This is a genomic window from Streptomyces sioyaensis, from assembly GCF_004122735.1.
Lineage (GTDB): Bacteria > Actinomycetota > Actinomycetes > Streptomycetales > Streptomycetaceae > Streptomyces > Streptomyces sioyaensis.
Genome location: NZ_SDIF01000052.1, coordinates 1 through 45753 on the forward strand (window position 1 = coordinate 1; position 45753 = coordinate 45753).

Annotated in this window: 33 protein-coding genes and 16 pseudogenes; 25 read left to right on the plus strand and 24 right to left on the minus strand. The window is 67.6% G+C overall.

Going from position 1 to position 45753, the window contains the following annotated elements; translation table 11 throughout:
- The first annotated feature begins 175 nt into the window (after positions 1 to 175).
- The 3 genes and pseudogenes from EST54_RS18805 to EST54_RS36355 all read left to right on the plus strand — a co-directional run.
- A pseudogene (locus tag EST54_RS18805) lies at positions 176 to 834 on the plus strand (IS701 family transposase).
- Positions 835 to 1744: 910 nt separating this feature from the next.
- The gene (locus EST54_RS18810) at positions 1745 to 2641 is read left to right on the plus strand and encodes a C1 family peptidase (RefSeq protein WP_244942556.1); all 897 of its coding nucleotides are present in this window, start codon (positions 1745 to 1747) and stop codon (positions 2639 to 2641) included.
- A 680-nt stretch (positions 2642 to 3321) separates the two neighbouring features.
- Positions 3322 to 3408, plus strand: a pseudogene (locus tag EST54_RS36355) (IS5-like element ISDge16 family transposase); the annotation flags it as partial.
- On the opposite strand, the pseudogene EST54_RS18825 reads toward EST54_RS36355, so the two are convergent.
- A pseudogene (locus tag EST54_RS18825) lies at positions 3405 to 4681 on the minus strand (serine hydrolase domain-containing protein). The pseudogenes EST54_RS36355 and EST54_RS18825 overlap by 4 nt on opposite strands.
- On the opposite strand from EST54_RS18825, the gene EST54_RS18830 reads away from it, so the two are divergent.
- Positions 4568 to 5092 (plus strand): CGNR zinc finger domain-containing protein, encoded by a 525-nt coding sequence (locus EST54_RS18830; protein ID WP_129248811.1) that lies wholly within the window; start codon positions 4568 to 4570, stop codon positions 5090 to 5092. The pseudogene EST54_RS18825 and the gene EST54_RS18830 overlap by 114 nt on opposite strands.
- A 238-nt stretch (positions 5093 to 5330) precedes the next feature.
- Here the strand turns inward: EST54_RS18830 and EST54_RS18835 are convergent, their stop codons facing one another.
- A complete protein-coding gene (locus EST54_RS18835; protein ID WP_129248812.1) occupies positions 5331 to 6248 on the minus strand; it encodes an AEC family transporter in 918 nt (305 codons plus the stop codon).
- Positions 6249 to 6641: 393 nt separating this feature from the next.
- On the opposite strand from EST54_RS18835, the pseudogene EST54_RS36055 reads away from it, so the two are divergent.
- Positions 6642 to 6704: pseudogene (locus EST54_RS36055) on the plus strand (transposase); the annotation flags it as partial.
- On the opposite strand, the gene EST54_RS34115 reads toward EST54_RS36055, so the two are convergent.
- Positions 6683 to 6820 carry a hypothetical protein gene (locus EST54_RS34115; protein WP_154074029.1) on the minus strand — a complete coding sequence of 46 codons (138 nt, stop codon included), beginning with the start codon at positions 6818 to 6820 and terminating at the stop codon, positions 6683 to 6685. The pseudogene EST54_RS36055 and the gene EST54_RS34115 sit on opposite strands and share 22 nt — an antisense overlap.
- Positions 6821 to 7138: 318 nt before the next feature.
- Here EST54_RS34115 and EST54_RS18845 point away from each other — a divergent pair, with 318 nt between their 5' ends.
- Positions 7139 to 8557 (plus strand): cellulase family glycosylhydrolase, encoded by a 1419-nt coding sequence (locus tag EST54_RS18845; protein ID WP_129248813.1) that lies wholly within the window; start codon positions 7139 to 7141, stop codon positions 8555 to 8557.
- 60 nt (positions 8558 to 8617) lie between these two features.
- On the opposite strand, the gene EST54_RS18850 is transcribed toward EST54_RS18845, so the two are convergent.
- Positions 8618 to 9235 carry a LysE family translocator gene (locus EST54_RS18850; protein ID WP_129248814.1) on the minus strand — a complete coding sequence of 206 codons (618 nt, stop codon included), beginning with the start codon at positions 9233 to 9235 and terminating at the stop codon, positions 8618 to 8620.
- Positions 9236 to 9345: 110 nt separating this feature from the next.
- Between EST54_RS18850 and EST54_RS18855 the strand changes: the two genes are divergently transcribed.
- The gene (locus EST54_RS18855; RefSeq protein WP_129248815.1) at positions 9346 to 9798 is read left to right on the plus strand and encodes an Lrp/AsnC family transcriptional regulator; all 453 of its coding nucleotides are present in this window, start codon (positions 9346 to 9348) and stop codon (positions 9796 to 9798) included.
- 595 nt (positions 9799 to 10393) lie between these two features.
- Here EST54_RS18855 and EST54_RS18860 read toward each other — a convergent pair.
- Both EST54_RS18860 and EST54_RS18865 read right to left on the minus strand, forming a co-directional pair.
- Positions 10394 to 10531 (minus strand): annotated as a pseudogene (locus EST54_RS18860) (DoxX family protein); the annotation flags it as partial.
- A gap of 44 nt (positions 10532 to 10575) precedes the next feature.
- Positions 10576 to 11070, minus strand: a complete 495-nt coding sequence (locus tag EST54_RS18865; RefSeq protein ID WP_129248816.1) for a cupin domain-containing protein — start codon at positions 11068 to 11070, stop codon at positions 10576 to 10578.
- An 80-nt stretch (positions 11071 to 11150) separates the two neighbouring features.
- Between EST54_RS18865 and EST54_RS18870 the strand changes: the two genes are divergently transcribed.
- The gene (locus EST54_RS18870; protein ID WP_372448266.1) at positions 11151 to 12002 is read left to right on the plus strand and encodes a LysR family transcriptional regulator; all 852 of its coding nucleotides are present in this window, start codon (positions 11151 to 11153) and stop codon (positions 12000 to 12002) included.
- Between the two features lie 249 nt (positions 12003 to 12251).
- Here the strand turns inward: EST54_RS18870 and EST54_RS18875 are convergent, their stop codons facing one another.
- The 9 genes and pseudogenes from EST54_RS18875 to EST54_RS18910 form a co-directional block, all read right to left on the minus strand.
- On the minus strand, positions 12252 to 13151 hold the full coding sequence (locus tag EST54_RS18875; protein ID WP_129248817.1) for a TauD/TfdA dioxygenase family protein: 900 nt from the start codon (positions 13149 to 13151) through the stop codon (positions 12252 to 12254).
- A 111-nt stretch (positions 13152 to 13262) separates the two neighbouring features.
- Entirely contained in the window at positions 13263 to 14618 is a 1356-nt protein-coding gene (locus EST54_RS18880; protein WP_129248818.1) for an LLM class flavin-dependent oxidoreductase, read from the minus strand.
- Positions 14619 to 14670: 52 nt separating this feature from the next.
- A complete protein-coding gene (locus EST54_RS18885; protein ID WP_129248819.1) occupies positions 14671 to 15615 on the minus strand; it encodes an ABC transporter permease in 945 nt (314 codons plus the stop codon).
- On the minus strand, positions 15612 to 16463 hold the full coding sequence (locus EST54_RS18890) for an ABC transporter ATP-binding protein (RefSeq protein ID WP_129248820.1): 852 nt from the start codon (positions 16461 to 16463) through the stop codon (positions 15612 to 15614). The genes EST54_RS18885 and EST54_RS18890 overlap by 4 nt, the downstream gene beginning before the upstream one ends.
- A 4-nt stretch (positions 16464 to 16467) precedes the next feature.
- Positions 16468 to 17553, minus strand: coding sequence for an ABC transporter substrate-binding protein (locus EST54_RS18895; protein WP_129248821.1), 1086 nt, complete (start codon positions 17551 to 17553; stop codon positions 16468 to 16470).
- Positions 17554 to 17878: 325 nt separating this feature from the next.
- Complete coding sequence (locus tag EST54_RS36195) at positions 17879 to 17992, minus strand: putative leader peptide (RefSeq protein ID WP_392567421.1); 114 nt, start codon at positions 17990 to 17992, stop codon at positions 17879 to 17881.
- Positions 17993 to 18197: 205 nt separating this feature from the next.
- Positions 18198 to 18314, minus strand: a pseudogene (locus EST54_RS35500) (LLM class flavin-dependent oxidoreductase); the annotation flags it as partial.
- Positions 18311 to 18484: pseudogene (locus EST54_RS35505) on the minus strand (F420-dependent methylene-tetrahydromethanopterin reductase); the annotation flags it as partial. The pseudogenes EST54_RS35500 and EST54_RS35505, both read right to left, overlap by 4 nt.
- A 124-nt stretch (positions 18485 to 18608) precedes the next feature.
- Positions 18609 to 19232 (minus strand): histidine phosphatase family protein, encoded by a 624-nt coding sequence (locus EST54_RS18910; RefSeq protein WP_129248822.1) that lies wholly within the window; start codon positions 19230 to 19232, stop codon positions 18609 to 18611.
- Between the two features lie 266 nt (positions 19233 to 19498).
- On the opposite strand from EST54_RS18910, the gene EST54_RS18915 reads away from it, so the two are divergent.
- Positions 19499 to 20188, plus strand: a complete 690-nt coding sequence (locus EST54_RS18915; protein ID WP_129248823.1) for an SDR family NAD(P)-dependent oxidoreductase — start codon at positions 19499 to 19501, stop codon at positions 20186 to 20188.
- Positions 20189 to 21136: 948 nt separating this feature from the next.
- Positions 21137 to 23740 (plus strand): rifamycin-inactivating phosphotransferase, encoded by a 2604-nt coding sequence (gene rph, locus EST54_RS18925; protein WP_129248825.1) that lies wholly within the window; start codon positions 21137 to 21139, stop codon positions 23738 to 23740.
- 294 nt (positions 23741 to 24034) lie between these two features.
- Here the strand turns inward: rph and EST54_RS18930 are convergent, their stop codons facing one another.
- The gene (locus EST54_RS18930) at positions 24035 to 24709 is read right to left on the minus strand and encodes a hypothetical protein (RefSeq protein WP_129248826.1); all 675 of its coding nucleotides are present in this window, start codon (positions 24707 to 24709) and stop codon (positions 24035 to 24037) included.
- Between the two features lie 908 nt (positions 24710 to 25617).
- On the opposite strand from EST54_RS18930, the pseudogene EST54_RS36200 reads away from it, so the two are divergent.
- The 4 genes and pseudogenes from EST54_RS36200 to EST54_RS35515 form a co-directional block, all read left to right on the plus strand.
- A pseudogene (locus tag EST54_RS36200) lies at positions 25618 to 26109 on the plus strand (PP2C family protein-serine/threonine phosphatase); the annotation flags it as partial.
- Positions 26109 to 26261: pseudogene (locus EST54_RS36060) on the plus strand (VOC family protein); the annotation flags it as partial. The pseudogenes EST54_RS36200 and EST54_RS36060, both read left to right, overlap by 1 nt.
- Before the next feature lie 665 nt (positions 26262 to 26926).
- Positions 26927 to 28093, plus strand: coding sequence for a M4 family metallopeptidase (locus tag EST54_RS18950; protein WP_129248827.1), 1167 nt, complete (start codon positions 26927 to 26929; stop codon positions 28091 to 28093).
- Positions 28094 to 28309: 216 nt separating this feature from the next.
- Positions 28310 to 28446, plus strand: a pseudogene (locus EST54_RS35515) (IS630 family transposase); the annotation flags it as partial.
- Between the two features lie 20 nt (positions 28447 to 28466).
- Here EST54_RS35515 and EST54_RS18960 read toward each other — a convergent pair.
- On the minus strand, positions 28467 to 28934 hold the full coding sequence (locus EST54_RS18960) for a GNAT family N-acetyltransferase (RefSeq protein WP_239013659.1): 468 nt from the start codon (positions 28932 to 28934) through the stop codon (positions 28467 to 28469).
- Between the two features lie 358 nt (positions 28935 to 29292).
- On the opposite strand from EST54_RS18960, the pseudogene EST54_RS18965 reads away from it, so the two are divergent.
- Positions 29293 to 29594, plus strand: a pseudogene (locus EST54_RS18965) (YjbQ family protein); the annotation flags it as partial.
- 706 nt (positions 29595 to 30300) lie between these two features.
- Here the strand turns inward: EST54_RS18965 and EST54_RS18975 are convergent.
- The gene (locus tag EST54_RS18975) at positions 30301 to 30912 is read right to left on the minus strand and encodes a hypothetical protein (RefSeq protein WP_239013658.1); all 612 of its coding nucleotides are present in this window, start codon (positions 30910 to 30912) and stop codon (positions 30301 to 30303) included.
- A 356-nt stretch (positions 30913 to 31268) separates the two neighbouring features.
- On the opposite strand from EST54_RS18975, the gene EST54_RS35050 reads away from it, so the two are divergent.
- Positions 31269 to 31562: a hypothetical protein gene (locus EST54_RS35050; protein WP_217371187.1), complete on the plus strand. Its 294-nt coding sequence runs from the start codon at positions 31269 to 31271 to the stop codon at positions 31560 to 31562.
- A pseudogene (locus EST54_RS35520) lies at positions 31559 to 31705 on the plus strand (pentapeptide repeat-containing protein); the annotation flags it as partial. The gene EST54_RS35050 and the pseudogene EST54_RS35520, both read left to right, overlap by 4 nt.
- Positions 31706 to 32767: 1062 nt before the next feature.
- On the opposite strand, the gene EST54_RS18990 reads toward EST54_RS35520, so the two are convergent.
- Positions 32768 to 32998: an alanine racemase gene (locus EST54_RS18990; RefSeq protein WP_129248830.1), complete on the minus strand. Its 231-nt coding sequence runs from the start codon at positions 32996 to 32998 to the stop codon at positions 32768 to 32770.
- Positions 32995 to 33396 (minus strand): ester cyclase, encoded by a 402-nt coding sequence (locus EST54_RS18995; protein WP_129248831.1) that lies wholly within the window; start codon positions 33394 to 33396, stop codon positions 32995 to 32997. The genes EST54_RS18990 and EST54_RS18995 overlap by 4 nt, the downstream gene beginning before the upstream one ends.
- Before the next feature lie 637 nt (positions 33397 to 34033).
- On the opposite strand from EST54_RS18995, the gene EST54_RS19000 reads away from it, so the two are divergent.
- Both EST54_RS19000 and EST54_RS19005 read left to right on the plus strand, forming a co-directional pair.
- Positions 34034 to 34732, plus strand: coding sequence for a hypothetical protein (locus EST54_RS19000; RefSeq protein WP_129248832.1), 699 nt, complete (start codon positions 34034 to 34036; stop codon positions 34730 to 34732).
- Positions 34733 to 35353: 621 nt separating this feature from the next.
- On the plus strand, positions 35354 to 36460 hold the full coding sequence (locus EST54_RS19005; RefSeq protein WP_129248833.1) for a trypsin-like serine peptidase: 1107 nt from the start codon (positions 35354 to 35356) through the stop codon (positions 36458 to 36460).
- Between the two features lie 985 nt (positions 36461 to 37445).
- Here the strand turns inward: EST54_RS19005 and EST54_RS19015 are convergent.
- Positions 37446 to 38864 (minus strand): MDR family MFS transporter, encoded by a 1419-nt coding sequence (locus EST54_RS19015; RefSeq protein WP_244942557.1) that lies wholly within the window; start codon positions 38862 to 38864, stop codon positions 37446 to 37448.
- Positions 38865 to 39190: 326 nt separating this feature from the next.
- On the opposite strand from EST54_RS19015, the pseudogene EST54_RS19020 reads away from it, so the two are divergent.
- Positions 39191 to 39306 (plus strand): annotated as a pseudogene (locus EST54_RS19020) (IS5/IS1182 family transposase); the annotation flags it as partial.
- Between the two features lie 42 nt (positions 39307 to 39348).
- Here the strand turns inward: EST54_RS19020 and EST54_RS19025 are convergent.
- Positions 39349 to 39729 carry a winged helix-turn-helix transcriptional regulator gene (locus tag EST54_RS19025; protein ID WP_307825523.1) on the minus strand — a complete coding sequence of 127 codons (381 nt, stop codon included), beginning with the start codon at positions 39727 to 39729 and terminating at the stop codon, positions 39349 to 39351.
- Between the two features lie 110 nt (positions 39730 to 39839).
- On the opposite strand from EST54_RS19025, the gene EST54_RS35055 reads away from it, so the two are divergent.
- The 3 genes and pseudogenes from EST54_RS35055 to EST54_RS19035 form a co-directional block, all read left to right on the plus strand.
- On the plus strand, positions 39840 to 40262 hold the full coding sequence (locus tag EST54_RS35055; protein ID WP_217371188.1) for an NAD(P)H-dependent flavin oxidoreductase: 423 nt from the start codon (positions 39840 to 39842) through the stop codon (positions 40260 to 40262).
- Positions 40174 to 40836 (plus strand): NAD(P)H-dependent flavin oxidoreductase, encoded by a 663-nt coding sequence (locus tag EST54_RS19030; protein ID WP_217371189.1) that lies wholly within the window; start codon positions 40174 to 40176, stop codon positions 40834 to 40836. The genes EST54_RS35055 and EST54_RS19030 overlap by 89 nt, the downstream gene beginning before the upstream one ends.
- A gap of 275 nt (positions 40837 to 41111) precedes the next feature.
- Positions 41112 to 41339 (plus strand): annotated as a pseudogene (locus EST54_RS19035) (EF-hand domain-containing protein); the annotation flags it as partial.
- A gap of 190 nt (positions 41340 to 41529) precedes the next feature.
- Here the strand turns inward: EST54_RS19035 and EST54_RS36210 are convergent.
- Positions 41530 to 41675 (minus strand): annotated as a pseudogene (locus EST54_RS36210) (GntR family transcriptional regulator); the annotation flags it as partial.
- 84 nt (positions 41676 to 41759) lie between these two features.
- Positions 41760 to 42012 (minus strand): annotated as a pseudogene (locus tag EST54_RS36215) (GntR family transcriptional regulator); the annotation flags it as partial.
- Between the two features lie 255 nt (positions 42013 to 42267).
- On the opposite strand from EST54_RS36215, the gene EST54_RS19040 reads away from it, so the two are divergent.
- Both EST54_RS19040 and EST54_RS19045 read left to right on the plus strand, forming a co-directional pair.
- The gene (locus tag EST54_RS19040; RefSeq protein WP_129248835.1) at positions 42268 to 43419 is read left to right on the plus strand and encodes an ABC transporter substrate-binding protein; all 1152 of its coding nucleotides are present in this window, start codon (positions 42268 to 42270) and stop codon (positions 43417 to 43419) included.
- A gap of 666 nt (positions 43420 to 44085) precedes the next feature.
- Positions 44086 to 45753: APC family permease (locus EST54_RS19045; protein ID WP_135796893.1), on the plus strand; the 1668-nt coding region annotated here is incomplete at its 3' end.

Below are 45753 nucleotides of genomic sequence, written 5' to 3' on the forward strand. Positions count from 1 at the left end.
TGACCGACAACGGCGGAATCTTCGGACCTGGACGACTCATACCCAACCAACGACGAATCTTCGACTCAGGTCACTAGTGCTCCAGCTGTAGATCGTGATCTTGCTGGCGGGAGGCGGTGTGGGAATGGGTGCGGCCACCGTTCCCGGCCGGTGCCGGGTAGCGTTCGAGGGCCTGATGGAGCGGATCGCCAGGCGCTTCACTCAGGTTGAACCCCGGCGCCGGGCCGGGCGGTTGGTGCTCGGGCTGCTGTCGGACCTGCCGCGCAAGAACTGCTGGACGATCGCCGAGTGGGCCGGGGATACCAGCCCGCACGGCATGCAGCATCTGCTGTGCCGGGCCTCCTGGGATGCCGACGCCGTCCGTGATGACGTGCGCGAGTATGTCGTCGAGCACCTCCACGACGATGCCGCGGTGCTGGTCGTCGACGAGACCGGCGACGTGAAGAAGGGCACCCACACGGTCGGGGTCCGGCGCCAGTACACCGGCACAGCCGGGGGATCGAGAACTCCCAGGTCGCGGTCTACCTCGTCTACGCCGGCGAGCAGGGAAACGCAGCGCTCGATCTGGAGCTGTACATCCCGCGCTCTTGGACGTGCGACCCGGATCGCTGCCGGGCAGCCGGGCTCGGCGAGGAGACCGTCTTCGCGACCAAGCCGGAACCGGCCCGCACGATGATCGAACGGTTCCTGAACGCCGGACACCACGTGGGCCGGGTCGCCGGTGACGAGGTCTACGGCGGAACCCGAAACTACGGTCCGACCTGGAGGGACACGGCATCGGCTAGGGCGTGTCCCTTCGATCTCCGTGGATCAGCCTGCGGCTCCCCCAGCTAACGCTGGGAGGTGCCCCCAGGTGCCGTGCATCGCAAGGCGGAGCGTCTCCCTCGGACGGGTGTCCGTGGGTGATGCGACAACGCGGCGTGGGGGCACCCCCAGCGTTAGCTGGGGGAGTGCGGTGCCAGGAGTCGCAGGCCCACGGAGATCGGAGAGACACGCCCTGGTACACCTCACGGAAGTTCACTAAAGCCTGCCGCAAACCAACTCGGTAAGCGGGCATTGGACCCGGCTGGACAAATCCATTTGGCGCTCTCGCTTCGGTGGGGCCACAACGCGGGAAGCCGCGTCGGCTCCATAACTCAACGCGCTCGTAGGGTAGTTACCAGTAACCAGACAACCCGGTTCGCGACGCCCTTGACCGGAATTACCTGCGGGAATGCGTGGAGCAGCAAGTGCTTGCAGGTAAGCCTGAAAGGCCATCCAGCACTGACGCCCGGATGACGCGATGAATAAGTTGCTTGGTACTGAGCGTTGACTGGGAATACAGAGCCTTGCTTTACTTCTGCGCGGGACGACGGCCGGACCATCAACCAATCCCCCCACAGTGCCGTTAAGCGATCCTGGCGTCTCCCACCCCCCTTCACTCGGCATGACTGCGACCAATTCCCAGGCATGACCGCGAGCTTCGTATTGGCATGTTCCTGACACAGGAGCCCCCACCGTGCCACCTCCCCCACGCGCGCGCGGACCACCCATTGGCGTGGTGCTTTCGCGCTCACCGGATCACAGATCCGACAACAGCCAGCCGCCTTGCGGTGATGCAGCCATACCTCGATCCGCCGCTCGTGAAAACCCCGAGCGCAAGCGGCAATTCGAGCGGCGGGCTGCACTCGCGATGGCTTGGCGCCCGCACGACCCAACCCACCACCCCTGCCGCTCTCAGCGGTTCACATCAAGGAGTCGAAACGTGCGTATCAAGCGAACCCTCAGCGTCGGCACCGCGCTCGCGGTGTCCTGCTTGGCGACTGTGGTCGCCACCAACGCGACCGCGGCCAACCCCGCGCCCGTCCATTCCCAGCACCACGAGCACGGAATGGGCCTGGACCTCGCCGCGCTCAGAGCGCACAAAGCCCCCAAGTCACCGGTGAAGCACGGGGCGTTGCAGGCACCGCGCCCTCGACCCGGTGACGTACCGTCGAGCTTCGACCTGAGCACGTACGCGCTGTCGCCCGGCGACCAAGGAAGGGTCGGTTCCTGCGTCACTTGGGCCACCGGTTACTCCGGCTACGGCATATTGATGAAGGAGCAGGGCATCAGCGGCTCCCCGATGGCGCCGATGTTCATCTACTCGCAGATCGCTCAGGGCAACGACCAGGGCACCTGGGCCAGCGTCGCATTGCCCATGGAACAGAAGCAGGGCATCGACACCAAGGACGACTACTGGCAGGGCGACTTCGACTACACGACCCAGCCCGACGACAACGAGCGTGCGAACGCGGCACATTACAAGCTGTCGGGGTGGCAACAGCTGCCTACCAGCGGTTCGAAGGCCAAGGCCGCCATACAGGACGCGATATCGCAGGGCATGCCGGTGCCGATCGGGTTCACGGTGCACCAGAGCTTCATGGACATGGACGCCGCGACCGCGTCGAGCTACAGCTACCTCCCCGGGGACTCCCACAGCGACCCGGTCGAAGGCGGGCACGAGGTGACCATAGTCGGCTACAACGACAAGGGCGTGAAGATCGAGAACAGCTGGGGCGGCAACTGGGGAGACGGCGGCTTCTTCACCGTGCCGTGGAGCTTCTTCGACACCGGTGACGTCGATGAGGTCTCTGCCATGGGGAAGCTCGTCACGAGCTGATGCACGAGGCCCCTCCCCAGTCCTCGCCGGCACCGGGGAGGGGCCGCTCCACGATGCGGGCCGATTGTGTTCGCAACGGCATGCCGGCGAAGGGGGGACCAGATGCGCGAGCGCGAGTGGGATACGGCGATACGGGAGCCGCTCGCGTGGGCCGCAGCGGGCGCCCCGGTGCTGATGCTCGTCGAGGGAGAGGCGGGAACGGGCAAGATCCGGTGGCAGCCAGCCGGGCCGAGAACGGCAGCCAGTTGCCTCCTCCTGGGATTCCTCGCCGGGGCGGCGGGCTTCAACGTGTCACCAGCTCTCACACTGGTCACACCGACCCCGTAGACGCCTCCGCATCACAGGGCTCTGACCTGGATTTACGCGCTCGTCCTGGACCAGCTGGACACACTTGGACGGTCTCTACAACCTGTGCCATGTGGTACCCAGAGCAGCGCCCAGGACGAGTACGGGGGCGTCGTCGGGGCCATCGATCCGGTGCTGAGCTGCTGACCCGCCCCCGAGCCAAGGCGGACCAGGCCTCAGCACTGCACACCATCCCGGGCGCCACCCGGCCCCAAGGCACCGTCAAAGTTGCCGACGACGTACTCGACACCTTTCTGAAACGGGCTCTCACTGATCTGTGACGCACCTTCCCGTCTCCTTGTTGGACCCCCCTTGGATCAGCACCGCCGGGTAGACGATCCGGCAAGTGGAAGACCGTTCACGATCACCACCGGCGATGGTCGGCGGACGGCACGTGGGACCGAATCGTTGGCGCGGTTCAGCGACACAGGGCCGTGTCCACGACACCGTCCATGCGCTTCTTGGTTGCCTGGCTCAGCTGCATGGTCACGGCGACGTTGGCCGCGCGGCCGTTCTCGGTGGCGCCGCCTCGGGTCTCGTATCCCGTCATGCTGCCGCCGTGACCCCAGTGCACACCGCCGCACGACAGCGGCGTGCTCACGAGTCCCAGGCCGTAACGGGCACCGGAGGGAAAGGGGTAACTGGCGGGGACGGTGGTGCGCATCTGGTCGAGCTGCGCCTTCGGGAGAAGGCGGCCGGCCAACAGTGCGGTGAAGAACCGGTTCAGGTCGGAGTTGGTGGACACCATCTGACCGCAGCCCAGGCCCAGGAAGGGTCCCATTCCGTGGCGTCGCCCAGAGGCGCGGCTGCCGAACCCTGGTAGTAGCCCCGGGGATGGCGCTCCCGGATCCTCTCCTCGCCTGGCACGGGGAAGTAGGTGTGGCGCAATCCGATGCGTTTGATGACGCGCTGGTCGATCTCCACGGCGAGGGGACGGCCGGTGACCTTCTGCACGATCAGGCCGGCCAACAGGTAGTTCGTGTTGCTGTAGGTCCAGTTCGTACCGGGGGCGAAGTCTGCCTTGTGCTGGAGAGCGAGGTCGAGGAGTTCGCGGGGCTCGTAGTAGCGGATGTCGTCGCTGAGGTACGTGCTGTAGTTGGGAAGTCCGCTGGTGTGCTGGAGTATTTGGCGGACGGTGATGTGGCGTCCGTCGATGCCGGCCCCGCGCACCAGGCCGGGCAGATAGGTGTTGACCGGGGCATCAAGGCCGATCCTGCCTTCACCGACCAGTTGCAGCACGACCACCGCCGTGAACGTCTTGGTGTTGCTGCCGATCCGCAGCTGACTGTCCCGGGGCACCTTCGCTCCGGTGGCCAGGTCGCCGACCCCTGCGGTGTAGGTGCGGGTGCGGCTGTCACGGGCCCGCCGCCAGGCCGCACACCGTCCAAAAGGGCCTGAAAGCTCTGGTGCACACCGACGGCGTGCCCGCCGCGCTGGCGAGAGCAGGGGCGAGGGAACCCGAAGCCATCGGCTCCGACCCGTCCCGGACACGCCCTGGTGCCCCGCGTTCATGGCGTCGCACACGGTGCACGCGGCGCAGCGGGACCGTCGCCCCGGGCCCGGCTGTGGTGCAATGGTTGAGTGAAATTTGAGCATGACAACATGGTCGGGGTCCATCTGGCAGTGTCGCTGGTGAATCTGGAGTCGAGTGGTTCCTGGGGGGCGGAGGCACTGGAACGGGCACTGCAAGAGCATGGGATCCGACGTTCGCGTGTCACTGGCTCGGCCGGTGCGGAGATCAGGGCGTGGTCGCGGCGTTTGAGGCCCGTTTTCGAGGCCGGCTCGCAGGGCGAACGGTGCGAGGTGATCAACGCTCTGCTCGCGGACGGCGCTGGAAGCGTGTACCTGACCACGCACGACGACTTGCGGCCGCATCTGCACTTCGCACCGGACGGCCAGGACGTCCAAAGCCGTGTGAAAGCCGTGACCGCGGGAGCTGTGGCCATCTTCACCATGGAGGCCGAGGGGGAACGGCTGGGCGTCTGCGCGCTGGACTCCTGCCGGACCGCCTTCGTCGACACCAGCCGCAGCGGTCGCCGCGCCTACTGCTGCGCGCGCTGCGCCAACACCGATGCGGTCCGCCGCCACCGCATGAAGCGGCGCTAGGGGGTGTCTCTCCGATCTCCGTGGGCCTGCGACGCCTGGCACCGCACTCCCCCAGCTAACGCTGGGGGTACCCCCACGCCGCGTTGTCGCATCACCCACGGACACCCAGTCCGCGGGAGACGCTCCGCCTTGCGATGCACGGCACCTGGGGGCACCTCCCAGCGTTAGCTGGGGGAGCCGCAGGCTGATCCACGGAGATCGGAGAGACACCCCCTAGCGTTCCGCCCTGTTGCAGGCGCTACGCCGAGACCAGTGCCAGAACGAAGGGGACGGCGGCGATGCCCAGAAGTGTCTGTGTCGCGGTGATGCCGGCCATCAGCAGTGCGTCGCCGCCGAGTTGTCTCGCCATGATGTACGCGGACGATGCCGTGGGCAGAGCCTGGAAGAGCACGGCGATGATCAGTGCCTGGGAGCCGAGGCCGACCATGTGAGCCGCCAGGAAGGTCGCGGCGGGCATGAGGGCGAACTTGACGGACGACGACGTGAGGATCGGCGCTGCCCACGACCGTGCCGCACCGAAGCGCAGCGCGGCGCCGATGCACAGCAGCCCCAGTGGCATCGAGGCGGCTCCGAGTGCCTGGAGCGCCGGCTCGATTCCCGGCGGCAGGCGCAGATCGAGTGCCTGAAGGATGATGCCTCCCGCGCAGGCGAGGATGAGCGGGTTGGTCACGAGCTGTTTGACGATGCCCGCGAGGCGCAGGCGTGCGCTCCCGAACCGTGCGAAGACCAGCACGCACAAGACATTGACCGTGGGCACGATCGCCGCATTGCAGACCGCGGCGGTGGCCACGCCCTGGGTGCCGTACAGACCGGCAGCGATCGTCACGCCGATGTAGTTGTTGAACCTGACACTGCCCTGGAAGACCGAGGTAAATCCGTCGTCCTTCAGTCGCATCATGGGTCTGAAGGCGATGACCAGCACGGCGACTGCCACCGTGGAGGCGACCAGAGTGCCTGCCAGAGCCCGCACCGGCAGATCGTCGGTGTCGGCCGTCGCCAGGCTGTGCAGGAACAGAGCCGGGAGCAGTACGTGATAGCTGAGGCGCTCGGCTTCGGACCAGAAACCCTCGGCCGTGATCAGCGATCGCTTGAGCGCGTAGCCCAGCGCGATCAGCAGAACAACCGGAATCAGCGCCTTGACGGTCAGGGTGATCACACCGGGATCCCGTCCAGCGTGGCGAGGATGGGTGAGCCGGAAGGTGTCACCGGGCAGCCCTCCCCAGGGCGAACGGAACATCCGTAGAACCCGTGGCCGTTGCGTCTCGCTGGTGGGGGTGGGAAGAGTCAGTACCCTGGGCACTGGGCGTCGAAGAGTGCATACCCACAGGCTGATGTAACACCGCGAGACATAACAACCATTACAGTGACTCCCGTGACAGGACTCAGCAGGCCGCACTCCCCGACGCCCCGAAAGCAAGGGCTGTGGCCTTCACGAGCATGACGTCTGCACGCGCGAAGTGGTGACGCGGGCCTGCCGTCCCGTCACCGCCGGCCTGGAAGACCAAGCCGCCAACGGCCTTGCCGACCGTCTCGACCACGGGATTGACCCCGGGTCGACGACTGGGCCGCAGCCAACAACATCGAATTCGCCTACACACCGGCCAACAGTTCCTGACTGAACCGCATCGAGGCCCAGTTCACCGCGCCGCCGTCAAACAGCTCGCCGCCGACGGCCTCCCCGTCACCGACGATCTGCTCGCCCGACACTCCCCGCTCCAGTACGACCACATCAACTTCCTCTGCTACGCACCCCGCCAACCTCGCCGGGCCTGCGGCAGCTGCGTGACCCGCACGCCGGTGATGAGGACGACGGCGGGCAGGAGTGAGCGTCACCGACCAGGGCGCCGATCAGCTTGCGGACCGCCGCTCTCGTCAGCCGCTTCGCGGCGGTCGCAGCCAGCACCCGGCGATGACGCCAGGAAAGCCCTTGCAGAAGAGAAGACCCGCCAACTCCCCTGAACCTCTGGGAACTTGGCCCACCCGCCAGTAGCATCCGGCCGGCCGGTAGCACGCCGCCCGAGCAGCCCCCTCGAAAGGGTCTCCTGCATGCGCCTGACCTCCCGCGTCGCCCCCGCCGCCCTTGCCCTGGCCGCCCTCCTGCTCGGCGTCCTCCCCGCGCAGGCCCAGGCCCACCCCGACCGCGCGCCCGACCGGATCACGGTCGGTGACCGCACCTTCCTCACCGACGGCCAAGGCCGCGCGCTCCAGTGGCGCGGCTTCAACCTTGCCGACAAGAGCAGCCGAGGCACCCACGCGTTCGCCGACATCCACGAGAGCGATCTCAAAGACATGGCCGCCCGGGGCTTCAACCTCGCGCGCCTCGCGTTCTTCTGGGACGACCTCGAACCCACCCCCGGGCACTACGACCGCGGCTACCTCACCAAGATGCGCCGCATCCTCGACTGGGCCAACCGCTACGACATCAAGGTCATCATCGACGCCCACCAGGACGTATACGGCCCCCACTTCGGCTCCCGCGGCGTCCCCGACTGGGCCACCCGCGACGAGGGGTTGCCGTTCTGGCCGATACCCGACGACTGGTTCTCCGAGTACTTCGAGCCATCCGTACAGACCGCCTTCGACCACCTGTACAAGGACGCCGATCTCCGCGCCGCGCACGCTCGCATGTGGATGACGGTCGCCTCCGCCCTGGGCAGGCACCCGGCGCTGCTCGGCTACGACCTGATGAATGAGCCGTTCGCGAAGTTCCTCGAAGGCGAAGACCTCCCCGCCGCCGCGGCCCGCTTCGAAGCCACCGAGCTCACCGAGCTGTGGAACCGCCTTGCCCACGCGATCCGACTGGTCGACCACAGGTCGTGGGTATTCGTCGAACCAACCGTCATCGTCGGTGTCGGCGTCCCCACCCAGATGGGCCACATCGACGACCCGCACGCCGGCTACGCGCCGCACTTCTACGAGACCGCGATGGAAACCGGCGGCGACTACGACCCCAACGGCACCTTCATCCCCGCCTACGAGGCCGCGATCAGCGATTACCCGACCCGTCACCGCATGCCGGTGATCGTGGGCGAGTGGGGCGGCAACCCCTACGTTCCGCACGCAAGCCAGTTCGTCACCGACATGACGGCCTCCCTGGACCGCTTCTCCAGTGGCTGGACGTGGTGGCAGTGGTGCCGGGGCGGCGGCTACTGCTTCCTCGACCGGACGGGCGCCGCGAAGCCCAACGCCCAGCTGCTCGTCCAGCCGTACGCGCGGGCCGTCGCGGGCGACCCGCTCACGTTCGCGTACGACCCGGCTACCCGCACCTACACGCTCACCTTCCGCACCCGCGACAACGCAAAGGGGCCCACCCTAATCACCGTGCCCAAGGACACATACCCAGGCGGCTACCGCGTCGAAATCCAAGGCAGCAAGGCAAGTTGGGACGACCACGGCCAGACCGTCACCGTGCGCGCCCACAGCAGGGCCGGAGCCACCTACAGGGTCACGATCAGCCCGAGGTAACCCACCCGATTCGCTTGAGGGCCGCGGGCCCCACTGTGCGCGTACGGCGAGACGGATGCTTCAGCCGGCCAGGCGCTCCACCAGCAAGAACCCGCCGACGATGATCATCATGGCACCGGAGGCGCGGGTGACCGCCCAGGCGGCGCGGGGCCGGGTCTTCAAGACGGTGCGCGCCAAGGCTGCGACGGTGAGGTAGACGACGGCACAGGCGGTCATGTGGAGCGCGCCGAGCAGGCCGGTCTGCGCGGCGACCGGCCAGTGCGTCGAAGGGTCGATGAACTGCGGGAACAGGGAGAAGTACAGCAGCAGCGCCTTAGGGTTCAGGCCGCTGGTCCCGGCCCCCTTGAGCATGATCTGCATACGGGAGGGGGCCAGGGCCTGTTCGGAGGCGGTCAAGGTGGCCGGCTGCCTCAGCACGCCCCAGCCGAGCCATACCAGGTAGCCGGCCCCGGCGAGGGTCAGTGCGGTCAGCAGGGTCGGTGAGCTCGCCACGATCACCACCAGGCCCGCGACGGCGAGCAGTGTGTATCCCGCATATCCGGCTATCAGCCCGGCGACCGCGGGAAGGACCGACCGTTCCCGCAGGCCCGCCGAGATCGCATAGGCCCAGTCCGCACCCGGGGTGCACACCAGCAGGAGGTCCACTGCCGAAAAGGCCGCCAGCGTGGTCGTGTCCATGATCTGTCCCTCTCACATTCCGCGTTGCGAGAGGAACGCTAGGCCGGATCTGCCCGAAAGTGTTCCTTCATTTACCCCATGATCCCGCCGTGTGAGGGAGAATCTCCCCCATGGACGCCATGGACCGGAAAATTCTTGCCGAGCTGCAGCTCGACGGCCGTCTCACCGTCACCGAACTGGCCGCCCGCGTGCAGCTCAGCGTCTCGCCCTGCCACCGCCGCCTGCGCGACCTCGAACGCCAGGGAGCGATCCGCGGCTACCGCGCTGTCGTGGACCCGGATGCAGTGGGCCTGCACTTCGAAGCCCTCGTCTTCGCCACCCTGCGCTGGGAAGACCGTGACACCGTCACCGCCTTCGAAGAAGCCGTCGCCGCCGTCCCCCACGTACTCCAGGCCCAGCGCCTCTTCGGCGAACCCGACTACCTCCTGCGCGTCGCCACCACCGACCTGGCTGCCTTCCAGCAGCTCTACGACCAACAATTGGCCAGACTCCCCGGCGTCCAACGCCTGACCTCCACCCTCGTCATGAAACACGTCGTCGACGACCGCCCCCTCCCCAAATAGCCACCACCAGACACCGTCCTCTGCGGCCCCCTGAGCGACCGCTACAGCTGCGTACACATCCTCGCCGTCCTCTACGGCACCCGCGCCCTGACCCTGGTCCTCCTCGCCCTCGCTCCACACGGGATCTGGCTGGTCATCACCAACCTCACCTTCGGGCTCGGCTTCGCAGGAATCCTGCATGACGTAACAGGCAGCTCCCCCCGCTCGGATGGTCACCGCCCGCGTGGACGAGCACGAGCCCGCCTCCGCTACGGCTACGAGCAGGGCAACCTCTCGGGCAACATCCTCGGTTGGGCCCAGCAGGAGGTGAGTTCGCCCGCCTGTCTCCGACGGGTAGTTCTGGCCCCACCAAAACGGTGAGGCGTGGCTCTGCCAGGCGTTCGACCAGCGGCCCAGTAGGTGGCCCGAGCACAAGCACAGCCAGCGAGAAGAGGCCGTCAGAGGCCCCGGGTGAACGGCCGTCCGCCCGCTCGGTGGGTGGGGCCAGAACTTCCCGTTCCCTCGGGAGCACTGGACCCCGTTCAAGGAGCCCAGCCCCCACACCACAGATCATCCAGCCGTATCCACCTCACGGCCAGGGATCAAAACACATACTGAGGGCGGGCAAGGGTTTGCGGTCGACCCAGGCCATCATCGGTCGGAGCTGATCGCGGCTGCGGATTACCTTCAGCGTGCCCGCATAGAAGTAGAAGAGGGCGAGCAGTCCCGCAACGATCCAGTGGGCGATGTTCATCGTTCCCGTTCATGAGTCACCGGTTCATGGGACCCGTGACTGCTTCAGGCCAGGTCGGTGGCAGGCTCGGTCGCGTAGCGGCTCATCGCGTCGATATTGGCCTGTGGCGTCAACGGCCGGCCGCCGGCGAGCACCGTCTGGAGGTCTCGGAAGTACTGCACGTACAAGTCGGGGGTGAATGTGCTGAGCATGACAGCAGGCTGGTCGGACGGGTTGGCGAAGGTGTGCGGGGTGCCGGGCGGAACCATCACGAGCGTGCCCGCGGTGGCGTCGTGGTCCTCGTCCCCGACGGTGAACCGCACGGTGCCCGAGAGGATGTAGAAGCCCTCGTCGTGTTGGGCGTGGCGGTGCTGCGGCGGCCCCTGGGTGTGCGGGGCGAGGACGGACTCGGCGATCGCGAGGCGGTGCCCGGTGTGGCTGCCGTCCTCCAGAACGCGCATACGCGTGGTGCCCAGAACGATCGTCTCGCCGTCGCCGGGACCCATCACCGATACGGCGGGATCGGCCTGCGACTCGCTGGTCTTCGCTTCTTCGGTCATGCCTCAAGTTCACCGCCGGCGACCCACGGCTGTCCAAGACCCGTCCCGCAGCGCCGATACGCCGTAGGTATCGTTGCAGCGTGGAGCTACGGACCCTGCGCTACTTCGTGGCCGTCGCCGAGGAACTCCACTTCGGCCGGGCCGCCACCCGACTGCACATGAGTCAGCCGCCGCTGAGCCGGGCGATCAAGCAGTTGGAGGCCGATGTCGGGGCCCTCCTGTTCGCCCGCTCGCCGGCCGGCGTCACGCTCACTCCCGTGGGCACGGTGCTGCTCGACGAGGCGCGGGCCCTACTCGACCATGCCGACCGCGTCCGTGTACGCGTGAGCGCGGCAGCCGGCGCCGCGACCATCACCGTCGGCATCCTGGGCGACGGCACCGACCCGGGAGTGTCCAGGCTGGCCGCCGCCTATCGTCGAAACCATCCCGGCATCGACATCCACATCCGCGACACCGATCTGACCGACCCGACGTGCGGGCTGCGCGCCGGACTGGTCGACGTCGCCCTGACCCGGGCGCCGTTCGACGAGACCGCCCTGACGGTGCGGACGCTGCGGACCGATCCGGTCGGCGTGGTCCTGCGCGCCGACGATCCGCTGGCCCGCCGCGACCGGCTGCGGCTGGCCGAGCTGAGCGACCGCCGCTGGTTCCAGTTCCCGCAGGACACCGACCCCAGCTGGCAGTCGTACTGGAACGGCGGCACGCCGCGCGAGGGCCCAGTGGTGCGCGCCGTCCAGGAATGCCTGCAGGCCGTGCTGTGGAACGGCACGGTCGGCCTGGCCCCGCTCGGACACGACCTGCCCGCGGAGTTGGCCGTGGTACCGCTGACCGACATGGTGCCGAGCCGAGTGGTGGCGGTGTGGAACGAGGGTGACACCAACCCGTTGATCCGATCCTTCATCGAGATCGCGACAGCCGCGTACCGCCGCTGAGCACCGGCAATCGGTGCTGCCGCAGCTCGTGAACAATTCGAACCCAGAGGCCCTCGGAACTGCCTCCTCTCGGCCGTTCGGCACATCCTCTCGGAGGAGCACGGCACCTGAGCCGTCCGCACTACCAGCCCGACAGGGAGGGGGCGGCGCAGGACGTGCAGCGCCGGCGCACTCCCACAAGCACCTCCTGGGGGTGCGCCCCCAGGAGGTGCTCCACATGGACCTTGGCGGCCGACGACCCCGTGGGCGTCAGGCCGCGGCGGGTGTGTAGTGGCCGGCGTCACCGCCTTCGAGGGCGCGGCTGGTGGTGCCGTCGATGCCTACCGGGGCGTCCCCTGCGACGGTCACCCGGTGCAGCAGGCGCGGCAGGTCGCCGTAGTCGTCGGGGGCGTAGTGCTGGGTGCTGCGGTTGTCGAAGAGGACGAGGTCACCTGGCGTCCAGGCCACCCGGACGATGTTCTCCGGCCGCGTCACGTACGACTGGAAGATGCGCAGCAGGTCCCGGGACTCGGAGGGGCCAAGGCCCTCGATGGTCTGCGCGAAGCCGCCGATGAACAGGCCGCGCTCCCCCGTCTCGGGGTGCACGCGTACTACTGGGTGGGCGGTGCGGTACTTGCGCGCGACGAACTGCTTACGGTGCTCGGCCGCCTTGTCGTTCTTCGGGGCGGCGTAGTCATAGTCGTTGGTGTGCACCGCCCACAGCTTGTCGGCCAGCTCACTCAACGGTTCGGGCAGGTCCTGGTAGGCCGCCGCCGAGTTGGCGATCAGTGTGTTGCCGCCGTAGGGCGGGACGACGATGCTGCGCAGGGTCGACGCCTTCGGGGGTGTGCGGACGAAGGTGACGTCGGTGTGCCAGTGGTTGGCGCGGATGCCCTCGTCCCCGTCGACGGGAAGGACGTTGGGCTGCCCGTCCACGGACGGGACGGTGGGGTGGGCGGTGGTGAGTTCGCCGAAGAGGGAGGCGAAGCGCAGCTGCCCGACGTCGTCCAGCTGCTGGCCGCGGAAGACCAGTGCCTTGTGTTCCAGCAGCGCCGTGTTGATCTCGGTGACGATCGCCGGGTCGAGGTCGGCGGAGAGGTCTACGCCGACGATCTCGGCGCCGATGCGTCCGCCGATCCGGCGGATGTCGAAGCCAGTGCTGGTGCTCATGTGCATCTTCCTTTCAGGAGTTCCGTCAACTCAGGAGGTGATGGGCGGCGAGGGTCCTTTGGGAACCGGGTGGGTGGAGGGGTGGTCCCATCCGGTCCTGTGCCGTGCAGGTCATGACGGCTGTCCTGCGGGGGCAACAAGCGGGGCGAGCCGGCCTGCGGGGCATGGGAGCCCGTAATGCTCGCGCAGGGTATGTCCGGTGTACTCGGTGCGGAACAGGCCCCGGGCCTGGAGGAGCGGCACGACGTGGTCGACGAAGTCCTCCAGGCCGCCCGGCAGATGCGCCGGCATGACGTTGAAACCGTCGGCGGCTCCCTGCGTGAACCACTCTTCGAGCTGGTCGGCGATCTGCTCCGGGGTCCCGGCGAAGACCCGGTGGCCGCGTCCGCCGCCGAGGCGCGCGATGAGCTCGCGCAGGGTCAGGCCGTCGCGCCGGGCCAGTTCGGCGACCAGGGTGAAGCGGCTCTTGTTGCCGTTGATGTCCCGCTCCTCGGGCAGCGCGGGCAGCGGGCCGTCCAGCGGCAGCCCGGTCAGGTCGGTGCCGAGCATCCCCGACAACTGGGCGAGTCCGTACTCCGGCACCTGGAGGTCGGTCAGCTCCTGCTCAAGGGCGCGGGCCTCCGCCTCCGTCGAGCCGATGACCGGGCAGATCCCGGGCAGAATCTTCAGGCCGTCCTCGGAACGTCCGTAGCGGGCGAGGCGGTTCTTCACGTCCTTGTAGAAAGCCTGCCCGTCGGCGAGGGTCTGCTGTGCGGTGAACACCGCCTCGGCGTACTGGGCGGCGAACTCCTTGCCGTCCTCGGACGAACCGGCCTGCACCAGTAGCGGGTAACCCTGCGGGCTGCGCTGCACGTTCAGCGGGCCCTGTACGGCGAAGTGCTCCCCACGGTGGTCGATGGGCTGCACCTTGCCGGTGTCCGCGTAGACCCCGCGCACGCGGTCGAGCAGGACCGCGTCGTCCTCCCAGCTGTCCCACAGCTTGGTGGCGACCTCGACGAATTCCCGCGCCCGCTCGTAGCGCAGGCTGTGTTCGAGGTGTTCGTCCTGCCCGAAGTTGCGAGCCTCGTCGACCGTGCCGGAGGTGACGATGTTCCAGCCGGCTCGCCCGCCGCTGAGGTGGTCGAGGGAGGCGAACTTCCGGGCGGTGTGGAAGGGCTCGTTGAAGGTGGTCGAGACGGTGGCGATCAGGCCGATGCGCTCGGTCACCGTCGCCAGGGCGGACAGCAGCGTGAGCGGTTCGAAACCGCCGAGCGCGTTGTGTTTGACCTTGCCCCATAGCGCCAGACCGTCGGCGAAGAAGATCGAGTCGAGCTTGCCGCGTTCGGCGGTCCGCGCGAGGTGCTGAAAGTACCGCACGTCGGTGACGCGTTCGGGCTGGGTACGCGGATGCCGCCAGGCGGCGTCGTGATGGCCGGCGTTCATCAGGAAGGCGTTGAGATGAAGGCGGCGGGGGCCGGCTGCGGGCATGGAAGGTTCCTCCAGGTTCCTTGGGTTCCCTGCGCGGGGGCGGATTCGGGCGTCAGCTCGTGGCGGGGACGCGCCACGAGCTGAGCCGCTTCTCCACGGCCACCAACAGCTGGTTGAAGGCCACGCCGATCACGGAGATCGTGACGATGCCCGCGTACATCTGCGGAATGGCGAAGTTGTACTGGGACGCGTTGATGAGATAGCCGAGACCGGCCTTGGCGCCGATCATCTCGGCGGCGACCAGGACGACGATGGACACCGCCCCGGCCAGCCGGATTCCGGTGAAGATCGTCGGCACCGAGGCCGGCAGGATCACCTTCTGGAACAGCCGCGGGGCGGACAGGTCCATGGACTTCGCCAGCCTCAGCAGGGTGGGGTCGACGGTGCGTACCGCGCTGATGGTGTTGAACAGGATCGGCCACGCGCATGCGTACACCACGATGGAGATCTTCGACGTCTCGCCGATGCCGAGGAGCAGCACGAACACCGGCAGCAGGGCCAGGGCAGCGGTGTTGAGGAAGACCTGCAGCAAGGGGTTGAGGAGATCGGCGACGGGCCGGTACCAGCCGATGAGCAGGCCCAGCGGTACGGACACGGCGACGGCTATGCCGAATCCGCTGAACGAACGCACGAGGCTCGCCTGTGCGTTGTCGGCGAGCTGGCCGTTGGCCACCAGTCCCCACCAGGCATCGGCGACCTCGCTGAACGGCGGCAGGAACGTCCGGTCCACCAGTCCGAAGCGGGGCGCCAGATCCCACGCGAGCAGCAGGGCGACGATCGCCACCGACTTGGTGACGCCGGTCAATACCGCGCGCAGGACGCGGGGCAGCACGGAAGCGTGCTGGGGTCGCGGCCTGCCCGGCCTGACCGGCAGGACGGCTGCGGGCTCCTCGGTGAACGCCGGCGATGTGCCGGTGGTGGTCGGCGCGGAGAGTTCCGGGGGCTTGAGTTCCTCCGGCGTCTTGCGCCGAGTGCTCGAACCGCTTGCGAGGCTCATACCGAGACCTCTTCCTTCTCCAGCTGTTGGGTCCTGGTCACCTCGTCGTGCAGCAGCGTCCAGATCTCGTGTCGGTACCGTGCGAACACGGGGCTGGACCGCAGGTCGTCCGTCGCCGTGCGGGAGTCGAAGCCGATCGGCACGACCTGTTTGATGCGGCCGGGCCTGGAGGTCATGACGGCCACCCGCTGGCCCAGGTAGACGGCTTCCTCGATGCCGTGGGTGATGAAGACGACGGTCTTTCCGGTGCGCTGCCAGATGCGTAGCAGTTCGTCCTGGAGCGACTCCCTGGTCTGGGCGTCCAGTGCGGCGAACGGCTCGTCCATCAGCAGGACGTCGGGGTCGTAGGCGAGAGAGCGGGCGATGGCCACGCGCTGGCGCATGCCGCCCGACAGCTCGTGCGGGTGACGGTTCTCGAATCCGGAGAGCCCGACCAGGTCCAGGTATTCGCGGGCACGCGCGGCGCGCTCGCGTCGTGGCACGCCGGTCGCCTCCAGGCCGAACTCGACGTTGCCCAGGGCGGTGCGCCAGGGCAGCAGGGCGTACTGCTGGAAGACGATGCCGCGGTCCAGGCCGGGCCCGGTCACCGGTTCCCCGTCCAGCAGGATCCGTCCGCCGGTCGACCGGGCGAGCCCGCCCAGCAGGTCCAGCAGCGTGGACTTGCCGCATCCGCTGGGGCCGACCACGACGACGAACTCCCCCGCCTCGATGCGCAGGTCGACACCGTCCAGAGCGGTGAATTCGCCCTCCCCGTGCGCCGGGCCGCGCCCCTGGGCCCGTCGCCTCTTGGCGGGAAAGGTCTTGCGCACCCGCTCGAACTCGATCTTGGGTGTGGTGGATCCTGACATGGGATCAGCTCCCGCTCTCGGAGGTCGGCTTGGACGCGGGCGACTTGTCCTTCCGGCTGCCCTTCGGGCTGTACGCGTTGAACTCGTTGGTGTAGAGATCCGACGCCTTGACCTGGCCCTTCCCGATGTCACCGCGTTTGGCGAGCCAGTCGATCCACAGCTGGAGGTCCTTGTCGGAGATGCGCCCGGCGGTCTCGGCGACGCCGAAGGACTTCCAGTACTTCAGCGGAGCGGTGTCCTCATTGCGGCCACGCTTCTTGACGATCTCGATCTGCCGGGCGATGACCTCTTCACGCGGAGTGGCGCGGGCCCACTCGATGGCGCGCGCGATGCCGGTGACGAATGTGCGCGCGGTGTCGGGGTTCTGCTTCAGGAAGTGGTCGTTCACCACATACGTGCCGGCGGAAAAATTGCCGAGCAGCTGGTAGTCGGTGAACAGCGGCCTAATGCCGCCGGTCTGTAGGGCCTTGTCGCGCAGGATGTCGCCGAGCACGCCCACCTGGATCTGTTTCTGCCGCAGCGACTGCTCGGTGTTGACCGGGGGCACCACCAACGGCTCGACCTTCTTGATGTCCGCCTGCGACAGGCCGTGGCGTTGCAGGTAGATGTCGAGCATCGCCTCGGAGTGCGCGCCGAGAGTGTTCATCCCGACCTTCTTGCCAATCAGGTCACGGGCCGAGTGGACCGGGCTGTCCTTGAGGACGTAGAAGCCGTTGTAGGCAGCCTTGTCCACGCCGTAGTAGCTGATGACCGCCGTAATGGGAGCCTTTCTCGCAGCGAGTTTGACGACGGCTCCGTTGAACGCGCCGCCGAAGTCGACCTGTCCGGTGGCCGCCGACTGGATATCCTGCGGCCCGCTGATCGTGTTGCCGACCCACTTGAGCTTCACGTCCTGCAGGAAGCCGAGATCCGCAGCCAGTTCGGGCAGGATGACGGACCCCGCCCACCCCTGGTACCGCAGGGTCTTGGTCTGCTCCTTGGCCGATCCGGCGCCCCCGGTGCCGCAGCTGACCGCGACCGCCGAGAGGCCCAGCAGGGTGAGGAACTGTCGTCGGTTCGATGGGGTCGTCAGCTTGCTCATGGAGCTCATGGAAGGGGTCCTGTTCGAGTGGGTGGGTGGAGCGCGGCGGTACGCGTACGGCGATCTGTTGCGGACGCGGGGAGAGGGCGTGCGGCGGCAGGAGCCACCGTCCCGATTCCGGCGGGCGCAAAGCCGGCCCGCGGGCGAGACCGAAAAGGGAAATGCGCAGGATGGGGTGAAACAAAGCGGCTCACGCACCGAATTCCGCGGATTCCGGGTGGGGACGCGGCGAGAATCACCGGGCGACGGGGGAAGAAATCCCGGTCGAGCGGTTGCACCGGGATCAAGGGTCGCTCAGGAGCTGACGCCGAGCGGCAGCTCCAGGGGACGCGCCTTAACGGCCAGCGGCACAGATGGCACTGGCCTGGCGTCGCAGATCGACGTGCAGGCGTGCGGTGAAGTTCTCCAAAAGACTCACACTCGGAGGCTGGCAGCGAAAATCAGCCACGTCAATGACGCGATAGCCCTCGTCTCACCATCTGATTCTCCCGCCACACACGCGCAGCATTTTGTTCACAATCGCAGTCGCAGAAAGCCCCTGTGGACACAGTCGGCACAGGTGGCCCGGTTCCGGAATCCGGCAGCTCCGTGCGTGGTGGGGCGGCCTCCGGGTGACCTCCGGCCGGCGTCCCCGCCGCGCACGGGAGCCCCGCTCATCTGCGCCGCCACTCCTCGGCCAGCAGTTCGTAGGAACGCACCCGGTCGGCATGGCCGTGCGTGATGGTGGTGATGAGCAGTTCGTCGGCACCGATGGCCTCCTGGAGCTGCTGCGGAACACTCCGCGCTCCTGGAGCAGCGGTACCACGGTGTGGGCGAAGACGTCGAGGCCGCCGGGGGTGATGTGCGGGACGAGGATGAAGCCGTCGGAGGCGTCGGCCTGGACGAACTCGTTGATGGTCTCGGCGACGGTGGCCGGGGAGCCGATGAACGTCGCCGGGTTGCGCGGCTTGCCCCCCCAGACCTTGCGAGGCTACACATCCGATCAACTGGCCAACGCTCTGAAGGGACACTTGTCTCAGCCATCGTCTGGCGCGATCACCCAAGGCATCGGCCTGGCGGCGCCTTCAGATGTGCAACTCGGGAGGAAAGCCCGTCCAGCGCAGCTCGGTCGGCAGATGACGCATGTCGTTGGACATGAGGACGGAAGCCGGCCGACTGGGCGCGTATCGGATGACCGTCAGTGCAGCGTTGCAGTGGTTGAGGCCGAGCCAACGCCACTTCGGTGCATGCATGGCGTCCCGGACAAGCCAGGCGACCAGGAAGTTGTGGGTGACGACCAGTTCGTGCCGGTCCTCCTCACCGTCCACCGGCCCGGTGAACAGATCCAGCGCCTGGCGGGCCAGAGCAGGCCCGTGTTCCCGCTCTTCGGCAGTGGAACCAGCGAGAAAGCGGAGAGAGAAGTCTGCTGATTCCGCCGGAAGCTCGTCCCTTCCTGGCATGTAGGGCACGTAGTCACCGGCAACTTCCGAGACGTGCAGGGGAACGTTCTTCAGTTGGTCGCCGATCAGGCGTGCGGTCTGCCCTGCCCGGGGCAGCGGACCGTGGTGAACAGCTGCGAAGGGGATGCCCCGGAGGCGTTGGCCGAGCAGCGTGGCCTGCCGACGGCCGCTCTCTGTCAGCCCACTTTCGTCCGGCGATGCCTCGCCATGCCGGACGAGGTAGAGGTAACGGGTGGCCGTGCCGGTCATCTCGAACTCCTCTGCATCCCTTAGCGATCTTGCTCATCAATGGACGCATCATCCTCCAATGCCGGTTCCCTCGACCCATCACAGAGACACGCTCCAGGCGAGCACCGGTTCGGCGCTCGGCTTGGCGCTGGTGGGCCGATGGGCGGAGCGGTCCGAGACTGACGCAGCGATCGCACGATGGGCCTCGGCGCCCTGGGTGAGGAACTTCGCGGACCACGCCGTAAACCGCTGGCCGATCGCATCGTCCCGGAGGGAAGCTGTGCCCCATGACGACAACCTTGATCACCGGGGCCAACAAGGGTCTGGGCCACGAGACCGCCCGCCGCCTGATCGCCGCGGGCCACACCGTCTACCTGGGAGCGCGCAGCATCGAGCGGGGCGCGGCAGCCGCGGCCGAGCTCGGCGCCCGGTTCGTGCAACTCGATGTCACCGACGATGCGTCGGTCGCCGCCGCGGTGGCCACCCTTGAGGCCGACGGCGGCCTGGACGTCTTGGTCAACAACGCCGGAATCGAGGTGCGGTCGCCGGGAGGCGAGATCATCGGCGCCGCGGAGCTGACCGCCGACGTGATGCGGGAGGTGTTCGAGACCAACGTCTTCGGCCTGGTCCGGGTGACCCACGCCTTCCTGCCACTGCTGGAACGCTCCGCCGCCCCGGTCGTGGTCAATGTCAGCAGCCGCCTGGCCTCACTGGCCCAGGCCGGCGAGGGGTACCCGGGGGTCGCCTACCCAGCCTCCAAGACCGCGGTCAACATGCTCACCGTGCAGTTCGCCAAGGCGTTCCCGCGGATGCGGATCAACGCCGTGGAGCCCGGCTACACCGCGACGGACCTGAACCGGCACGAGGGCACGCAGACCGTCGAGCAGGGCGCCGAGATCATCGTTCGGATGGCTCAGCTGGGGCCGGACGGCCCGACCGGCGGCTACGTCGACGCGGCGGGCCCTCTGCCCTGGTAGGCGACGAGGTTGCCGGCGCAGTCCGCGATGCCGCTAGACCAGGACCGTGACGCGACATCGACCGCGCAGGTTCTTCGAGTGTGACCAAGAAGTGGGCCAGTGCGGCATTGACCCCGCTGTCTTCTGCGGCGTCCCGCATGCACATCTCGCCGATGCGATCGCAGAGTTGGCAGACTTCTGGCTGGCTCGGCAGGAGTCAGCGCTCGATGAGTGGCGTGGTGGCGGGCAGCAGCGTCGGGCGGAGGCCGGGCCGAAGTACGACCTGGTCTCCCCCGAGGCGGGGTGGCGTGGGGGCGTTCGCTTGGGTGCCGGCCGACTTGAGCTACGGCGACCGTCAAGCGTCCGTTTGGCGAGCTTGGCCCAGCACTGGCATGGCGCGACGATCTCCGGGAGATGGCGGCGCGCTCGACGTTCGGGCCTTGCCGACAAGGGAACTTCTCGTTCCGCGGTCGTATCCGTAGGCCGATGGGAAATCCGCCTGGGTCGACGACGCGTACCCGTACTCGGCTCGCCACCGCTTCGCGAGGAACTTGTGAGTTCCATTCGGCGGCAAACGGCAAAGGCAAGGAGAACGAACTCTCTCCTTGCCACTCTCAACTTATAGCGCGCTGGGGGGCTTGCCACAAGCCCCGGGGCCCGGCGCAGAATCGTCGGCCGATGCCACAACCTGCGGAATTAGGGGCACGACGTGCGTGTGTTGTTGTCGACGTATGCGGGACGCGGTGACGTCGAACCAGTGAGGGGACCGGAAGTGCAGTTGCGGGTGCTCGGCGCGGAGGTGCGGGGGTGCGCGCCGCCCGCCTGGACGGAGCGGCCGGCCGACTCGTCAGAGGGACGGCAATCAGGGATGAGGACGTGCTCGACAAGAGGCTCGACAGGGTGGGAGGCGCCGGTGATTCGATCGGCCACCGCAGTACAACGGAGCACGGCTGCCTCGGAGGTGTCGCAATGATTGAGCGGTACGTGTGGGATCTTCAAGAGGTTGACGAGTTGCAGGTCGCGGTCGTCGGCGGCAAGGGTGCGCACCTGGGCGGGCTGTCGCGGATCGAAGGCATCCGCGTGCCGGGGGGCTTTTGCGTGACGACGGAGGCCTTCCGGCGGATCATGGCGGAAGCGCCGTCGATCGACGATCGGCTCGATCAGTTGTCGCGCTTGAACCCGGACGACCGGGAGGCGATCGGCACGCTCAGCGCGCAGATTCGTCGGACCATCGAAGGGGTTGCCATCCCGGGCGATCTCGCGGCGGCGATCACCCGCGCGCTCGCCCAGCACGGCGAGCAGGCCGCCTACGCCGTCCGATCCAGCGCGACGGCAGAGGACCTGCCGACGGCCTCCTTTGCCGGCCAGCAGGACACATATCTGAACGTCGTGGGGCCGACGGCGATCCTCCGGCACGTCAGCCGGTGCTGGGCCTCGCTGTTCACCGAGCGGGCCGTGACCTACCGCCAGCGGAACGGCATCGACCACCGTACGGTCCACATGGCCGTGGTCGTGCAGCAGATGGCCTTCCCCCATGCGGCCGGCGTCCTGTTCACGGCCGACCCCGTCACGGGCAACCGGAAGGTCGCCACCGTGGACGCCGGCTTCGGCCTCGGCGAGGCCCTGGTCTCCGGCCTGGTGAACCCGGACGTCTTCAAGGTGCGGGACAGCGAAGTCGTCGCCAAGGCGATCGCCGCCAAACAGCGGGCCGTTCACGCCCTGCCGGCCGGCGGTACGCAGGAAGTGGCGGTCGACTCGCAGCGGCAGGAGCAGCCGGCGCTGACGGATGCTCAGGTCGTGCGGCTCGTGCAGCTCGGGCGGCGGATCGAAGCGCACTTCGGCCGCCCGCAGGACATCGAATGGTGCCTGGTCGATGATGGCTTCCAGATCGTTCAGAGCCGGCCGATCACCACGCTGTTCCCCGTCCCCGAGACCGGCGACGGCGACCAGGAGAATCACGTCTACGTCTCCGTTGGTCATGGGCAGATGATGACCGACGCCATGAAGCCCCTGGGGCTCTCCGTATGGCAACTGACAGCCATGGTGCCGATGCACGAGGCCGGCGGGAGGCTGTTCGTCGACGTCACCCGGCGCCTGGCCTCGCCCGCGAGCCGCGCCGGCCTCCTGGACGTCCTGGGGAGAGGCGATCCGCTGATCAGGGACGCTCTGGAGACCGTCCTCGACCGCGACGACTTCGTCCCGTCGCTCCCGGACACGGGTCCCGGCGGGCCGCCGGCCGGCGGTGCGCCCGCCCCGATCGAGACCGATCCGGCCATCGTCACCGAGCTGATCGAGCGCAGCCAGGCGTCCATCGCCGCCCTGGAGCGCGACATCCGGACGAAGACCGGACCGGCGCTGTTCGACTTCCTGCTGGAGGCCTTCGAGGAGCACAAGCGGGTCCTCAGTGATCCGCTGAGCATGCAGGCGATCATGGCGGGGATGGAGGCCACGTGGTGGCTCAACGACAAGCTGCAGGAGTGGCTGGGCGAGAAGAACGCGGCTGACACCCTCACGCTCTCCGCCCCCGACAACGTCACGTCGGAGATGGGACTGGCGCTGCTCGACGTCGCGGACGTGATCCGCCCGCAGTCGGAGGTGGTGGCATTCCTGCAGGGCGTCGAGGACGACGGCTTCCTGGACGAGCTGGCGAAGCTCACGGGCGGGACCGAAGCGCGCGGCGCCATCCAGGCCTACCTCGACCGGTACGGCATGCGCTGCGTCGGCGAGATCGACATCACGAGGCCGCGTTGGCGCGAGCGCCCCACCACTCTCGTGCCCGTGATCCTGGACAACGTCAGGAACTTCGAGCCGGGCGCCGCCGAGCAACGCTTCGAGCAAGGGCGGCGGAAGGCGCAGAAGAAGGAACAGGACGTGCTGTCACGCTTGCGGGCCCTGCCGGACGGGGACCAGAAAGCCGACGAGGCCAAGCGGATGATCGACCGGGTCCGCACCTTCATCGGGTACCGGGAGTACCCGAAGTACGGCATCGTCAACCGCTCCTTCGTCTACAAGCAGGCCCTGCTGGAGGAAGCCGAGCGCCTCGTGCAGGCCAACGTGCTTCCTGAGAAGGAGGACGTCTTCTACCTCACGTTCCAGGAATTCCACGACGTCGTGCGCTCGAACCAGGTGGACGACCAGCTCATCCAGCAGCGCAAGGACGCGTTCCGGTCGTACCACGCGCTCACGCCGCCCCGGGTGCTCACCTCGGATGGTGAGGCCCTCACCGGGGCGTACCGGCGCGACGACGTGCCGGCCGGCGCCCTGACCGGCCTACCGGTTTCCGCCGGGACCATCGAGGGGCGGGCCCGCGTCATCCTTGACATGGCGGAGGCCGATCTCGAAGCGGGCGACATCCTGGTCACGACCTTCACGGACCCCAGCTGGTCGCCGCTGTTCGTCGGAATCGCGGGCCTGGTGACCGAGGTGGGCGGCCTGATGACCCATGGCGCAGTGATCGCCCGGGAGTACGGCTTGCCGGCCGTCGTGGGCGTGGAGCGGGCCACCCGGCTGATCCGGGACGGGCAGCGGATCCGCGTGCACGGAACCGACGGGTACGTCGAGATCCTGCCCTGACCGACCACACCGAGCAGCCCCATCCGTAGCTTCCGACCAAACAACGCCAAGCAGTTGATGACCACCCCACGACCGCCGCCCGCAACGCGCACACGCGCACGCGGACACGACCCGTAACTGTTCTTCACCTGGGAAGTGCCTCTTCGCTACCACGTACAGGACCCTCAGCACGTCCTATCGTTGCAGCTCAGAGGCACTTTCCGCCTTCCCGAAGTGGCCAACAGGCGCTTGATCGCGGCGCGTTCTCCCTGCGCGTTCTCCCTGCACCTTTTCCCCGCGTCAGCATCTCGTCACTTACGAATCACCGTACGGCGTGCGCCACGACTGAGCCTGTTCCGTTTTACGGGGAGACCTGTCCTCGACGTTTCGGGGAGGCCAGCCCAGCGGCATTGCCGGCTTTCGGGCTTCTCCATCACTCCGGATAGCAGCAGCACGCGCGGCTGATGCGCACAGCATCACAAGAATCGCGAGGATTGCGGAACCGCCCACCAAGTCAGACGCACCCGGCACCCCTCGAATCCATTGCACAAACCCTACTACCACCGTTACCACATAAACATTGAAGCCCAGAAACGCCACATAGTAAATGATCCGCCATATCTGTGCGGACAGCCCCTGGAGCGACCGAAGCAGGAGCAGTCGACGCAGGACAGGAATCTGCTTCTGGGGCGCCACCTCCCCTTGAGACACCTCCTCTTGAACGGATTCAACCTCCGCGTAGCACCTGTCCAGCCATTCTTGGGCAGCTCGGGATTCCTGCCCCAATGGGCCCAATTGCTGACGGGCCTGCAGCCACTCTTGAATGAATTGCACCTCTGCCTGACCGATTTCGATTTTGCGTCGAAGCCGGTGATCGCGATTCTTTTCCTTCCGACGGTCTTTGAGCAGAATACCCAGGACACCCATTGCACCCGTCAGCAACGGCGCCAAAAGCGCAACGACCGCCGAAAGTATTTGATTTCCCGTCATAGGCTTCGTTCACCCGCTTGACGAAATGCATGCCACGTCAGCGAAGCAGGGGCCGCCAAGGCTTCTACATACAGCCTGCCCCTTCACGCCGGTTGGAGCATGTCGAGCGCGATCCTCGGTGCATGCGCGCCACTCCCGTGGGGCCCGCCGGGAGCGGGCCCCTTTCGCCGCTCATGGGGGCACTCCGGGAGCGGCCACTCGACGAGCAACACGCTGAGGTGAGAGGCGCCGGGATCGGTGTGAGACTGGGCGGGGAAGGGGTGATCCCCGTGCCGGACCCATCGCAGGCGCCCACCGATCCCGGCGCCGCCGTCGACGAGAGTCGGCTGGAAGAGCTGATCACCGAGGCGCAGATCGTCCTCCCGGTGGAGTTGTCCGCACTGGCGAACCGGTGCGCCTCGGCCCTCGGCCTGAAATCGGCGCTGATCCACCTCGTCGACCTGCAGCAATGGCTGCTCGTCCCACTCGATGAGTCCCTGGAACCGCTGCCGGTGGACGCCTCGCAGGCCGGCTGGGCGTACCGCACGGTCTCCCCGCGGGTGACGGACGACGGCGACGGCGTGGTCATCTGGGTACCGCTGATCGACGGTGCGGAGCGGCTGGGGGTGCTGGCGGTGCGGACCGCCACACTGGACGGGCCGCGGATGCGCCGCAGCCGGATGCTGGCCGATCTGCTCGCGATGGTCGTCACCTCCAAGCGCGCCTACAGCGACTGGATCGCCGCTCGCACCCGCACCGCCACCATGCAGTTGCCCGCCGAGATGCTGCGGGCCTTCCTGCCGCCCCGCACCATCGGCAGCAAGCAGTGCGTCTCGACCGCGGTGCTGGAGCCGGCGTACGACGTCGGCGGCGACGCCTTCGACCACGCGGTGGTCAAGCAGGTGCTGCACACCATGATCCTTGACGGCATGGGCCACGATCTGGCCTCCGGTCTGGCCATCTCGGTGGCCATGGCCGGCGCGCGGAACGCCCGCCGCAGCGGCGCCGACCTGCCCGACCTCGTCGGCTCCGTCGACCGCGCGCTCGCCCAGTGGCTGCCCGACCACTTCTGCACCGGTGTGGTGTGCCGGCTCGACGCCGACACCGGGGAATTGCGCTGGATCAACTGCGGTCACCCGCCACCGCTGCTGATCCGTGCCGAGCGGGTGCTCGACGGGGCGCTGGACAGCCCCCCGCAGCCGCCGATCGGCCTCTACCTCGAACTCGCCCCGGCCGCCCGCCAGGTCCACAAGACCACACTCGAACCGGGCGACCGCGTCCTGCTCTACACCGACGGTGTGATCGACGCGCGCGACGCGAACGGCGCTGAGTTCGGCCTCGACCGGTTCACGGACTTCATCATCCGCGCCTCCGCCGCCGGCCAGATCCCGGCCGAGGTACTGCGGCTGCTCATCCACGCCATCCTCGACTACCAGCACAACAACCTGCGCGACGACGCCACCATCCTGCTCTTCGAATGGCACCCGCAACACCCGTAAGCCAGGGCGACGCGCCGTGGACGGCGTTGGCCGACCCGGCGGGCAACGAGTTCTGCGTCCCCGGCCGGGGCTGACGCGGAACTCCGCCCGCGCCCTCATGTCGGTGCCGCAGTGCGCGGCGCCGGGCCCCGCCCTCCCCGGACGCCACCTCACGACAGCCTGACCCACGCGGAATTCCCTGGAACGGCCCGCGAACTTCTTCCACGACGGTGACCGCCCACTGGGTGCCGACGACACCACCGACTCCTCTCGGCGCGGCATGCTCACCATCGCCCGCGTCATCAGCCGCGCCATCAGCCGCGCCGAAAAGTCCCGCCTTCGGGCGGTGTTGACCTGACACGACATCGAGAGGCACTTCGCCCGTTCCGAACCCGGACACCTCCTCTTCCCGAGAGGCTGTGAGGGTGGCAGAGGCAGTACGGGTCCGCGAGATTGACGACGAGTGGCAGCGCCTGCTGCAGGGTCGGCAATGGCTGTGAGCCGACCGTCGGCGCGGTAGCCATAGGCGCGGTGGAGTTGTGGGTTGCTGGCGTAGTGCGTGCCGAGGACCCGTTCGGTCAGGCGCCCCATCGCGTCCCTGGTGTGGTGCAGAGCGAAGATATCTCCGAGACGACGAGTGGTTTCTGAGGTTTGCCGGCGTCTGACGGGAACGGCGCGGGCGCTACGGCCATCTCTGTGGCTGAAGGGACCGGGGTCTCTGCCCCGGTACCCCATGCCGTTCGGCCCTGTGGAGGAGCCCATGAATCGTGCACCGTCCACCCGCAAGCGCCGCCGGAAGCACGCCGCACTGCGGATGAGCGCCGTCGTCGTGACCACCGCCGCGCTCGCTGCGTCGGGGGCGATGGCCGAACCGGCGACTGCCGCCACGGGAGGCACGGCACCGGTGCCGGCTCAGCCCGCCGGCAGTGCCATCGCGACGGGCCATGGCATACGCGTCGGCACGGTCAAGATCACCACTCGCCTGCGCAACGGCCGCTACGAACTCACCGATCCCACCCGGGGTGGCCTGACCATCAAGGACTATCTCAACAACGAGTACTTCGGTGACCTGGAGCTCAGCAAGCCCTTCACCGGCAAGGACAACGTCTGGGGTAACGGCACCACCAGCAGCCGCGAATCGGCGGCCGTTGACGCCCACTTCGCCGCCGAACAGGCCTGGGACTACTTCAAGCACACCTTCCACCGCCTCGGCCCGCGTGGCGACAACAAGGGCCCCATCCTGTACGTGCACTTCAAGAAGAACTTCAGCCACGCTCAGGCCATCGAAGACCCGATGGCGGCGCTCTTCGGCGACGGTAAGAACAACAAGAAGCCCGTCACGTCGCTCGACGCGGTCGCTCACGAATACACCCACCTCGTCAGCGACGCCACGGCAAAGTTCGGCTACTCCTCCGAGTCGGACGCCCTCAACGAGGCAACCTCCGACATCTTCGCCGCCATGGTGGAATTCCAGGCGAACCTCCCCAGCGACCCCCCGGACTACCTCTTCGAAGAGCAGGTCTACGGAAAGTCCGCCCCCGTGCGCTACATGGACAAGCCGTCACGCGACGGCAAGTCGCCGGACTTCTGGAAGCCCGGGATGGCGAGCGGCAAGGACGGCGACACCCACTTCCAGGCCGGCATAGCCAACCATTTCTTCTACCTCCTGGCGGAGGGAAGCGGCAAGAAGACCATCAACGGCGTCGCCTACAACAGCCCGACCATCGACGGCCGGAAAGTCGCCGGTATCGGCCGCACCAAGGCGGCCCGTATTTGGTACGAAGCGCTCACCACCCAGTTCCACTCGACCACCGGATTCAAGCAGGCCCGGACCGGCACCCTCAAAGCCGCCGCCAAGCTGTACGGAACGTCCAGCCGCGAGTATGCGGCCGTCCAGAAGGCATGGTCCGCGGTCAACGTCAAGTAGCCAGCCAGGAAAGGCAAGAGCCACCTGCGGCTCCACCGAATCGGGGATGGTCTCCAGGAGTCGTCAACCAAGTGTCACGTCCACATCAGAAGCGATGCGACGGTGATGGCTGCTCGGTAGGACTCAGCGATTTGGTCATAGCCGGTCGCGATACCGTGCCACTGCTTCAAGCCGCACGGGCTCCACCTGGCCAACTCCCACCACCACAGCCGCCCCGTGCAGCCCCGGGCCCTGCACGCCTACCTCCGCTGGCGCAACACCAACGCCCGCCACCCCGACGTGCTCGCCCCCAGCGCAAGGAACGCGCCCGCATCCGCAGCGAGAAAGGCATCCGTTGGGGAGGCCGACCGCTTCGCTTCCAGCAGCAGTTTGATCAGACCGGAACTTCAAATATGAGTTCGAGGCCGTCTTCCTCGTCCCATTGTTCTCCGACCGCGACGAAGCCAAATCCAGAAATCGTGGCCAGGGATGCCGTGTTGTCAGGACTGATCGTCACCCGCACGGTCCTGATTCGGGCTTCTGCAACGGCCCGACGCACCAATGCGGCCAGCATCGCTCTGGCGTAGCCCTGACGACGGTAGACGGGGACCACCGAGTAACCGAGCTCCACCATGCCCGCCTCATCCGGCGGCCCATGGAACCCGGCATACCCCACGACGGCACCTTCCGGCTCGGCTACCACGATCTGCGTGAGCCACCCCGCGCAACCCGGGTCCGAGGTCAGCTGATTGACCCGGTACTGCCACACCCACTTTGCCGTGTCGGTGACGAAGTACTCGCTGAGAGCGACACCTGCTTCGGCACTGGCTTGAGCCAGGTCGTCCTTGAGCAAGGCGATCATGGTCGTGCTCGATAACTCAACAAATCGCACGGACTTCCCGCTCGTGGAGACTGGGGTCCGGCGCTCGGCTTTGTCTGTCACAGCGGGAATCGTCGTGGCGCGTCCAGGACGTGTCCAACAGTTTTCGCACTACCCGGCACCGATCACCACGACCTCTACGTCACGCACCCCGGAGTGGTTCGTGCTTCACCCAACCAGGAAAGCGGCGGATGTCTTCCCGGGTGGGCGAAGACTTCCGGACACAGCGGCCCCTGGCCCTCCGGGCCCTCCCGGATCGGACATGCGCCGCGTCGCCAGATGGCGAGAGATACCCGCGGGGCTGGCGACGAGAGCGAGCCGCCCTTACGAAAATGAACGCGTGAGCACCGCATTCACCACTCGCACCCTGGAAGTCACCACCAGCACCTCCGAGACCGTCGCCGACCTCATCGGCGACTGCCCGAGTTCCTCCAAGAGGCCGCAGTCGCCCCCGACGGCCTGCTGAACATCTTCGTGCCGCACGCCACAGCCGGCATCGCCGTACGGGAAACCGGCGCAGGCAGCGACGAAGACCTCCTGGCCACGCTCCACGACCTGCTGCCCGCCGACAACCGCTGGCGCCACCGCCACGGCAGCCCCGGCCACGGCCCCCCCTCAGCCCATGTCCGACCAGTAACCGTCCAAAGGAGTTCCTACATGGAGTTTGAGGTTCAGGCGCGTGGGCGGGCTACCCGCCGGTGGATCGCGTTCGTGCTGATCGCACTCGGGGCGATTTTCTTAGTCTTCGGGTTGGTCCTGGCGAGGGTGTCGGCCTCATTCCTGTCGGACGCGAAGCGGACCCGGGGCTCAGTGGTGTCGCTGGATTGGCGCGAGGACGACCACGGGGAGGGCCGCACGCCCGTGGCGTACCCGGTGGTCGAGTTCACGTCGGCGGACGGCATGCCGAGGCGATTCCAGAGCTCGACGGTTCCCATCCGCCCTCGTACGAGAAGGGTGAACGGGTCGAGGTGCTGTACCGCGCCGATTCCCCCAAGGATGCGCGGATCAACGGGTTCGCCTCACTGTGGCTGCTGCCGTTGACCTTTGGTGGGACCGGGTTGCTGATGTCGGCGGGCGGGACAGCCGTTGCCATGGCACGGCGGTGGCGTTCCTAACCGATGGCGAGCACTCAGCCAATCACCCCCACGCGACGGGGGCTGGCAACCCGTACACCACGCCCAGGCCGACGACCTCGACATCCAGCTGATCCCCATGGCCGACCAGCCCAACCCACACGACCCCTGAGTCGCGCCCAGCTCACCGCCCGCACCAGCGAAGCTACTGCGTATTCGCCTCTGGAGCTTTGAGTGACCGTCTGTCGGCACACTGCCGTGAGTGCCCGGCCACCTCACCCTCTGGGCATGGCTGCAGGGCGATGAACCTCCAGAACGACTGCGGTCCCGGCCACGGTTCGGTCCTCGTGCATAGTGATCTGCTGGCCGGGCTGGACGTGCGTCCAGTGGGAGGGGGTGAGTGGCACGAGGCGAACCGTGGCATGCCTGCCGGGCTCCAGCATGGGCATGTTCTCAACCCAGAGCGCGGCGATGCTGACCGCACGTTCACCGGTGGGCGAGAGGTGTCCGATGTCCCACATGGGTCGCAGAACCCCGGCGCCGGAGATTGGTGTCGTGCGTCGGCCCTCGCCGGCAAGGCGGAGCGTCAGATCTGCTCGGATTACGCCGTTGCGGATCTCGGCGCACCGCCAATGGCACCAGGCCGCGCTCCGCTCCAGCTGGAGCTGTTCAGCCGCTTCGGCGAGCTTCTCCCAAAACGCCAGAGGGATCGAGCGACCGTCCCCGAGTTCCTCCAGCAGGCCCAGGGCGACCTCCCACTCGTCGTGGGCGAGGTAGTCCCAGATGTCTTGCACCGTGATGTCGTTCTCGGTGGCGGTCTCTTCCGGGACCAGCAGGGAGGCTGATTCGAGCAGCTCAGGGACGTCCATGCGCTCATTGTCGAGCATATGCAAGAGCGTCCCGGCGCTCGTCCACTCCGTAGTTCAGAGAAGGCACCCGCCACATCGTGTGGCGCCAGATCGACACCCACACCACCCTCACCGGCCCCTGACCAAGCGGGCACGCCGGCCGGGCCCCACCCAGTCCTCGCCCACGCCGGCACATCACCGCCCGGTGCGCGAGCTCCCAGAAGGGGCGATCGTCCAGTGCAAGCGATGGCGGCGTGCAACTGCCTGGCCGCTCCGGTTGTCCTTTGGTACGTGACGCCCGTAGACCCAAGCTTTGTTCCTGCCGGAAAGTGGTTGGCCGCGCTGTAGCCACGGTGCCGACCTCGCCTCGGCCGGCTGCCCTGGCATCCAGGTCGGTGGACATACTGCGTGCCTGGCTCATCGGACGGAGGCACCGCGCCGCCCACCTGGCCACTCTGTCGCCCGGCGATGACATCGACTGCAGAGGCACCTCTTTCACCGTAGAGCTGTTGGACCAGTGGCTCGACGCGCTGGTCGATCCGACCACTGGACGCCCTCACCTTGGCAATGCCATCTTCTACAGGGCGGGGTTCACCGGCAGAGTCGATTTCCGCGAGGCGACCTTCACCGGCGTTGCCCTGTTCTTCGAGACAACATTTAATGTTGTCACGCCATCTTTAACGACGTGACCTTTGCCAGCGAAGCCTTATTCGACTTGGCGACCTTTACCGGCATCTCCGGATTTGGCAGGGCGACCTTCGCCGGCGACGCCGAGTTCCACTGGGCGACCTTCGGTTCCGCCGCGTTCCCTGGTGTGACAATCGCCGGCAACGTCGACTTCGACATGGCGCAGTTCGAGAAAGTGGCTCACTTGAGGCCGGTGGTGTGTGGAAAGCGGGTGTCGATGAATGATGCGGTCTTCCAGCAGTCGGCGACACTGAAGTTCGCAGTCGAACAGGTGACCGGCGTGCTCACGCGGTGGGCGTCGACTGTCCAGTTCCACCTTCGGTACGCCGAACTGGACCTGCGTGACGCAGTCTTCGAGTACCCGGTAGTTGTCGCCACTCACCCCGTCCGCTTCCGCGGTATATCGGGCGACCCGATGCCGGAGGCGGCGCTGTCCGACCGGCAGCCCGGCACGCGGCTGGTGTCGGTGAGCGGGGTGGATGCCGCGCACCTGGCGCTGCACGAGGTCGACCTGAGCGTGTGCCGGTTCGCCGGAGCTGTCCACCTCGAGCAGATGAAGGTGGACGGCTGGTGCACCTTCGCCACCACCCCCACCAGCTGGGACAGGCGATTCCCCTGGCAGTGTCGCCGAAACACGCTGCCGGAAGACCACCACGGGCGGGTGCACACCGCCCGCTTCCCCGACCGGGCCGTCGCCCGAGGCTGGACCGCTCCGGCCCAGGACGCCCCCAAGCTTCAGCCCGCGGCGGTGGCCGCACTGTACCGGCAGCTGCGCAAGTCCTTGGAGGACAGCAAGAACGAACCAAACGCCGCCGACTTCTACTACGGCGAGTGCGAGATGCGCCGCCACGACGCCACCCGGCCGTTCGGCGAGCGGGCGCTGCTGACTGCCTACTGGGCGCTGTCAGGCTATGGCCTGCGCGCCGCCCGCGCCCTGGCCTGGCTGATGACCGCCATGATCGCCACCGTCTTGGCGATGGGGTTGTGGGGCATGGGACGCGACCTGGATCAATTGGGCATAGGCCTGGAGGCGCGAGGCGTATACAGGGTCAGCAGCGCCGATGCCCCGATCGAATCCGTAGTCGTTCCCATGGTCCGGCTGGAGCGCCCCCTTGTACAGGTGCTGCCGCTACCCCACCGTCGGAGTCGACCCGCCGCTGACCACACGGACGCCGTTGCTCAAGGTCCCGCAGCGCCCATGCCTCGCTCAGCGTGCGCTCCTCGGCCGTGCGGCGCTCGCCACCCGCGCGTCATTTCCGTAGTCGTGTCCTGGGAACGTGCACACGCCGACGACATCCAGTCCCGCGTCGGCAGCCGCCTTCCCAACCTCACCAGCAGCGTGAGGCTGCACTCCCGTCCGATGGCTCCCGCTGCCGATCTCGACGAGCACCTCGACCGGCCAGGTGCTGCCGCGCACGTGGGGCCTGCGAGCACTCATTTGTCCAGTTGGCTGAGATCCCAGACCACATGGCTCGCTACGAGCTTGTCATCCTCGAATGTGTAGATGTTGATGCCCTCGAACGACACCATCCGGTCACTCGGCTCGATGCCCAAGAACTCGCCCGTGTGTTTCCCCGTTGCCGTCCAACGGGTTACCACCTTGTCTCCCTCCGCAATCTGGTCGTGGATCTCATGCCGCAGATTTGCGAACGCTGCGTACATCCGCTGATAGAACTGCCTGGTTTCTTCCAAGGAGAATGCTTTACGGCCGGGAAAGTTGAGCTTGTAGTCCGGAGAGAAGAGCTCGTCCAAGACGCCGATGTTCCCAGCATCAAGCTCAGCAAACCGTCTCCGGACGATTTCCTTGGCGGAGTCATTACTCAGTCGCGTGCCCATGAAAATTCCCGTCGGTCGGCTGTGTCCGGCAAGTTGTCTCGTGCCCGAGCCGCTCACGATAGTTTCGGCCGTCCGGGCAATCGGAAGCCACGAGGAACATCACCGTCAATTCGCCCCATCGGCTGCCCACACCGTCACCCGAGCGAGTTCAGCGGCGTGCCATGCCAGGCCACGCGAGGCCAGTCCTGTGAACCGGTGCCCTGTCTCGGGCACCGGGCCGCGGCGGCCCGGCGCGGAGCCGCCCAGCGGCCGGAGCCCGCTCAGCCATGCCGAACTCCTCGGCCAGAACGGACTTGCGCTCACCGACGACGGCGCGCTCACACAGCTCGCGTACTCGTTCAGGGGTGAGGTCGGGTTTGCGGCCGGCGTAGGCGCCGCGCTGTGTTGGCCGCGACGATGCCCTCTCGCTGGCTTCGAGGATCAGGGTGCGCTCGAACTCAGCGAAGGCCGGTGCATCGAGTGCGCTATCACGGTGTCACCGTCGCGCACAAGCGCCAGCAACTCGTCCAGCGGCGTCCGTGGCATCTGTGGCGTTGGGGTTTACCCGCATCAGACACCACTTCACGACTTCAAGCCATTGCTGACGAGTTGACGGGCATCCCAACTCCGGGAACCGTGGGGCCGATAGCCTTGTGCCGTGGGCGACGCGGATCGGTTACCAGACGGCGCGGATCGGGTACCCAACGAGGCGGCGGCCAACGGCGGCACGGTCGTGCCGTCTCGCCGGTGGTACCGGGATCCGGTCTTGCTCGTGCCAGCAGCTGTAACGATTGTCGCGGCGATAATCGCGCTCGTTCCGTACTTCTTCCCCCAGCAGCAGCCCGACGGGCAGGGCACTGGCAAGTATGTCGACCCCGAGGAATGCCTGACGGTTGGCTGGCCCGGACCTGGCACGGCGGAGCCGCAGCAGGTCCGGGCAAACACGGACGTGGCTGGGTACGCGATCCTTCGACAGAAACCCTGTTGGCGGGCGCTAAAACCGCAACCGTCCACCCGGTTTGACCCCGCAGCCGGGATCTCGGTGCTGTGCTGGGTAAACGCCGACGATGTCATCGACACGTCTAAGGTGTCCCGTTACGGGTGGTACTTAGTGGCTGATCCGGCCCACCCGGGCCAGACGATCGGCTGGACCCCCCAGTGGCCCTACAAGGCACCTGAACAGGATGTTCCGACATGCGGTCAGCACGCGCAGGGGTCGCTGTCGCCTGTCACCCTTGTCGCTGCCGCTCTGGCATGCATCACAGCGATATTTCTGATCATCCTGGCAATCAGGCGCAGGCGTCGGGACTTGCCGCAACCCGCAGGGCCGCCTGCCTTCGATAACGAGCAGCCGTGAATGCCCCTGTTCGACTTGTATTCCTCCGCCTATGACTGGAATGCATCTTAAGCGGTCATGCGTCGCTGGTATCGATGCCATGCGACCGCCCCGGCTTCACTGCACCATGCAGAATGCAGAGGAGTTCGGACATCCGTGCAGGCGACTTCGGGCATTGACACCCGTCCTCCAACGGGATGTGATCGAAACCTATGGAAACGGCCGTGCTTCCCGAGCTGCAGCGAGTGGCCTCGTAGCCCCCGATTGTGGCCTCTGACCGCCACGTTCCCGACCTGTAGGAACTCTGGCACTCCGACCGTACCCCTCACAATCTCACCGCTGTCGCTACTGACAGTTCGATTCCGCCCCAAGGGGCCTATCCGCGCGACCTCTTAGCGAAGGGGCCCGCCCACCGAATCCGAGATCGTTACGCTCCCATGTGTACCGCCCCGTGGCGGGCTGCCGTTTCAGCCAATCCTCGCTTCATGACTTGCTACAGGCCGCAGCGTCCTCCCATCCTGGCTGGCGGTACGGGGGACTTCGAAGCGCATGTGGCATGCCCATGATGAACGTCGCCGTCTCCCGTTGCCTGCTCCGGGTCCTCGAACCGGGCGCATCGCATACAACTAGGGGGAGACACAGGTGATATCGCGTCACCGCACGAAATTCCGGGTCGGCTTCGGCAGCTCGCTGATCGCCGTGCTGGCACTTTGGGTGCCGCAGTCCGCTGCCGGCGCCGCAGAGCCGGAACGCGCCGCGGCCCTGCCGTCGGCTGCCGCAGGCGGCGCCACCGCGTCCTCGGGCGCCGACGCCACGTCGTACTGGACGCCGGAGCGCCGCGCCGCAGCCAAGGCGACCCCGCTGCCCGGCCTGAGTGCCCGGGAGATCCAGCGCGTCATCAAGAAGAGCACCGTATCGTCGCGGCTCGGCCGGCTGTCCGCACCGCCCACCGCGCCGGCGAACAAAGCCGCCGCCCGCGGTGACAGCAAGGCCGGCGCCGCGGTCAACAAGGCCAGGCCATGGGGCAAGGCGGGAAAGCAGCCCGCGCTCACCACCGGCAGGCTCTTCTACCGGTTGCCGGACGGCTCCGGTCACACCTGCTCTGCCAGTGTGATCCACGCGTCCAACAAGAACACCCTGTGGACCGCCGGGCACTGCGTCCACCCGGGCGGCGGCGGGGACGGGAAGTTCTACGACCCTGACTACATGACGTTCGCCCCGGATGACGACGGCGGCCGGGCCCCGCACGGCCTGTGGGAGGCCGCGTACATCAACACCACCAAGGGCTGGGCGGACGACGGGGACTTCGCGCAGGACGTCGCGGCCGTGGAGGTCCGTCCGCAGTCCGATCGCGGCAACATCCAGGAATTCGCTGGATCGCAGGGGTATCACTTCGGCTACGGCCAGGACTTCAGCAACGTGACGTTCCTCGGCTACCCCGCTGCCGGCAACGGCCGCTCTTTCCCCGGTGACCAGCTGACCTACTGCCGGGACAACACGGAGGACGCCAGCGGCTGGTGGTGGGACGAGCGCCTGCAGATGGTGTGCGACATGGGCCAGGGGTCGAGCGGCGGCCCGTGGATCGACGACCTGAACGGTGACGGCTTGGGCTACATCGTCGGCGCCATGTCCCACGTCTACGACCCTGACCCCAACGACCCGGACAATGCGTGGAGTGACCCCCACGGCTTCTCGTCCAACCACGGTGACGGCGCAATCAACGTCTACAAGGACGTAGCCAACCACTGACACAGGCCCGTTGAACCCGCGCGCACCGTAGCGGCATGCGTGACCCGGGCGATGCGACACCGTGCTCCTTGCACAGGTGTCGCATCGCCCCGTGCGGACAGGCATTCACCGCCAGATGTTCACGGCTGCGGCATCTCTGCCGGGGATGCTTCGCGCCGGCGCTCGTCGGTCCAGTACGAGGAACCCGTCCCGGGCTTCTCGTCCGGCGTGGCCCCGCTCGCCGCATCCCCCGGCCGGTGCGACGACCGATGCGTCGGTGAGCTCGTCTCCGGGGCGGCCGGACGGCCGACGCCCGGGCCGCCCGTGGGGATGGTAAGTACCGCCACCACCACGGCTACTGCAACCGCTGCGCAAGCCGTCACCACCGCGGACACGACCCGATTCCCTCGCGGCATCCGTCTCCCCCTTCGCTTCGTGAACACCCGGAGCGGTACCCGTCAGACGGGCCCGCCCCCAGTCCGGTTCCGCCGGATGCCGCCTGCGGCACCCCGCCGGGACGGCGTAGCGACATAGCGTTTGAGGCATCGGAGGGTCTCACGCCGGGTCTTGCCCTCCCTGATGCAACGCTCGCAGTAGTCAGGTGTGGGATGACACTGGTCGCCCGGCATGCGCGCTCCAGCGGGGCGCCGGGCGATGCCACCCTGCCCGCGCGGTCATTTCCCCGTCTGGTCGTCACCGGGGAGCACGATGCCTTTCTCCCCTCCACGGCGGCTCGGTCCGGCAGTGCGCGCCACACTCGGCGCTGAGCTGGGGGTGATCTCGGAGGCCGGACACCTCGTGGTCGAAGAGCGCCCCGTATGCCTGTCCACCTTGCTGGAGATTCCGGGCCAGCCCGCTCCGATGCCGCCGTGGAGTGGCTGACCTCCGAGTGCCACCACCCACGACGGACTACGCAGTGGGTCTCTCCCCTCGCTCCCCGAGTCGTAGGCACGTCGCTGACCTCACGGCTTGCGCCTTGATCAGCATTTCCCCCTCCGCCCAGCCCTCATGATCCGGTGGGCTGGTCCGCCGCGCTGCCGTGCTCTTGGGCGCCAGCGGCAGCGGTCCGGCGCGGTAGTTTCGCGGCGACGACGATCGTCACCAAGGTGAGAGCGGCGGCAACCCCAAAGGCCAGCTTCATCCCGCTCAGCTGTGCGGGCACGGCGGCGACGCCGTCGGTGACCAGGTGACCGCTGCGCGCGGTCATCACGGTCACCACAAGCGCGGTCCCGAACGCTGCGGCGACCTGCTGCAACGTCCCGAGCATCGAGCTGCCGTGCGAGTACAGGTGAGGGGGAAGTGCGCCCATGCCAAGGGTGAAGACGGGAGTGAACGTCGCCGCCAGGCTCACCATCAGCAGCGCGTGCAGTCCCAGCACCTGCCAGTACGGCATCGTCATCGACACCTGGGTGAATCCGCCGAGGGCGAGCACCATCCCGATGGAGCCGGGCAGTACCAGCGGCCGACTGCCGACCCGGTCGAACACCTTGCCCACGGTCGGTCCGAGCAGTCCCATGGCCAGACCGCCCGGCATGACCAGCAGGCCGGTCTCCAGGGGGCTGAGCCCGCGTATGTTCTGCAGGTACAGCGGCAGCAGGATCATCGACCCGAGCATCGCCAGGAACCCGATGGATATCAGGGCCAGGGAAAGGCCGTAGGTGCGGTGCCCCAGGGTGCGCAGGTCCATCAGAGGCACACCGGTGCGTTGCAGCTTGAGCTGGCGGATCACGAAGACCGCGATGGCCGCGATACCGGTGATGACGATGCCGATGCCGAGCCCGACCCTGCCGTCGGTTTCGCCGAAGAGGCTCAGGCCGTACACCAGACCGCCGAAGCCGAGCGCCGCCACGGAGACGCTGAGCCAGTCGATGGAGCTCACTTGCGGCTCGCCGATGTTGTCCAGCTTGCGCAGCCCGAGCAGGGTCACCAGGGCCGTGATCGGCAGGACGACCACGAACAGCATTCGCCAGGAGCCGATCTGCAGGATCAGCCCGGACACGGCAGGTCCGAGCGCGGGCGCCACCGAGATCGCCAGGGTGACGTTGCCCATCACCCGGCCGCGGTCATGTTCAGGCACCACGATCATCAACGTGGTCATCAGCAGGGGCATCATCACGGCCGTGCCCACGGCCTGCACGATCCGCCCGAGCAGCAGCACCTCGAAGGACGGCGCGACGGCTGACAGAGCGGTACCCGCCAGGAACACGCCCATCGCGATGGCGTAAGCCTGGCGGGTGGTGACCCGCTGCAGGAACCAGCCGGTGATGGGGATCACGGCGGCCATGGTCAGCATGAACGCGGTGGACACCCACTGCGCCGACTGCTCGGTGATACGCAACGACTCCATCAGCCGGGGGATAGCGTTGATCAAGATCGTTTCGTTCAGGATCACCACGAATGTGGCCAGCACCAGCAGCCGCACCACGGTTGGTATGCGGCCCTTCTGCACAGCCGGTCGTTCTTGGGTCGCAGTTGACATGGCAGCTCCTCGCTGGGGTTCCTGGTCACAGTCGCCTCGCAGCCAAGAGCTGTCGGCACGAACGTGGGTGGTGATACCGGTGATGAAGACCGGCACGCCTGGCAGAACTCATCGGTCGGCCCGAGTCTTCCGCATCGTCGCGCCCATCTCACCCGAATTTTCGCCTGCTCACGAAGGCATCCACCGGCAACGCCGGCAGGGCTTCTCGTCTCAGCTGTCCCTATGTGGGAGGTCATGATGGTGAGGGCCTGACCAGGGAAGACCTCTTCGGCAACGAAGCCGAGCAAACGATCAATGAGCTCAAGGCTTCCGCGCCGTAGCCACCCGCTTCGACAAGAGGGCGTACATCTTTCATGGCACCGTGACCATCGCAGCCATTCGCCTCTGACCTCGTTCGTGACCCGCCGCACAGTCACCCGCCGGACGGTCCTCAGGGGATGTCCGGGGCATCGGCGGTGGCGGTGTCGTGGTCGGAGGAGTGCTCGGCCAGTTCGGCGGCCCAGGTGGCGGACCAGTCGACGAGGGGGCTGAGCGCTGTGTGGGCTTGTCGCCCCAGCGCGGTGAGGTCGTAGTGGCTGTCGGGGGTCTGGTGCACCAGACGCGCCTCCATCAGCTCGACGAGGCGCTGACGCAGCACGCTGGAGGACATGTCGCCGCAGCGTCGGCGCAGGGCACCGAACCCCAGGGCGCCCTCGTGTAGTTCCCACACCACGCGCAGACTCCATCGCCGGCCGAACAGATCGAGCGCGGCCATGAGAGGGCGTCCGGTGATCGAGCCACGCACCGGCCGTCCTGGTGTCGGTGTGCCCACCGCGCTCCTCCTTCGCTTCTGCGGACCCACACCCCTGGTGTTTCGGATTTCGAAACACTAACATCGCCGCGGAATTCGGAAACCGAAACGCCCCGCATGAAGAGGACAGCATGACGACGTTGACCACACCTCTGTGCCGGCAACTGGGCATCGAGGTCCCCGTGGTGCAGGCACCCATCGGATCCTCGGTCACCACAGAGCTGGTGGCTGCGGTGGCCAACGCGGGAGGACTCGGCACCCTTGCTCTGACCTGGGTCACCGCCGAGGAGGCGGTGCGCCGGATCCGGCAGGTTCGACGGATGACACCGAGGCCCTTCGCGGCGAACCTGGTGCTGGACTTCCCCGTCGACGAGCTTCTCGACGCCTGCTTGGCGGAAAGCGTGCCGGTCATTTCGACGTTCTGGGGCGATCCCGCGCCCGTCGCCGAACGCACACACTCGGCCGATGCCCTGCACCTCCACACGGTCGGTTCCGTCACCGAGGCCGCGCGCCGTTGCCGCAGGCGTCGACGTGATCGTGGCCCAGGGGTGTGAAGCAGGCGGCCACGTCCGCGGGGAGGTCACCACGATGGCGCTGGTGCCCGCGGTCGTGGACGCGGTGCACCCGGTGCCCGTCATCGCGGCCGGCGGCATCGCCGACGGGCGAGGCCTCGCCGCCGCACTGACCCTCGGGGCCCAGGCCGGATGGCTGGGCACCCGATTCCTGACGGCATCCGAGGCGGCCACGCATGAGGTCTACCGTCAAGCTGTGATCCAGGCGGCGCCGCAGGACGCGGTGCACACGCGGTGCTTCGACGGCGGCTGGCCCAACGCCCCGCATCGTGCCTTGCGCAACTCCACGCTCCGCGCCTGGGAGGCGGCAGACCGTCCCGCCGCGCCGAACCGCCCCGGCGAAGGCGCCGTGGTGGCCCGAAGCGCCGACGGACGGTCCTGGTCGCGTTACGACGACATGGTCCCCGTGCCCGGCATGTCGGGCGACGTGGAGGCCCTCGCCCTTTACGCGGGCCAGAGCGCCGGACTCGTCCATGACGTCGCCCCGGCGGGCCGCATCGTGACGGACATCGCCGCGGATGCCGCGGCCCTCATGAGGCGGACGCGGACCCCCTGACACTGTCCGCTCCCCGCACCGCGTCGCTACAGCGGTGAGCCGCACTGCGAGATCGCCGGCGGACCCACCCACAGCCCATCCTCGCCGCTGACGCCCCTACACGCGGGTAACGCCTGAACAAGATGGCCAGACAGAGATGTTGGACTCAACAGGCATGAGGGGCCCGGGCCCACGGAAGGGTGAACTCCGCCTTGCGTCGCAGGGCGGCGGGGACGGGTCCCGTGGCCCTTCCAGCGGCCGGATAGTCTGGGCACGTCAGCAAAGATCGTTCAAGGGCGGAGCACATGGCAGACATCATGGAGACGGCGGCGCGGAAGGTCTTCGAGCGCTACGACATCGACGGCGACGGCCTGGTCACCGCAGAGGAATACCGGAAGGTCGTGGCGGAGTTGGAGGGCTCGGAGATCACCGAGTCGCAGGCCCAGGAGCTGATCGACTCGCTCGACACCAACGGCGATGGCCAGATGTCCTTCGAGGAGTTCTGGGCGGCCATGAACGGCTGACGCTGCCGAGTCCGGCACGTACCGGCTGCGGGAGGTGTCCACCCACCACGGCCTGCGGGCGGCCGCCCGCCCCAGTACCGCGCGGGTGGACACCGTCCCTGACTACCTGGCCGGCCGCGCCCTCCGCCTGCTCGCTCCCGTCCTCGCCAAGCGTCCGGGGCAGCAGGTGTCGACGGCCGTGTCACGGACGGCACTCGGGCTCGATGCGCTCGACGGCCGAAGCGATCCGGTCCGCATACGCGGTCCGCTCCAGCAGTATGCGCCTGACGTCCAGAGCACGGGTACCAGCAGGACGTGCAACACCGCTGTGCTGGATGGAAGTTGGAGTCGTACGGAGTACGGAGCCTTCCGGCGACATGGGGCGACATTCGGGCAAATGACGTGTCTGAGTGTCTTGCGACCATCGCGTGCGACCCCGTACGAAACGGCACAACTCAGTGAAGCCCTGACTGCGGCAGCCGGCCAGGACCAGGAGCACACGGCGGGCGCGCCCTGGCATGACTCGATGAGTCCCTCGACGGTCAGGGCCGCGACGGCTGGCAGACCATGCCGCGCCAGACGCCGTACCGGGCCGCGAGTTCGGTCTCCGCGGGCAGCAGACTGCCCGCACTGTATCCGCGCGGTCGATCGCCCGCCTCAGCTCTTCGACGATCCCCTCGTGTCGCGTCGCCACGCTTCCCCTCTCGCACGGAGTTGTGCGCAAAGTGTGCAGCGCGACCAGCTTGGACCAGGTGGTCGCGTAACCCCTGCGAGCTGCGATTGTGAGGGAATCGGAGTCATTACTTTTACCAATGTTTACCTGGCGAACACCATAGTTAGGCCTACTGAGGCCCCAACTTGTTCAGACAGGTACTCACCCCCCACGTGCATCCCCTGTGTGGCCCCGCATGAATCCCCTCAATCCTCTGTGCGTACCCCTGGAGAGTCCGTGACCGTGTTCCTGCCGAGAACCGCCGTCCTCACCGGCGTCCTCGCCGTCGCCGCCCTATCCCTCAGCGCCTGTGACGCGGAGTCCGACGCGTCGGGCACCTCCGGCGGAAGGAGCGCGGCCAACGCGACCACGGCCGATGACCTCGGCGGCATCGGCGCCCTGACCAAGGCGGCCAAGAAGGAGGGCACGCTGCATGCGATCGCGCTGCCCCGCGACTGGGCCAACTACGGTGCCCTGATCGACGGCTTCAAAAAGAAGTACGGCATCAAGGTCGAGGTCGAGAACCCGAAGGGCGCCAGCCAGGACGAGATCAGCGCGGTCACCTCGCGCCAGGGGCAGGACAACGCGCCCGACGTCCTCGACCTCGGCAGCTCCTTCGCGCAGAGCGCCGCCCAGGACGGGCTGCTCGCGCCGTACATGGTCACCGGTTTCGCCCATATCCCCGATGTCCAACGGGACTCGATCGGCCGCTGGGCGAACGACTACGGCGGCTACATCTCCTTCGGCTGTGATGCCAAGCGCGTCCACACCTGCCCGACCAGCTTCAAGGATCTGCTCCGGCCGCAGTACAAGGGAAAGGTCGCGCTCAACGGCGTCCCCACCAAGTCGGGTTCGGCCTTCGGCGCCGTGTACGCAGCCGCCCTCGCCAACGGCGGCTCCTTCGACGACATCCAGCCCGGCATCGACTTCTTCGGCAGGCTGAAGAGGAGCGGCAACTACACGCCCGTCCAATCCACCGCGGCCACCATCGCGAAGGGCCAGACGCCGATCAGCATCGACTGGGACTACCTCAACGCCGGATACACCGACGAGTTCAAGTCCAAGGGCCTCGACTGGACGGTCACGGTCCCCTCGGACGGCAAGTTCTCCCAGTACTACTCGCAGGCCATCAACAAGGATGCGCCGCACCCCGCGGCCGCGCGCCTGTGGCAGGAGTACCTCTACAGCCCCGAGGGCCAGAACCTCAGGCTCAAGGGATACGCCCGCCCGGCTCTGATGACCGCCATGAAGAAGGCCGGCACGCTGAACAAGACCGCGGCGGCGAAGCTGCCGAAGGTCTCCGGCACGCCGAGCTTCCCGACCGAGACCCAGCAGAGCAACGCCAAGCTCCTCATCACCCAGAGCTGGGGCGATGCCGCTTCCGGATGACCGCGTCTCGCGCCGGGGCCGGTGTGGTGCCCGACGAATCTCCGCGATCGGTCCACAGGCCCGCGGCTGCAGCCTTCTGAGGACGTCGTCGTGACCGGAACCGGGGCCTACGGCAAGAGCGCGCATGCCGCACGTCGTTGCGCCTCGCAGCCGCTACCCCGCAACGCGGTGGCAGGACCTCGTCTCCGGCCTCCTCTTCGGCGAGGCCTGAGCCGGCACTCCTGCCACCGCGCCTGGCGCAGGACATCGTCTCCCCCCGACCACGTCCCTCGGACGCGCCCGCCCGAGGCGAGTGTCGACTCCCCCTTCCTGGGACCACATCCTGGCCGCCCGGGCCTTGCCCCTCTCGTCGGCCCCACCCTCCTAGGTCCTCAAGGCCCGCGTCACATCGCTCGCGCACAAGCGCCCGCTTACCCGCCGCTGTGACGCGTCTCATGTAGTGATCTCCGGAGCCCCGCCGACGTGTGACGCTGGGGAGTGAACGGGCCTTGAGGCCGGGGCAGTTGGCCCCGGGCTCGTGGTCTGCCCGGGCCGGTCCGCGTGGTGTTCCGGCAGCGCAGTGGCGTTCCCGCCATGTAGCCGGAAATAAGGTGGTCGGCGGCAGACGACAGCGGCCCCTCCCCCATCGCGGGGCATGCGCGACACCAGGACGGACGACACTTCTCCATGGACATGAGCGCCGGCGAGCGCAAGGGGCTCAGCCTCTTCGCCCTCATCATGATCGGCATCGGTTCGATCTTCGGCTCCGGCTGGCTCTTCGGGGCCGGCTCCGCCGCCCAGGTGGCGGGCCCCGCGGCGTTGGTCGCCTGGGTGATCGGCGTCGTCTTCATCGGCATGATCGCGATGTCGTACGCGGAGGTCGGTTCGGCCTACCCGATCCCCGGCGGCATGGCCCGCTACGGGCACCTCTCGCACGGCCCCGTCCTCGGGTTCCTCACCGGCTGGGCGGTGTGGATCGCGACCGCCTCGCTGATCCCGATCGAGTCGATCGCGGCCACCCAGTACATGACGTCCTGGAGCTTCGGCTGGGCGAAGGACCTGGTCGATCCGGCCACCCACCAGCTGACCCTCTCCGGCACGGCGATGGCGCTGGTCCTGACCCTCGCGCTCTGGCTGACCTGCTTCTGGTCGGTACAGCTGCTGGCCCGCGCCAACACCGTGCTGACCCTGGTCAAGTTCGCCATCCCGGTGCTGGCGGTGCTCGCCCTGGTCGGGTCCGGCTTCCACGCCTCGAACTTCACCGCCCACGGCGGCTTCGCCCCGTACGGCTGGTCGGCCGTGCTCACGGCCGTCACCACCTGCGGTGTGGTCTTCGCCTTCAACGGCTTCCAGGCCGTGGTCAACCTCGGCGGGGCCGCGAAGAACCCGGGCCGAGCCATCCCCGTCGCCCTGGTCGGTGCGCTCGCACTGGGCCTGGTGATCTACCTGGCGCTGCAGGCCGCGTACCTGGGGTCGGTGCCGCCCGAGTTGCTGGCACGGTCCGGCGGGTGGCAGGGCCTGAACCTCAACTCGCCGTTCGCCGACCTGGCGGGGCTGCTGATGCTGCACTGGGTGGTCACCATGCTGCAGTTCGGTGCGTTCATCTCGCCGGCCGGGTCCAACATCGCCAATGTCGCCTCGGCCGCGTACATGGTCACCAACCTCGCCGAGACCGGGTTCTTCCCCCGGAAGCTGGCGTCCGTGCATCCCCGCTACGGCACCGCCCGCCCCGCGATGTGGCTCAACCTCGGCTTCTCCGTCGTGCTGCTGCTCACCGTCGGCCGCAGCTGGCAGGCGCTGGCCGGCGTGGTGTCGGCGGCCATGGTCATCTCGTATCTGATCGGCCCGATCGCGGTGGGGGTGCTGCGGCGGACCCGCCCGGAGCTGCCCCGTCCCTTCCGGCTGCCGGCCGCGGGGGTGCTGTGCCCGGTCACCTTCGCCTTCGCCGCCTGCGCGCTGTACTGGTCGAAGTGGCCGGAGACCGGAAAGATCACCCTGCTGACGCTGGTGGCCGCACCGGTCGCGGCGCTGGTGCTGCGGCGCCGGGACGAGATCGAAAGGCGCCATGAAGCGTCCGGCAAGGGTGATGGCGGGCGACGGCCGGGTCTTCTGCGGCAGTTCGCCCCGGCCTGGTGGATGATCGCCTTCCTGGTGTGGACGGCCACGGTGTCCGCGCTGGGCGGCAAGGAGTTCGGCGGCCGGGACGTCCTTCCCGGCGTGCTCGGCACCGTCCTGATCGCGGTCACCGCCCCGGTCTTCTACTTCTGGGCGGTGCGGTCCGGAGTCAAGGCCCACGAACAGGGCCTGACCGGCGCTCCGTCCCCCACCGAAGCCGCCCCGCCCCCCACTGCCACT

Excerpts from the sequence above, each read along its gene's own strand:
- EST54_RS18875 (WP_129248817.1), bottom strand. The coding sequence starts at position 13,151 with ATGAGCACCAGCACTGGCTTCGACATCCGCCGGATCGGCGGACGCATC.
- EST54_RS18885 (WP_129248819.1), bottom strand. The coding sequence starts at position 15,615 with ATGAGCCTCGCAAGCGGTTCGAGCACTCGGCGCAAGACGCCGGAGGAA.
- EST54_RS18960 (WP_239013659.1), bottom strand. The coding sequence starts at position 28,934 with ATGATCGCCTTGCTCAAGGACGACCTGGCTCAAGCCAGTGCCGAAGCA.
- EST54_RS18910 (WP_129248822.1), bottom strand. The coding sequence starts at position 19,232 with ATGACCGGCACGGCCACCCGTTACCTCTACCTCGTCCGGCATGGCGAG.
- EST54_RS18990 (WP_129248830.1), bottom strand. The coding sequence starts at position 32,998 with ATGAGTGCTCGCAGGCCCCACGTGCGCGGCAGCACCTGGCCGGTCGAG.
- EST54_RS18895 (WP_129248821.1), bottom strand. The coding sequence starts at position 17,553 with ATGAGCTCCATGAGCAAGCTGACGACCCCATCGAACCGACGACAGTTC.
- EST54_RS18930 (WP_129248826.1), bottom strand. The coding sequence starts at position 24,709 with ATGACGGGAAATCAAATACTTTCGGCGGTCGTTGCGCTTTTGGCGCCG.
- EST54_RS18950 (WP_129248827.1), top strand. The coding sequence starts at position 26,927 with ATGAATCGTGCACCGTCCACCCGCAAGCGCCGCCGGAAGCACGCCGCA.
- EST54_RS19030 (WP_217371189.1), top strand. The coding sequence starts at position 40,174 with ATGCCCTGCACCTCCACACGGTCGGTTCCGTCACCGAGGCCGCGCGCC.
- EST54_RS18880 (WP_129248818.1), bottom strand. The coding sequence starts at position 14,618 with ATGCCCGCAGCCGGCCCCCGCCGCCTTCATCTCAACGCCTTCCTGATG.
- EST54_RS18850 (WP_129248814.1), bottom strand. The coding sequence starts at position 9,235 with ATGGACACGACCACGCTGGCGGCCTTTTCGGCAGTGGACCTCCTGCTG.
- EST54_RS18845 (WP_129248813.1), top strand. The coding sequence starts at position 7,139 with ATGCGCCTGACCTCCCGCGTCGCCCCCGCCGCCCTTGCCCTGGCCGCC.
- EST54_RS18915 (WP_129248823.1), top strand. The coding sequence starts at position 19,499 with ATGACGACAACCTTGATCACCGGGGCCAACAAGGGTCTGGGCCACGAG.
- EST54_RS18865 (WP_129248816.1), bottom strand. The coding sequence starts at position 11,070 with ATGACCGAAGAAGCGAAGACCAGCGAGTCGCAGGCCGATCCCGCCGTA.
- EST54_RS18890 (WP_129248820.1), bottom strand. The coding sequence starts at position 16,463 with ATGTCAGGATCCACCACACCCAAGATCGAGTTCGAGCGGGTGCGCAAG.
- EST54_RS35055 (WP_217371188.1), top strand. The coding sequence starts at position 39,840 with ATGACGACGTTGACCACACCTCTGTGCCGGCAACTGGGCATCGAGGTC.
- rph (WP_129248825.1), top strand. The coding sequence starts at position 21,137 with ATGATTGAGCGGTACGTGTGGGATCTTCAAGAGGTTGACGAGTTGCAG.
- EST54_RS18975 (WP_239013658.1), bottom strand. The coding sequence starts at position 30,912 with ATGCTCGACAATGAGCGCATGGACGTCCCTGAGCTGCTCGAATCAGCC.
- EST54_RS18855 (WP_129248815.1), top strand. The coding sequence starts at position 9,346 with ATGGACGCCATGGACCGGAAAATTCTTGCCGAGCTGCAGCTCGACGGC.
- EST54_RS18995 (WP_129248831.1), bottom strand. The coding sequence starts at position 33,396 with ATGGGCACGCGACTGAGTAATGACTCCGCCAAGGAAATCGTCCGGAGA.